Raw genomic sequence first — 43,606 nt, 5'->3', positions numbered from 1 at the left:
GCGACGACCACTAGAACTCAAGGATGTGCGCCGGGCCCTTCGCCGTACTGGCACTGGTACTGGTACTGGTACGTGCTCGACTGCTCAACCGCGCGCGGCGGCGAGCTCCTTGGCGGCCTCGCTCAAGTCCTTGGCGGTGTCGATGGCCCGCCAGTACGCCCCCTGCGGCAGCGGGAAGCCCGCCAGGCGGCGCTCTCGCGCCAGCCGGGGGAACGTGGTGCGTTCGTGGTCGCCGAGGTCCGGGAGAAGCTCTGTGAAGGCCGCTGAGAAGACGTACACGCCCGCGTTGATGAGGTAGGGCGAGGGCGGCGACTCGATGAAGTCCGTGATGTGGCCGAAGGCGTCCGTCTCGACGGCGCCCCACGGGATGCGGGGCCGGGCCAGGGCGAGGGTCGCGGTGGCGTCGCGCTCGGCGTGGAAGGCGGCCATGTCCTGGAGGGAGAAGCGCGTCCAGATGTCGCCGTTGGCCGCGTACCAGGGAAGCCCGGGGTCCGGGAGGTGCGCGGCGGCGTACTTGAGGCCGCCGCCGCGGCCCAGCGGCTCGCTCTCCACCACGGTGGTGACACGCAGCGGAAGGTCGGCGCTGTCCAGCCACTCCTGGAGCACGCCGGCGAGATGGCCGCAGGAGATGACCGCGTCGGTCACGCCCTCTGCGGCGAGCCAGGCAAGCTGATGGCCGATGATCGGGGTCCCGGTCCCCGGGATCTCGACCATCGGCTTGGGGCGGTCGTCGGTGTACGGGCGCAGTCGCGAGCCCTGGCCGCCTGCCAGGACCACGGCCTGCGTCGGAGACGTCGTCGTACGGGTCATACGGGGCACGATATGCGGCAGAACGCCGTCTGCCTCCGCTCAGCCGGTCTGCTGGGCGACGCCCGAGGCGAAGGACGTGTCGCAGACGGGGCGCGAGAACGACTGGGCCAGGGTCGGACCGTACTGCTTCACGGCGGCTTGGCCGAGCGAGCGGGCGATCGACATGCAGTGCTGGGCGAGCGAAGGACGGCGCTCCACCTCCCGCTGGAGGTGCGTGAGCGCGACGCCGGGGTCCTTCTCCTGAAGCTCCAGGAGAAGCTTGTCGCGCAGAACGTCCTGCGGAGCGCGGGACTTGGCGCGTACGTTCACTTTCTCGGAGGACGCGGTGAGCACCTGTGACTCGGATCCGCTTGTGGACCACGGGACACGGGCTACCGCGAGGGTCCCGGAGAGCACCAGGACGACGGGCAGTACGAGAGCGAGACTTCGGCCGATTCGGCGGGCTGTGTGGGTCACGCGAGTGAGCGTAGCGGGCAGTAATTATTTGGCGACATTTCGTCACCCTTACGGGGGATGGTTCGATGTCTTTTTTCGAATCGGGTGTTGACGAACACGGTCGAAATGGCCGATCTGCCGGGGTATTTGTCGACACCGCAGGCCCCGGCTGAAACACGGAAAGGGCCCCACACCTGCTTCGGCGTGGGGCCCTCCGTCCTCCGTACGTGCTGATGTCAGTCGCTGAGGCGCTCGCCGGTCGACGAGGAGAAGACGTGCGTCTCGCCCGCGCGCGGCACGACGTGCAGCTCGGTGCCCTTGTCCGGTACGGCGCGGCCGTTGACGCGGACGACGAGGTCCTGGTGTGCGCCGCCGACCTGCGCGCTGCCGTACACGTAACCGTCGGCGCCGAGCTCCTCGACGACGTTGACGGTGACGGCCAGGCCGGCCGGGGCGTCGTCGGCGGTCTTGGTGAGCGACGCGGCGGCGGCGCCGTTCTGCTCGACGATGTCGAAGTGCTCGGGGCGGACGCCGACCGTGACGGTCGTGTCGCCCCGGTCGGCCGCGGCGGAGAGCGCCTCGCGGGACACCGGGACGACGCTGTTGCCGAACTTCACGCCGCCGTCGGTGATCGGGACCTCGACGAGGTTCATGGCGGGGGAGCCGATGAAGCCGGCGACGAAGAGGTTCGCGGGGCGGTCGTACATGTTGCGCGGCGAGTCGACCTGCTGGAGCAGGCCGTCCTTCAGTACGGCGACCCGGTCGCCCATCGTCATGGCCTCGACCTGGTCGTGCGTGACGTACACGGTGGTGATGCCGAGGCGGCGCTGGAGCGACGCGATCTGCGTACGGGTCGAGACGCGGAGCTTGGCGTCGAGGTTCGACAGCGGCTCGTCCATGAGGAAGACCTGCGGCTCACGCACGATGGCGCGGCCCATCGCGACACGCTGGCGCTGACCGCCGGAGAGGGCCTTGGGCTTGCGGTCCAGGTACTCGGAGAGGTCGAGGATCTTCGCGGCCTCTTCGACCTTCTTGCGGATCTCGCTCTTGTTCACGCCGGCGATCTTGAGCGCGAAGCCCATGTTGTCGGCGACGGACATGTGCGGGTACAGCGCGTAGTTCTGGAACACCATGGCGATGTCCCGGTCCTTCGGCGGCAGGTGCGTGACGTCACGCTCACCGATGCGGATGGCTCCGCCGTTGACGTCCTCAAGACCCGCGAGCATGCGCAGGGAGGTCGACTTGCCGCAGCCGGAGGGCCCGACGAGGACGAGGAACTCGCCGTCCTCGATCTCGATCTCGAGCTGGTCGACGGCGGGCTTGGTGGAGCCCGGGTAGATCCGGGTCGCCTTGTCGAACGTGACAGTGGCCATGGTGATGTTCTCCTTCACCGGCAGGAACGTGCCGGACGATCCGTTGTAAGGGAGTGGTGTAGTCCACAGGGTGAACCTGCCGTGACGCTACCTGGCGACGCCGGTTCTGTCAGCAGCCTGGAGGCGATGGAATTCTGATGGCCCGGGGATCTGGCGGCTGTGTAGAGTGGACCAGCCTTCGCGCGCGGCTCCGACCGCGGCGCGATGCCTCCTTAGCTCAGTCCGGCCAGAGCAACGCACTTGTAATGCGTAGGTCGTCGGTTCGAATCCGACAGGGGGCTCCACCAGGGAAAACGCCCCGAACTTCGATAGTTCGGGGCGTTTTCTCTTGCAAAGGGCTGGTGCTCAGTTGCGGCCCGCGACGCGGTTGGCCGTTTTGGCTATGGGGTCCGTTTCGGTGGTGCGGCCGGTGGCTTCGCGGCGGTCCGCCGTGCGGTAGGCGGCGTACATGGCCTGGACTCCGAGCCAGCGGAAGGGTTCCGGCTCCCACTTGCGGACCTTGTGGTTGACCCAGGGGAGCGTGGTGAGGTCGGTCGGGCCGCCCTGGCCGGAGTCCTGCTGGATCAGGTCGCGCAGGGTGCGGGCGGCGAGGTTGGCCGTGGCGACGCCGCTGCCGACGTAGCCGCCGGCCCAGCCGATGCCGGTCGAGCGGTCCAGGGCGACGGTGGAGCACCAGTCGCGGGGTACGCCGAGTACGCCCGACCAGGCGTGCGCGATGGGGATGCCCGCGGTGGTGGGGAAGAAGCGGGTCAGGATCTCGCGCAGGGCCTCGATGGTGGCGGGCTGGGTGCGGCCGTCATTGTCGGTGCGCGAGCCGTAGCGGTACGGGACGCCGCGGCCGCCCAGGGCGATGCGGTCGTCGGCGGTGCGCTGGGCGTACATGTAGGCGTGGGCCATGTCGCCGAGGGTTTCGCGGCCGTCCCAGCCGATCGTTTCCCAGACGGTTGCGGGGAGGGGGTCGGTGACGATCATCGAGGAGTTCATGGGGAGCCAGGTGCGGCGCTGGCCCTTGAGCCCGGCCGTGAAGCCCTCGGTGCAGCGCAGGATGTACGGGGCGCGGACCGTGCCGTAAGGGGTTACGGCGTGCTTGGGCTTGATCTCCGTGACCGGTGTTGATTCGTGGATCGCCACGCCCAGGGACTCCACCGCCGCGGCCAGGCCCTTGAGGAGCTTGACCGGGTGCAGGCGGGCGCCGTGCGGGGTCCAGGTGGAGCCGACGGCGCCGGTCACGCGGATGCGTCCGGCGGTCTCGCGGGCGCCGTGGAGGGTGCGTTCCTTCTCGCCGAAGGCGATCTCGGCGGCGTGGAATTGCTTGAGACGGGAGAGCTGGGCGGGGGTGTAGGCGACTTCGAGTACGCCGCCGTGGTGGATGTCGGCGTCGATGTTCTCGGCGGCGGCGGTGTTGATGACCTCGGTGACCGTGTCGTTCATCGCCTGCTGGAGGCGGACGGCGGCGTCGTGGCCGTGGAGCTTGGCATAGCGGTCGCGGCCCGCGATGCCGTTGTAGAGCCAGCCGCCGTTGCGGCCGGAGGCGCCGTAGCCGCAGAACTTGGCTTCCAGGACGGTGATGTTGAGGAAGGGGACGGCCTTTTTGAGGTAGTACGCCGTCCACAGGCCGGTGTAGCCGCCGCCGACGATGCAGACGTCGGCCGTCGCGTCGCCGGGCAGGGGCTCACGGGGGTCGGGTATGCCTTCGTTCGCGTACCAGTAGGAGATGCCGCCGTTGACGGTGCTCATGGTGTCTGATGCCCCTGCGTTCGTTTCGTTTCGCTGCTGATCAGTGGTGGTGGCGCGGACGGTAGCGGGCGGGGGTGGGGTGCGGCAACGGCGGGGCCGGTGGGTGTGGTGACGGGCGGTCGTAGGATCCGGGGCGTGATCGAGATTCCGGAAGCTCTGGCCGTGACGCAGGAGGAGATCAACGGGGCGGCGGGGCGGGCGTGGATCGCCGCGCTGCCGGGGGAGGCGGCGGCGTATCTGGAGCGGTGGGGGCTTCGGCTCACCGGGCCTTCGATGCACGGCGCGGTCTCGCTCGTGCTGCCGGTGGAGCGGGCCGACGGGACGCCTGCCGCGCTCAAGCTCCAGTTCCTGGACGAGGAGACCGAGGGGGAGGCCGCCGCGCTGCGGGCGTGGGACGGGGACGGCGTCGTACGGCTGCTGGAGCACGACGAGGTGAGTGGCGCCATGCTGCTGGAGCGGTTGGACGCCGGCCGGCATCTGTCGGTGCTGCCGGACACCATGGCGGCGGTCCAGGTGCTCGCGGGGCTGCTGGTGCGGCTGAACGCGGTGGCCGCGCCCGAGGGCGTACGCCGCCTGGACGACATCGCGCAGGAGATGCTCGACGACGTACCGCAGGCGCTGCGGGCGCTGGCGGACCCGGCGGAACGGCGGCTGCTGGAGCGGTGCGCGGGGGCGGTGCGGGAGGTCGCGGGGGAGGCGGGCGGGCAGCTGCTCCACTGGGACCTGCACTACGAGAACGTGCTGGCGCCGCTGCCGGGTTCGGGGCGCGGTGAGCCGTGGGTGGTGATCGATCCGAAGCCGCTGGCCGGTGATCCGGGGTTCGAGTTGCTGCCGGCGCTGGTGAACCGGTTCGAGTTCTCTCAAGTGCTGCCGCGTTTTGACCTGATGACGGACGTGCTGGGGTTGGACCGGGAGCGGGAGCGGGCGCGGGCGTGGACGCTCGGGCGCGTACTGCAGAACAGTCTCTGGGACCTGGAGGACGAGGAGGAGGGGGAGGGCGAGCTGTCGGGGGAGCAGGCGGCGGTCGCGCGGGCATTGCTCAGGCTGCGGGGATGATTCGTAACGCCACGCCGGCCGATGTCCCCCTTATTCACGCGATGGTCCGCGAACTCGCCGAGTACGAGAAGGCGTTGCACGAGGCGCGCGCCAGTGAGGAGCAGCTGCGCGACGCGCTCTTCGGGGAGCGCCCGGCGGCGTACGCGCACATCGCGGAGACGGAGGACGGGGAGGTCGCGGGCTTCGCGCTGTGGTTTTTGAATTTTTCCACCTGGCGTGGAGTGCACGGGATTTACCTGGAGGACTTGTACGTGCGGCCTTCGCGGCGCGGGGGCGGGTACGGGAAGGCGCTGCTGGCCTCGTTGGCGCGGATCTGTGTCGAGCGGGGGTACGAGCGGCTTGAGTGGTCCGTGCTGGACTGGAATGAGCCGTCGATCGACTTCTACCGGTCGCTGGGCGCGCTGCCGCAGGACGAGTGGACGGTGTACCGGCTGACGGACGGGGCGCTGGCGGAGCTGGGCCGGTAGGCCGGTCTTCTGCTGGGGGCGGGGGCCGGGCGGTCCGACCCGCCGCACGGTTTCCCGTCCGGGGCATGCCTGCGCCGGGGTGAGAACGGTTCGACGGCGGCCCGACCCCTGTGCGGGCCGCCGCCCGTCGGTGGGTTTTACGGTACGAGGACGACCTTGCCCATCGTGCCGCGCGTCTCCAGGGCGCGGTGGGCGGCAGCCGCCTCCGCCAGGGGGAAGCGCTGGACCGCCGGGACCAGGCGGCCGGCCGCCGCCTCGGCGAGGGCGCGGTTCTCCAGGGTCCGGACGGGGTTGTCGCCGCCGGCTCTGCCGAGCATCGCCGGGCCGAGTACGCCCTCGGAGGTGATGCCGCGCTCGGCGAGCTCCTCGTCGGTGAAGGTCAGCGGGGAGCCGTCGTGCAGGCCGTCCGACGACCAGCCGAAGACGACGTGCTGTCCGCCCTTGCCGAGGAGGTCCACGGCGGCGCGGCCGGTGTCCCCGCCGACCGAGTCGAAGACGACGGTGGCCGCGCCGTCGCCGAGGAACTCGCGTACCCGCTCGGGCCAGTCGGGCAGCTTGTAGTCGACGGCGAGGTCGGCGCCGTTCTCCTGTACGCGGGCGACCTTGGCGGGGCCGCCGGCCAGGCCTATGACGGTGCCTCCGGCGTTCTTCACGTACTGGACGAGGAGTGTGCCGATGCCGCCGGCGGCGGCCGGGACGACAGCTACGGTGTCGGCCGTCACCTCGGCGAATTGGAGGATGCCCATGGTGGTGCGGCCCGTACCGATCATGGCGACGGCCTCGGCCTCGTCGAGGTTCCCCGGGATGTCCTGGAGGCGTTCGGCGTCGGTGACGGCCAGTTCGGCGTAACCGCCGGGGTGCATGCCGAGGTGGACGACGACGCGCTTGCCGAGCCACGACGGGTCGGTGCCCTCGCCGAGCGACTCGACCGTGCCGGCGACCTCGCGACCGGGGATGGTGGGCAGCTCGACGGGGGCGGGGAAGGGGCCCGGCATGCCCTCGCGCAGGGCGGTGTCGAGCAGGTGCACGCCGGCCGCGGCGACGGCGACGCGGACCTGGCCGCGGCCGGGGACGGGGTCGTCGGTCATCTCGTACGTGAGGTTCTCGGCGGGGCCGTAGGCGTGAAGACGGATCGCGTGCATGGCGGGCTCCTCGGAAGGTGCTGGGCTTCTGTGGCGCGACAGGGTGGTGCTTGTGTGGTGCGACAGGGCCCAGGCTCACGCCTCAAGCGCGGTTGAGGTCAAGGCCTTCGCGGCCGGTGATCCTTTTAGTCCTCAGCGCGAGGGCCGCCGCCTCCAGGCCGCTGTTGAAGGCGACCTCCGCCAGCAGGCCCGGCGCCGCCACCTGGTCGCCCGCGAGGAACACGCCGTCGCCCCGGTTGACGGCGGGGCGGTCCCGCCAGGTGGTGCCGGGCCGGTCGAGTGCGCCCGTACGACCCGCTGCCAGGGCCTCGCGCCGCCAGGTGACGCGCTCGCGCCAGCCGGGGAAACCGAGGTCGAGCAGGCGCTCGGCGCGCGCGATGCCGTCCGCCTTGGCCTCTTCCGGGGCGATCGGGAACTGGCTCTGGACGAGCTGTTCACCGGCCGGGGCGAGGGTGGGGTCCTGGGCGGTGAACCGTTCGATCCAGCCGGGCGCCTGAAGGTCGGAGATGACGAACGGGTCGCCCTTGCGCGCCGTGACGGCCAGGTCGAGCAGCACGGTACGCCCGCTGTCCCAGGCCAGGGTGGCGTCGCCGAGCAGTCGGCGGGCTGCCTCCAGGGACGTGGCGACGATCACCGGGCCCCCGTTGCCGGGCAGGGTGGTGACGCGTTCCGTCATCTCGATCCGTACGCCGAGATTCCAGGCCCGCGACGCCATCCGGTCGACGACCGAGGCCCAGCCGCCGCGCGGGTAGTGCGCCTCCGGCGGCAGTTTCACGGCGCGCCGCAGCCGCTCCTGCACGAAGCGGGCGGACAGGGAGCCGGGGTCGTGGTGGAAGAGGGCGACCGCGATGTAGTTGGCCGCCGCGCGCGCCCCGGCCTCGCCCACCTCGGCGGTGGCCCAGGTGAGGAAGTCGGTGTCCACGGGGGCCTTCTCGGTGGAGCGCAGGCCCAGCCGCAGCAGGGCGAGCGGCGGGGTCCTGCGCAGGGCGCCGCCCCGGTGGAAGCGGAAGCGGGCGCCTTCGAGGGGAGGCACGGCCATGACGGGGCCGAGCAGGTCGCGCTGCTTGAGCCAGGCCCAGAGCGGGCCGCCGTTGTAGAGGGCGTGCGGTCCCTCGTTCGTCTTGTACGGTCCCTCGGCGGTGCGGGCTCGTCCGCCGAGGGTGTGGTGGGCCTCGTACAGGGTCACCTTGGCGCCCGATTCGGCCGCTGTGATGGCCGCGGTGAGTCCGGCCACGCCGCCGCCGATGACAGTGATGTGGTGCTGCATCTCTCCGGGTCTCCTTGCCGTCGTCGGTCCCTCTCACGGTGGTGACGGACGGCGGGGTCGCGGATGTGACATCGGGGACTGTCAGTGGGGTGGTCCAGCATGGGGGGATGGCACGGAACACGAGCACCACCGCGCACGCGAAGACGAAGAAGCCCCAGGCCGTACGCCCCGTACGGCGCCCAGAGGTGCGGCTGCCGCCGCTCGCGCCGTTCGGCCTGGGTGAGCTGGAGTCCGAGGGGGACTACGACGGTCTGGAGCTGCGTGAGCTGGACCTGGCCGGCCAGGAGGCGCGCGGCGCCCGCTTCATGGACTGCGGCCTGTACGGCGTCGCGCTGGACGAGACGAGGCTGAGCCGGGCGCGCGTCATGGATTCGGTGCTGCACGGGGTGCGGGGCGTGGGCACCGATCTGGCCGAGGCGTCACTGCGAGACGTGGAGGTGATCGACGCCCGGCTCGGTGGGGTCCAGCTTCATGGGTCGTCGCTGGAGCGGGTGCTGGTGCGGGGAGGGAAGATCGACTACCTGAATCTGCGCAGGGCGCGGCTGAAGGACGTCGTCTTCGAGGGGTCCGTGCTGGTCGAGCCGGACTTCGGCGGGGCGCACCTGGAGCGGGTGGAGTTCCGCGACTGTGTGCTGCGGCGGGCGGACTTCAGCTCGGTGACGATGACCGACGTAGACCTGCGTACGGTCGCGGAACTGGACATCGCGCGGGGCGTGGACCGGCTGGCGGGATCGGTGATCAGTCCGTCCCAACTCCTTGAGCTGGCACCGGCGTTCGCGGCGCAGATCGGGGTGCGGGTGGTGAGTCCGGGGGAGTAGGGGCCGGAGGGGTCCGGTAGGGGGCGGGAGCGGCTAGGAGGGTATACGGGGGAAGCGGGCCTGGAGGTCCCAGATCGCCGGGTTGTCGGCGAGGCCGTCGTGCATGTCGGTGAGGTCCGCGATCAGATCGTGCAGGAAGTCGCGGGCCTCGCGGCGCAGCAGCCGGTGGCTGAAGGTGATCGGGGGCTCCTCGACCGGCATCCAGTCGGCCGCGATGTCGACCCAGCCGAAGCGGCGCTCGAAGAGCATCCGGTCCGTCGACTCGGTGAAGTCCAGCTCGGCGAACTGCGGCTTGGCGGAGCGGCTGCCGCGCGGGTCCTGGTCGAGCTGCTCGACGATGTCGCACAGGGCCCAGGCGAAGTCGAGCACGGGAACCCATCCCCAGGCTGTGGATACTTCCCGGTCCGCCTTGGTGTCGGCGAGGTAGACGTCCCCGCAGAACAGGTCGTGCCGCAGGTCGTGGACGCCGGCGCGCCGGTAGTCGGTCTGCGGGGGGTCCGGGAAGCGGCGGGAGAGGGAGTAGCCGATGTCGAGCACGTAGTCGATGGTGTCACGTCCGCCGGGTGCGCCTGTCCCGCCGGTGAACGGTTCGGGCTCCGGTGCCTGAAGGCGGCCCGCGCCAGGGCTGCCGCTCCGCACGGAAGGGGGTCTGTTGCCCCCGCAGGCCGCTGCCCCCGCAGGCCGCCGCTACGGCAGCAGGCGCTGTTCCTTCGCCACCGCTACCGCGCCCGATCTCGTGTCCACGCCCAGCTTGGCGTAGATGCGGCCCAGGTGGGTCTTCACCGTCGCCTCGCTGATGAACAGCGCGCGGGCGATCTCCCGGTTGCCCAGGCCGTGTGCGAGCTGTCCCAGGATGTCCGTTTCCCGTTCCGTCAGTGCCGGACGGGCCGCGCCGCGCATGCGGTCCATGACGCGGCTGGCGACCGGTGGGGACAGCGTCGTACGGCCCTGGGCGGCCGAGCGGATCGCGGTGAAGAGTTCCTCCGGGCGTTCCGCCTTGAGCAGGTAGCCCGTCGCGCCGGCCTCGATGGCCCGCGTGATGTCCGCGTCCGTGTCGTACGTCGTGAGGACGAGGACGTGGACGCCGGTCGGGGCGATGCGGCGGGTGGCCTCGACGCCGTCGATGCCCGTACCGAGCTGGAGGTCCATCAGGACCACGTCCGGGCTCAGCTTGGCGGCCAGCGCCACCGCCTCCTCGCCGCTGCCCGCCTCCCCGACGACCTCGATGTCCGGTTCGCTGCCCAGCAGGGCGAGCAGTCCGGCGCGTACGACCACGTGGTCGTCGCAGAGCAGGATGCGTACCGGATGCGCCGGATACGCCGGGGCCGGATTCATGACTGGGGCTCCACGGGGATCGCGGCGGAGAGCACGGTGCCCTCGCCGGGGGCCGACTCGATCGTCAGGGTGCCGCCGAGCTGGCGTACGCGGGCGCGTATCGCGGGCAGACCGTGGCCGCGTACGCCAGGCGAGGCGGCCGGGGCCGGGGCTTGCGCAAAGCCCGTGCCGTCGTCGGCGATGTCCAGGACCACCTGGTCGTCCAGGTACGTCAGCGTCAGCGCCGCCGTCCGCGCGTTCGCGTGTTCTCGTACGTTCGCCAGCGCGCCCTGCGCGATCCGCAGCAGCGCCGACTGCACCCGGTCCGGCAGCCCGGCGACCGGCGCCCCGTCCACCCGGAACGCGGCGGACTCCCGCGCGGCGAGCATGCGCAGCGCCTCCTCCAGGCTGCCGCCCTCGGCCAGGTCGGCGGGGGCCAGGTCGTGGACGAAGCGGCGCGCCTCGGCGAGGTTGCGCTCCGCGATGGACTCGGCCGTACGGACATGACGGCGGGCCGTCTCCGGGTCCGCGTCCCACTGCCGGTCCGCCGCCTGGAGCAGCATCTGCTGGCTGGACAGGCCCTGCGCCAGCGTGTCGTGGATTTCCATGGAGAGGCGCTGGCGCTCGGCGAGCGTACCCTCGCGCCGCTCGGTCGCGGCCAGTTCCCGGCGCGTACGGATCAGGTCGTCGATCAACGCCCGCTGACGCGCGGCCTGCCGCTGCATGTGGAGGAAGACGGCGGTCGCGACCGCCGCCACGGCCGGGGGCGCGAGCACCAGGTTCGGGTCGAAGCCGCCGTGCGCGAGCTGGAGCTGCGCGGCGACGACGAACGCGGTGAGCACGCCGACGAGGACGAGTGCGGCGCGGGAGGGGAGCGTACGCAGCCCGGTGTAGAAGAGCGGCACCGCGCACCACGCGAAGCTCGGCGCCAGGACCACGAGCACCATCCAGACGGCGACGACGCCGCCCAGCCAGGCCAGCCGGCGAGGGGCGGGGCGGGTGGCTCCGGGGGCGGCGGGGCCGAGGGCCGGCCCGAGTACGTACAGCAGTGCCAGCGTGATGCTCAGCGCGATGATCCACGGGGTGCGGGCCTCGCCGGGGTGCCGCAGCAGGAACCGGGTGAGCGAGGCGCCGAGCAGCAGGAAGAACGCCACGTGCATCACGGGGGCGAGCCAGCGGGCGTCGGGGTCCGGCTGCTGCGGCCCCTCCTCGGGCTGGTGCTGCTGCTGCCGGGCCGGGGCCTGCGCCCGGTCGTCGTGGTCCTGCTCCTGGTCGTGCCGCACCGTTCGCTCCTCGCCGGCCTGCGCCTACGTCCCCATGGTGGCCCGCAGGGACCAGAGCCGCATCAACCGATCGGCTGACGGGGAGGTCGTCCGTCCCGCACGCCGTATGCAGCCGGTACGCCGACGGTACGGGCCCGGAGGTGGCCGGAGGATCGATGGCAGAGCCGGGTGGGGGCGCAAGCAGATCCCACCGGCTCCCACTCGAACCCATCCCTCCCCTTCCCCTTCCCAGGAGTTCGCCATGAAGCTTTCGCTGCGCACCCGTGTCCTGACCGGCGCCGTCGCCGCTGCCGCCCTCAGCGCCGGCACCTTCGGTGCGATGTCCGCCAACGCCACCGAGCCCGCCGCCGCCCCGGCGGCCGCCGTCGAGGCAGACCCGGCGAACAAGAACCTCCAGCAGTCCACCCACCTGACCGTCGCCGCCGCCACCGAGGCCGCGCAAGCCGCACTGGACGCCGCCGAGGACGAGAACCAGCGCGTCACCGTCGCCGTCGTCGACCGCAACGGCAACACCGTCGTCACGCTGCGCGGCGACGGCGCCGGCCCGCAGTCGTACGAGTCCGCCGAGCGCAAGGCCTACACCGCCGTCTCCTGGAACGCGCCCACCTCCGAGCTGGCCAAGCGCCTCGCCCAGGCCCCGAACCTGAAGGACATCCCCGGCACGCTGTTCCTCGCGGGCGGCGCCCCGGTGCAGGTCAAGGGCGCCCCGATCGCGGGCATCGGGGTGGCGGGCGCGCCGAGCGGCGACCTGGACGAGAAGTTCGCGCAGGCCGGCGTCGCGGCGCTGGGCAAGTAGGCAGGCCGGCGACGGGACTCCCGGTGGTCGGCACAATCCGCGCATAGGATCATCTGTGTGGACCAATGGACCCGCGTACGCCGCACAGTTCCCGTCGTCGCCACCTTGCTCGCGCTCACCTCGTGCACGAGTTTCGGCGGCGTCGGCGGTGTCCAGGGCACACCGGGTGCGTCGGGCGTACGCGACCCGTACTTCCCGAGGCTCGGCAACGGCGGATACGACGTACAGCACTACTCCCTGACCCTCGATTACACGCCCCGCGCGGGCGGTGAGGACCACACCGGCAGCACCGCCCGCACCCGCCCCGCCGGCCGGCTCACCGGTACCGCCGAGATCACCGCCCGCGCCACCCAGGACCTGAGCGCCTTCAACCTCGACCTCCACGGCCTGGAAGTGTCGTCCGCGACCGTCGGGGGAGCCGAGGCCGCCGTCAGCCGCGCGGGCAACGAGCTGACGCTGCGCCCCGAGACCGACCTGACCGACGGCGAGACCTTCACCACCGTCGTCCGCTACTCCGGCACCCCCGCCACCCTCATCGACGCCGACGACTCGGAGGAGGGCTGGCTGACGACCGTGGACGGTGCGGTCGCGCTCGGGCAGCCGAGCGGGTCCATGGCGTGGTTCCCCGGTAACCACCACCCGAGCGACAAGGCGTCGTACGACATCACGGTCACCGTCCCCAGGGGCCTGAAGGCCGTCTCCAACGGCGAGTTGAAGAGCGAGCGACGCACGCCGGGCGGCCGCACCGCCTTCGCGTGGCACAGTGGCGAGCCGATGGCCAGTTACCTCGCCACCGTCGCCATCGGCGCGTACGAGACGAAGACTTCGCGCACCCCCTCGGGCGTGCCGGTCTACACGGCCGTGGACCCGGCTGTTGCGACGAGCAGTGCGAAGGTCCTGGCCACCGTCCCCCAGGTGATGGAGTGGGGTGTCAGGAAGTTCGGCCCGTACCCCTTCTCCTCCACCGGGGCGATCGTGGAGCGCGGCAACGACTCCGAGTACGCCCTGGAAACCCAGACCAAGCCGGTCTTCCCCGGAGCGCCCGACCAGGGGCTGCTCGTCCACGAGCTCGCGCACCAGTGGTTCGGCGACTCGGTCACGCCCGAGTCCTGGCGGGACATGTGGCTCAACGAGGGGTTCGCGACGTATGCGGAATGGCTGTGGGCGGAGGACTTCGACCACATCCCCGCAGACACCAGCTTCGCGCGGGCCTTCAGCGAGCAGGCCAACTGGGCTTTCCCGCCCGCCGATCCGCCCACCGCGGCGGATATCTCGGACAAACCGGTCTACGGGCGTGGTGCGATGGTGATTCACAAGATCCGTGAAGCGGTGGGCGACGACGCCTTCTACGACATCGTGCGGGGCTGGACCGCCGCCCACCGCCACGGCAACGCGTCGACGGACGACTTCACGGCGTACGTCGAGCAGAAGTCCGGCAAGGACCTGACGAACCTCTGGAACACCTGGCTCTACGGCGAGAACAAGCCACGTACTGCAGCGGCAGCACACCAACCCGCCGACGCGGCAGGGCCCCAGCCGTAGCTGGGGCCCTGCTCACTCAGAGGCTCGAAAGCAGCGTCAGACGTTGACGCCGAAGTCCGACGCGATGCCCGTCAGGCCGGACGCGTAGCCCTGGCCGACCGCGCGGAACTTCCACTCCGCGCCGTTGCGGTAGAGCTCGCCGAAGACCATCGCGGTCTCCGTGGCGGCGTCCTCGCTCAGGTCGTAGCGCGCGATCTCGGCGCCACCGGCCTGGTTGACGATGCGGATGTACGCGTTGCGCACCTGGCCGAAGTTCTGACTGCGGGTCACCGCGTCGTAGATCGAGACCGGGAAGACGATCTTGTCGACGTCGGCCGGCAGCCCCGCCAGGTTGACGTTGATCGCCTCGTCGTCGCCCGCGCCCTCACCACTGCGGTTGTCCCCGGTGTGGACGATGGTCTGGTCCGGCGTCGACTTGTTGTTGAAGAAGACGAAGTGACTGTCGGAGTACACCTTGCCGGTCGGGTTGACCGCGATCGCGGACGCGTCGAGGTCGAAGTCGGTACCGGTGGTCGTACGGACGTCCCAGCCGAGGCCGACCGTGACGGCGGTCAGGCCCGGGGCCTCCTTGGTGAGCGAGACGTTGCCGCCCTTGGACAGACTTACAGCCATCGGGATGTCCTCTTCCTTGAAGTCGTGCGGGCCGGTCGGACCCGTGGGGTCCGAAGCTACCGTCACCCGCTCTAACGCCGACAGGCCGCCGCAAGGTTCCAGGCCGCCACGGAAAAGTGGGTGACGTGATGCCCGCCGGCACGGGATCATTGGACGCATGTCCGGGCCTCATGTCATTCGCGGTGCCGTCTCCCTGCCGGAGGCGGAGCTCACGTGGCGTTTCTCCCGGTCCTCAGGGCCCGGCGGCCAGCACGTCAACACCACCGACTCACAGGTGGAACTCCGCTTCGACCTCGCGAGGACCGAAGCGCTGCCCCCCGTCTGGAAGGAACGCGCACTGGAGCGGCTCGCCTCCCGGCTGGTGGGTGGCGTCATCTCCGTACGGTCGTCCGAGCACCGCTCCCAGTGGCGCAACCGCGAGACCGCACTCGTCCGCATGACGGCCCTGCTCGCCGAGGCGACCGCCCCGCCGCCCAAGCCGCGCAGGGCCAAGAAGATCCCCCGCGGCATCAACGAGCGCCGCCTGCGCAACAAGAAGGCGCGCAGCGAGACCAAGCGCGGCCGTTCGGGCGGCTGGGACTAGGGACCAGGGAGTACGCGAGCGCGCTGAGGTGACGACAGTCGGCCCTCAGGCCAAATGGCGGTACCGGCCCCTGAAGTACGCGAGCGGGCCCCCGTCCGCGCTCGGCAGGCCCACTGCGAGGACTCGGCCGATCACCAGCGTGTGGTCCCCCGCCTCCACCCGCTGCTCGGTCCTGCACTCCACCACCGCCAGCGCCCCGCCGATCAGCGGGGCCCCGGACGCCGTGCCCCGCGTATACGGGATGTCCTCGAACAGCAGGCGGTCGCTGAGCCGGCCCTTCATCGCGAACCGCCCCGCGATGTGCCGCTGGCTCTCCGACAGGAGTGACACCGCCCACAGTGGCTGCTCGGCCAGCAGGTCGTCCATGCGTGAGCCGTTCCGTACGCTCACCAGTACCAGCGGCGGGTCCAGCGACACCGACATGAAGGCCGTCGCTGTCATGCCGACGTCCTCACCGCGCGCACCACTGTCCGGATCGTGCGCGGACACGAGGGTCACGCCCGCCGTGAAGCGGGACATCGCGGCCCGGAACTCTTCGCTGCTCACCCCCTCAGGATGCGGGATCGAGGGGTGGGGGGACTGGGGGGAAGTCGTCTGGAACACACAGGAACGCTATGCCCGCCGCTCCGCCCGCCACCATCGGGCCTTGGGACCAGTACGCTCCCCTCCCGGTCCTAGGACCACGAGGCCGCATTTGCGCTATTTGCGTTCAACAAAACCATGGAGCGCTCCCACGCGGCTCCCACCCACCCCATCCAGCCGTTCCTCACCTGACGTGACTTGAGTCACACAGCCCAGTATTTGCTGACCCTGTGTACCGGGTGGGCAGCTCGCTGTGATTCAGTGGCCGTGATACTGCAACAAGTGCGGCGATTGAGAATCCTGGAGTTGCTGTCGAGGTCTCGGGGAGAGCGAACAATGGAGGCCGAGTCCGAGCCGTACGTCCGCCTGGCGACGCTGCGGCAGCTTCACCAGGTGGTCGCCGACCTCAATCGGGCCACCAGCCTGGCTGACACCCTGCAGGCCGTGGCCGACGGAGTCGTCGCGGGTCTCGGGTTCGAGCTGGCCTGCGTAAACCTCGTCCAGCCCGACGGCGACCTCGTCATCGCCGCCTTCGCGGGCAACGCGGCGGCCGAAGCCCTGATCACCGGCCGCGTCGGCTCCCGCGCCTCCTGGGAGCGCCGCCTCTCCATGGGCGAGGCCTGGGGTGACCTGCACTTCATCCCGCACACCGAGGGCTGGGTCCTCCTCGACGACGACGTACCCCAGTGGCACACCGAGGGCCCCGAGCCCCGCTTCGCCGACGAGTGGCACCCGCACGACCGCCTCTACGCCCCCATGTACGCGTCGGGCGGCGGCCAGGAGCTCCTCGGCGTCATCTCCGTCGACCGGCCGCGCAACGGCAGGCACCCCGGCCCCTGGGGCCAGGAGGCGCTCCAGATGTACGCGTCCCAGGCGGCCATTGCGATCAGCAACGCCAGGCTTCGCGCAAACATGCAGCGCGCCCTCGTCCGCCTGGAGCGCGAGCAGCAGGCTCTGCGCGCCAGTGAGGAATCCTTCCGGCAGGCCTTCGAGTACGCCCCCAGCGGCATGGCCATCGCGGAAATGGGCGGCGACCAGCACGGCCGGCTGCTGCGGACGAACGACGCGCTGTGCCGGCTCCTCGGCCGCCCCGCCTCCGCGATGCGCCGTTACTCCTTCGCCGACCTCGTCCACCCCGAGGACATCGGCACCCTGCTGCGTACGTCGGCCGAGGGCGGCCGGGCCGAGCTGCGGCTGGCGCGGCGCGACGGGACGTACGTCTGGGTGTCCCTCCGTAACTCCGTCGTCGCCGACACCACCGACGGGCCGCGCTTCCTCCTCACCCACGTCGAGGACATCGAGGAGCGCAAGCGCCACGAGCTGCACCTCGCCCACCGCGCCTCGCACGACTCGCTCACCGGCCTGCCCAACAGCGCCGAGCTGCGCTCCCGCCTCTCCTCCCGGCTGTGCCGCCGCCCGCACTCGGTGCGCGCCACGGCGGTCGAGGCCCTGGACGCGGCGTACGGCGAGCCTTCCGCGCCCGGGAGGGCCGTGCCCGAGCACGACTTCGACTACAACCCGCACACCGACGCGGGCTCCTTCGACCACCACGTCCACATCGTCGCGCCGACCTCGGACGCCGACGGCGGGGCGGGCGGCGCCGACGACGGCACGAAGGGGCTCGCCGTCCTCTTCTGCGACCTGGACGGCTTCAAGTCGATCAACGACCGGTTCGGGCATCACACGGGAGACGCCGTCCTGATCGAGGTCGCCCGCCGGCTGACGACGTGCGTACGCGACGGAGATACGGTCGCCCGGCTCGGAGGTGACGAATTCGTCGTTCTCGCCGACGGTCTCGGCAGCGCGGACGCCGCCGACCTCGCCGTACGCTTGCGAAACGCCATCATTCCGCCGATCAGAGTCGACGGCAGGGCGGTCCGGGTCGGAGCGAGCTTCGGCATCGGCTGGGCGAGCTGCGGAATGTCGGCGGACGAGGTGTTGCACTCCGCTGACCAGCGGATGTACGTGGAGAAGCGCTCCCGTGCCAAGGTTCACAGGCGAGCGGGCTGACCGACCCCCCACTACCGCACTGTGGTCCACGCCAAACCTTCGGGTTGCCCATTCGGGGTAGGCTCGCCCGGTCGGCGACGGCTGGCGAACATGGTGAGGAGTGACCAGGGATGACTGCCGCGAACAACGGCACGAGCACGCCTGAGGACGACGATCCGTTCGGCTACCTCTACGAGGACGGCCAGGCGGCGGGTGCCGTCTCGCCCCGCTCGGGCGGCTACGGCTACCCGGGCCCGGCCTCGCAGCCCGGGGTGCCCAGAACCTCGTACCACCAGGTGGGAACGGTCGGGCAGCGGCAGTACGGGCAGCAGCAGCACAGCCAGCACCAGCAGCAGTACGGCCAGCAGGTGCCCCCGCAGCAGGCCTACGGCCAGCAGAATTACAGCCAGCCCAACGCCCACTACGCGGCCCCCGAGACACAGCCCGGCGGCGCACCCACCCGCCAGGTGTCGCACGCGGGCGGTGGTGGCGGCCGCAGTGGCGGGCCCAACACCAAGGGCCTGCTGATCGGCGCGGTGGCGGTCGTGGCGGTCGTCCTCATAGGCATCGGCGTGGCCCTGATAACCAGCGGCGACAAGGACGACAAGAACACGCAGGCCGGTGACACGGGCGGCGGCGGCTCCAGCGCCGGCCAGACGGTCAAGCCGAGCGAGGACCCGAAGGACAAGCCGGAGGAGCCGACGGTCGAGCTGCCCAAGAAGGACGCGGCGCTCCTCCAGCTCTCTCCCGGTCTGTCCACGGACAAGACGATTCCCGGTGCGCGGTCGGCGAGCGGCGCGTACGTCCCGCTGAACACGCCGGGTGCCTCCGCGACCTGGACGGTGAAGGTGCCGAAGGCCGGGGCGTACACGCTGTCGATCGACTACGGCGTGCCCGGCAAGGACGCGAAGACCTCGCTGACGGTCAACGGGAAGCCGCACAGCGGCGGGCTGAACATGAAGAACTTCGCCAACGCCGAGGCGGGCGCCTGGGACAAGGGCTGGACCAACACCTTCGCCTTCGTCAACCTCACCGAGGGTGAGAACACCTTCGTGATCTCCTGCGGTGCGGGCGACCAGTGCGAGGCCAACCTCGACCGGCTGGAGCTCAAGGCCGGCCACATCCAGTAGCCCCCGTGCTTCAGGGGCCCATCAGCCCCAGGAAGTGCGCCACCGTCCCGGTCATCGCCTCGCGAGCCGGGACGAGGTACTTCCTGGGGTCGACCGTCGCCGGGTTCGCGTCCAGGTAGGTCCGTACCGCGCCCGTGAAGGCCGTGTTCAGGGCCGTGCCCACGTTGATCTTGACCATGCCCGCCGCGACCGCCCGCCGGATCTCCCCGTCCGGTACGCCCGACGAGCCGTGCAGGACCAGCGGCACGGGTACGGCGGCGCGCAGGGCGGCGATCAGGTCGTGGTCCAGGGCCGCCGTGCGGTCCGTCATCGCGTGGGACGAGCCGACGGCGACGGCGAGGGCGTCCACGCCGGTGTCGGCCACGTAGGACGCCGCCTCCACCGGGTCCGTGCGTACGCCGGGTGCGTGGGCGTCGAGCGGGGCCTCGCCCTCCTTGCCGCCGACCTTGCCCAGCTCCGCCTCGATCCAGATGCCGCGCTCGTGACCCCAGCGCACTGCCTCCGCCGTGGCCTTCACGTTGTCGCCGTACGTCAGCTTCGAGGCGTCGAACATCGCCGAGCTGAAGCCCGCCGGGTGCGCCGCGCGCAGCAGTTCGACCGACTCGACGTGGTCGAGGTGGAGGGACAGCGGGGCGGCGGAGGCGCGGGCCACGGCCGTCGCCGCCGCCGCGATGGCGGTGAGGTCACCGCCGTGGAACTTCACGGCGTTCTCGGAGATCTGGAGGACGGCCGGTGCGCCCGCCCGCTCCGCGCCGGCCGCGATCGCCTCCGCGTGCTCCAGCGTGATGACGTTGAAGGCGGCGAGGCCGTGGCCCGATTCCCTGGCCGCGGTGACGAGTTCGCCGGTGCTGACGAGTGGCATGCGATCCCCTGGTGCTCGTGTGTGGGCGTGGTTACGCCGCCGTGGCGTGGGCGGTGACTTCGACCTGTGGGAGCAGGTCCTCATAGGTCCGTACGTCGAACTCGCCCGCCGCCGGGGCCAGTACGGTCGCCGCCGACAGCGCCACCGCCCGCGCCAGCCGCTCGGGCCAGGGGAGTTGCTCCACCAGCCCCGAGAGCAGCCCGGCCACCGCCGAGTCGCCCGCGCCCGTCGGGTTGCCCTTCACGCGGGCCGGCGGGGCCGCCTGCCACAGGCCCTCGGGGGTGGTGGCGAGCATGCCGTCCGCGCCGAGCGAGGCGACCACGGTGTGCGCGCCCCGGCGGCGGACGTCGTGGGCGGCGCGCAGGGGGTCGCGGGAGCCCGTGAGCTGCGCGAGTTCGTCGGCGTTGGGCTTGACGAGGCCGGGGCGGGCGGCGATGCCGCGGCGCAGTGGTTCGCCGCTGGTGTCGAGGAGTACGGGGACGCCGGCGGTGCGGGCGCGGCGGATCAGTTCGGCGTACGCGCCGACGTGGATGCCGGGGGGCAGGCTGCCGCAGAGGGCCACCGCCTCGGCGCCGCCCAGGAGTTCGGCGTACGAGGCGAGGAAGGCCGCCCACTCGTCGGGGGTGACCGTCGGGCCCGGCTCGTTGAGCTGGGTCGTGTCGCCGGTGGCGGCGTCGACGACGGCGACGGTGCGGCGGGTGTTGCCGGAGACGGGCACGAGTGCGTCGACGGGGGCGAGGGGTGCGAGCAGATCGCGGAGTACGGCGCCGGAGGGGCCGCCCGCGAAGCCGGTCACGACCGTGTCGTGGCCGAGGGCGGCCAGTACGCGCGCCACGTTGAGGCCCTTGCCGCCGGGGCGTTCCGCGACGTCGGTCACCCGGTGCGAGGCGTGCGGTGTGAGGGCCGGGACGCGGTAGGTGATGTCGAGTGCGGTGTTCAGCGTGACCGTCAGGATCACCTGCGTCACCCCCTGTGGAAGCGCTTGCCCTCTGAACCCTGCCGGGGTGATCATGCCAAAAAGAAAGCGGCCGGCCCAGGGTTCCGGGCCAACCGCTCTGTGTCGCTTTGATATCAACTGATGGTGAAATCACCCCAGTTAGGGTTACTTACGGCTCAATCACCCAGGCGCCCTTGCGCATCACGCCCTTGAGCGTGAAGCCGGCGTCCAGGACCACCAGGTCCGCGTCCTTGCCCGGCTCCAGCGAGCCGACCCTGTCGTAGACGCCGAGCAGGCGGGCGGGGTTGGCGGAGATGGACCGTACGACATCCTCGACCGGCAGCCGGTCCACGGTCACCGCGCGCTTGAAGGCGGTGTCGAGGGTGAGCGTGGAGCCGGCGATCGAGCCGCCCTCGACGAGGCGCGCGACCCCGTCCTTGACCTCGACCGCGAGCGGCCCGAGGTCGTACATGCCGTCGCCGAAGCCCGCCGCGTCCATCGCGTCCGTGATGAAGGCGACGCGGGCCGCGCCCGCCCGGTGGTACGCCAGCTCCAGGGCGGCCGGGTGCAGGTGCGTACCGTCGTTGATCAGCTCGACCGTGATCCGCTCGTCCTCCAGGAGTGCGGCGATCGGGCCGGGCGTGCGGTGGCCGAGGGCGGGCATCGCGTTGTAGAGGTGCGTGGCGACACTCGCGCCCGCGTCGATGGCCTCGACGGTCTGCTCGTACGTCGCGTCCGTGTGGCCGATCGCGGCGATCACGCCGTGCTCGGCGAGCAGCCGCACCGAGTCGATGCCGCCGGGCAGCTCGGTCGCCAGCGTGACCATCTTCGCGGTGCCGTGCGCGGCGTCGACCAGCTTGCGGACCTCCGCGGGATCGGGGTCGCGCAGCAGGTCCTCGCTGTGCGCGCCCTTGCGGCACGGCGAGATGAACGGGCCCTCGAAGTGGATGCCGGCCAGGTCGCCCTGCTGGACCAGCTCGGAGAGCAGCGCGGCCTGCCGGGCGAGTACGTCCATCTCGCCGGTCACGGTCGACGCGGCGATCGTCGTCGTGCCGTGCTCGCGGTGCGTCTGTACGCCCCTGAGTACGTCCTCCGCGGTGCCGGAGGTGAAGGACGCGCCGCCGCCGCCGTGCACGTGCATGTCGACGAAGCCCGGCACGATCCAGTGGCCGGAGAGGTCCAGGGAGGGGGCGTCCGCAGGGGCGGCGCCGGCGATGCGGCCGCCCTCGACGATGACCCGGCCGTTCTCCACGGTCCCGGTCGGCAGCACCACCCGGGCGCCGGAAAGAACCTTGCTTGCAGCGCGTCCGGCCATCAGGCGGATACCTCCGTGGCTTCCGTGGAGTCGGCTTTGAGGAGATCCCAGGCGAGGAGCCCCGCGCCCAGGCAGCCGGCGGTGTCCCCGAGGGCCGCCGGAACGATCGAGGGCAGCTTCTGAAACGTGACGCGTTCCGCGACGGCCGCCCGCAGTGGTGTGAACAAGGTTTCCCCCGCCTCGGCCAGTCCGCCACCGATGATCAGGGTGCGGGGGTCCAGGAGGGTGAGCGCGGTGACGAGCCCGTCGGCGAGCGCGCCGATGGCCTCCAGCCACACCTCCCGGGCCCTGGGATCGCCCGACTCGACGGCCTTCGCGCAGTCGGCGGCGTCGGCGTCGGGGTCGCCGGAGGCGGCGGCCCAGGCGGCGGACACGGCGGACGCGGAGGCGAGGCGCTCCAGGCAGCCGCGCTGGCCGCAGCCGCACGGGGGGCCGCCGGGGCGTACGACGATGTGGCCGATCTCGCCGGCGTAACCGTGGGCTCCGGACTCGATGACGCCGTTGATGCCGATGGCGCCGGCGATCCCGGTGCCGAGCGGTACGAACAGGAAGCGGTCCGCGCCCCTGCCCGCCCCGATCCGGCCTTCGGCGAGGCCGCCGGTGCGTACGTCGTGGCCGAGCGCGACCGGCACGCCGTGCAGCTTGCGGCTGAGCAACTCCCGCATGGGTACGTCGCGCCAGCCCAGGTTGGCGGCGTACACCGCGATCCCGTTCTCGGCGTCGACGATGCCGGGTACGGCCACGCCCGCGGCCGAGGCGCTCTCGCCGTACCGCTCCTCGCCGTACGCGCGCAGTTCGGCGGCGAAGCCCGTGATCGTCTCGACGACGGCCTCGGGCCCCCGCTCCCTGCCGGTGGCCCGGCGTGCCTCGTGCAACAGTGCGCCGTCCGCGCCGACCAGCGCGGCCTTCATCCCGGTGCCGCCCACATCGAGGGCGATGACGTGTTTCACGGGAACAGTCTCGCGCGTAAACCCTGGAAAGGTCTAGTCCACTTCGGGGTGGAGGTGTTGTACAAGTGAGACCCCACTGGTGTAGACCTCGCGGGGCGGACTGGGCGAAAATCGCAGCTCATACGCATGTCGGACAACGAATCAGGTGGGGAAAGAGCTGTGCACCGGCGCTTCTTGGGTGTGACCGCGACAGTGGTCGCACTGGGCATGACAGTGGGCCTGGCGGGATGCGGAAGCTCCGACGGCGGTGACGTCACCCTCAAACTCGTCGCGGCGGACTACGACCCCGAGGGCGGCGACAGCACCAAGCAGTACTGGGACGGCGTCGTCACCGCGTTCGAGGCCAAGAACAAGGGCATCAAGGTCGACGTCTCCGTCTACGACTGGAAGGACGTCGACCGCAAGGTCGCCGAGATGGTCGAGGCCGGCGATGCCCCCGACATCGCCCAGATCGGTGCGTACGCCGACTACGCGGCCGAGGACAAGCTCTACCCCGTCGACGAACTGCTCTCCATCCCCGTACAGGCCAACCTGCTCGCCCCGCTCGCCGAGGCGGGGGAGGTCAGCCGGGTGTCGTACGGCATCCCGTTCGTCGCCAGCACCCGCCTGCTCTTCTACAACCAGACGCTCTTCGACCAGGCCGGCGTCGAGCCCCCCAAGACGTGGGACGAGATCGAGAGCGCGGCCAAGGCGCTCAAGCAGCGCGGTGTGAAGTACCCGTTCGCGCTGCCGCTGGGCAATGAAGAGGCCCAGGCCGAGACCATGATGTGGATGCTCAGCAACGGCGGCGGTTACACCGACTCGGTCGGTTCGTACACGATCGACTCCGTGCAGAACATCGAGGCCTTCAGCTGGCTGAAGGACACCCTGGTCGGCGAGGAGCTGACCGGGCCCGTCGCCCCCGGCAAGCTCGACCGGAAGCCCGCCTTCGCCGCGTTCGCGAACGGCGAGGTCGGCATGCTCAACGGCCACCCCTCGCTTCTCCAGCAGGCCGCGAAGAACGGCGTCAAGGTCGGCATGGTGCCGCTGCCGGGGCCCAACGGCAAGGCGAGGTCGAGCATGGGCGTCGCCGACTGGATGATGGGCTTCAAGCAGCACGGCCACGGCAGGCAGATCGGCGAGTTCCTCGACTTCGCGTACAGCGACGAGAACGTCCTGGAGTTCGCCGACGAGTACGACCTGCTGCCGGTCACCGTCTCCGCGTCCGAGACGATGGGCGCGGACCCGGCGCACAAGGAACTGTGGCCGTTCCTTGAGGCGCTGCCCGGATCGACGCTCTACCCGGTCGGCAAGACGTCGTGGGCGAAGGTCAGCGAGAACATCAAGAAGCAGATCGGTTCGGTGGTCGGACCCAACGGCGATCCCACCGGAACCCTTGGCGCGATCGGCCGCGAGGCGGCGGCCCAGGAGAACGCCGAGTAGGCGAACCGGCCGCTCTCCCCTCCGCCCTAGACTGCTCATATGCCTTACCCCCCGGACGAGCCCGCCGCCCAGGACGCGACGGACGCGCCCGTCGCGTCGGCCGGGCCCCTCCCGAGGGAGGACGACGGGGGCGGCACTGAGCCGTCCGCCCCGTCCGAGCCCTCCGGGCTTTCCGAGCGGGACCGTGCTGTTCTTGCCGTTGAGCGGCAGTCGTGGCCGGGGCCCGGCGCCAAGGAGCGGGCGATACGGGAGCAGCTCGGCATCTCGCCGACCCGCTACTACCAGCTCCTCAACGTCCTGCTCGACGACCCACGCGCCCTCGCCCACGACCCCGTCACGGTCAACCGCCTCCGCCGCGTACGGGACGCTCGGCGCGGGCGCCGGTAGGGTCAGGGGGCATGGGCAGCCAATCGCAACCGCACCCCCTGCCGACCGACTTCACTCCCGCGACCCCCGCCGGCCGCGACGGCCTGGCCGCGCTGTTGGCCGCACCGGACCGGGCGGTGATCGCCCTCGACTTCGACGGCACGCTCGCCGACATCGTCCCCGACCCGGAGCAGGCCCGCGCCCACCCCGGCGCGGTGGCGGCGCTCGCCGCACTCGCGCCGAACGTCGGCTCCGTAGCCGTGATCACCGGCCGCCCGGCCGGCGTCGCGGTCCGTTACGGCGGCTTCGCCGGAGTCCCCGGCCTGGAACACCTCGTCGTACTCGGCCATTACGGCGCCGAGCGCTGGGACGCCGTCACCGGCACCGTCCGTGCCCCCGCCGCACACCCCGGCGTACAGGCCGCCCGCGCCGAACTCCCCGGCTTCCTCGAAGGCATCGGCGCCTGGCGCGGCTCGTGGATCGAGGAGAAGGGCCAGGCCGTCGCCGTCCACACACGGCGCGCCGAGGACCCCGTAACGGCGTTCGAGTCCCTGCGCGTTCCCCTCGCCGAGCTCGCCGCCCGCCACGGGCTGATCGTCGAACCCGGCCGCCTGGTGCTGGAGTTGCGCCCGCCCGGCATCGACAAGGGCGTGGCGCTCGCCGAGTACGTACGCGAGGTCGGCGCGGGCTGCGTGCTGTACGCGGGGGACGATCTGGGCGACGTCGCCGCGTACTCCACAGTCGAGAAGCTCCGTACGGAGGGCGTCCCCGGCCTGCTGGTGTGCAGCGGCAGCGAAGTACCCGCGCTCGCGGACCGGGCCGACCTGGTGGTGGACGGCCCGGCGGGAGTGGTGGGGCTGCTTACGGCGTTGTCGCAAACCGCCGGACGGGATTGATCACGCGCCCAGGGCGGACAAGCCCGGCGTGAGCCGCCGCAGCCGATCGTCGTCGACGGGCGAGGCCGACCCTGCCGCTCCCGCCGGTCGACGACGTGCGGGCGCGGCGGCCACGCCCCTGGGGGCCACGGCATGACACGGCACGGCACGTCCGCCGCCGCGGCTTCGCCTCGCCTGCGGCGAAACCGCGGCTCCCCGGGTTGCGAGCCGGTGTGTACAGTCGGCTCGCCTCAGCGGTTGCCGGACGCGCGGGGCGGCCTTCCCCGACCGGCCAGGTGAACCCATGACGAGCACACGCAGCGAGTCGCAGCTGTCCGAAGAGGGCACTGTTCCGTCTCTGCCGGAGCGCAAGCAGCGGATGCGGCGCCGCCTGGAGCGGCTGATCGGCATCGCCGCCACGGAAGGCAACGCCGTGGTTCCGCTGCGCAACGGGGACGAGATCTTCGCGGCCATGCTGGAGAGCATCCGCAGCGCCGAGCACACCGTGGACATGATGACGTTCGTGTACTGGCGCGGTGAGATAGCCCGCGACTTCGCGAAGGCGCTGGCGGACCGGGCACGCAACGGGGTGCGCGTGCGGCTGCTGCTGGACGGCTTCGGCAGCCGGCTCATCGAACAGGACCTGCTCGATCTGATGGACCGGGCCGGGGCCGAGGTGACGTGGTTCCGCAAGCCTCTGTACCTCTCCCCGCTCAAGCAGAACCACCGCTGCCACCGCAAGGTGCTGGTCGTCGACGAATCGGTGGCCTACACCGGCGGGGTCGGCATAGCCGAGGAGTGGTGCGGCAACGCCCGTAACGAGAACGAGTGGCGCGACACCCACGTCCAGGTACGCGGCCCCGCCGTGGACGGCATCGCCGCCGCCTTCGCACAGAACTGGGCCGAGTGCCACGACACCCTCTTCGACGCGCGCGACCGCTTCACCGGCCACACACCGCAGGGCGACGCCGTGGTGCAGGTCGTCCGCGGTTCGGCCAGCTTCGGCTGGCACGACATGCAGACCCTCATGCGGGTCATGCTCGAATCCGCAGAGGAACGTTTCCGCCTGGCCACCGCCTACTTCGCCCCCGACGCCTACTTCGTCGATCTGCTGTGCGCGGCGGCCCGGCGCGGCGTCGAGGTGGAGATCCTGCTGCCCGGCCCCCACACCGACAAGCGGGTCTGCCGCCTGGCCGGCCAGAACTTCTATGAGGACCTTCTCGCGTGCGGGGTGCGCATCTTCCAGTACCAGCCGACGATGATGCACGCCAAGGTCATCACCGTCGACCGGGTCACCGCCCTGATCGGCTCGACCAACTTCAACCGCCGCTCCCTCGACCACGACGAAGAGATCATGCTCGCCGTCCTGGACGAGGACTTCACCGCCACCATGGACCGGCACTTCGACGAGGACCTGCGGGTCAGCGAACAGATCGAGAAGGGCCGCTGGAAACACCGCTCCGTGACACAGCGGATGCGGGAGGCGGCCGTCGGCCCCATCCGCCGGTTCCTCTGAGCGACATTCACGGCCACAGCCACGGAACCAGAGCCGCCCCGCGCCTGGTCAGTGCGACGTCAGCGCCGAGAGCTGCGCCAGGAACCACGCCGCCGGCGGCAGCGCCGTAGCCGCCGCGGCCAGCCGCTTCGAACGCTCCGCCCGCTCACCCGGCTCCATCACCAGCGCCGCGTGCAGCGCGTCCGCCGTCGCCATGACGTCGTACGGGTTGACCACGATCGCGTCGTCGCCCAGCTCCTCGTACGCCCCCGCCTCCCGCGAAAGCACCAGCGCGCACCCCGCGTCGGAGACGACCGGCACCTCCTTCGCCACGAGGTTCATGCCGTCCCTGATCGGGTTGACCAGCGCCACGTCAGCCATCCGGTACGCCGCCAGCGACCGCCCGAAGTCGTCGTCCAGCTCCATCAGCACCGGCTGCCAGTCGTCCGTCCCGTACTCCGCGTTGATCTCGTCGGCGAGCCGCCGCACGGCCGCCGTGTAGTCCCGGTACACCGCCAGGTCCTGCCGCGACGGATACGCGAAAGCGATGTGCACCACCCGCCCGCGCCACTCCGGCCGGTCCGTGAGCAGCTGCCGGTAGGCGAGCAGGCCGCGGACGATGTTCTTGGAGAGCTCCGTACGGTCCACCCGGACCACCGTCCGGCGTCCGGCCCCCACCCGCTCCCGCAGCCTGACCATCCACTCGTTGACGTCCTCCTGGTGCGCCCGCTCCCGCAGGAAGTCCGCGTCGGCGCCCAGCCCGTGCACCCCGAGCGCCGTGCCCTCCAGGGCGTCCGCGCCCAGCACATCCACCGCGCACGCCGCGAAGGCGTCCGCCCAGCGCCGCGTCAGGAACGCCACCCGGTCCGCGCCCAGCAGCCCCCGCAGGAGCTGGCGCGCGATGTCGTCGGGGAGGAGGCGGAAGTAGTCGACCGGCGCCCACGGGGTGTGCGTGAAGTGGCCGATCCGCAGGTCCGGGCGCAGCTCGCGCAGCATGCCGGGCACCAGGCACAGGTGGTAGTCCTGCACCAGCACCGCCGCGCCCGGGGCCGCCTCGGCCGCCAGCGCGTCGGCGAAGGCGCGGTTGTACGTCTCGTACGCCGCCCACTGCCGCCGGAACTCCGCGTCGAAGGCCGGCTCCAGCGGCGTCTGGTAGAGCATGTGGTGGACGAACCACAGCACGGAGTTCGCGATGCCGTTGTACGCGTCCGCGTGCACACCGGCGTCGATGTCGAGCATCCGTACGCCCGCCGTGCCCGTTCCGCGCCGTACCGCCTCCCGGTCGCCGTCCCCCAGCGCCGCGCACACCCACAGCGAGGCCGCCCCCTCGCCGGACTTCCCGATCGCCGAAAGGCCCGAGACGAGACCACCCCCGCCGCGCTTCGCGGCGAGCGTGCCGTCCTCACGGAGCGTGTACGAAACCGGGCCGCGATTGGAAGCGACAAGAACCTGTGCAGCGCGCTCGGAGACCATGTGGCGAACCTAGCCCGTCCGGGAAGCCCTCAAACGTGCGTACGGCTCACACCGGCCACGGCGACTCACACCGGCCACAGCGGCCCACCTCGGCCACGGCGCCCCACCCCGGCCGCACCGGTGCTCACGCGGCCCGCCGCGCCGCGTACTCGTCGATCTCGCACATCGGCGGCCGCTCCTCCGTGTCCACCGCGTGCGTCCGCGGCACGAACCCGATCCCGTCCTCGCCCCGCTCGAACTGCGTCAGCGCAGGCCGCACCAGCGGGCCGCGCGAAAGCCGCAGGTGAGCCGTGCGGTAGATGGTGGCGGCCATCCGCCCGAGCGCCTGCCCGTCCTGATGGCGGTGTTTGCGTACGCCGACGTCGACCTGGGCCAGTGCGTCGAGGCCCACCGTATGGAGCGAGTCGACGAGCAGGCCCAGCTCCACTCCGTAACCGACGGGGAAGGGCAGCCGCTCAAGGAGCGAGCGGCGTACCGCGTACTCGCCGCCCAGCGGCTGGACGAACCCGGCCAGCCGCGGCCAGTGCAGATTGAGCAGCGGGCGCGCCACCAGCTCCGTCACCCGGCCGCCCTGACCTGTGGCTTCGCCGAGGGGGCGGTCGTACATCGCCTTTACGAAATGCACGTCGGGTTCCGTCAGCAGCGGGCCGACGATGCCCGAGACGAACGAGGCGGAGAAGTCCTTCAGGTCCGAGTCGATGAAGCACACGATGTCACCGTGCGTGACGATGAGTGACCGCCACAGCACCTCGCCCTTGCCGGGCAGGGCCGGTATTCGCGGCAGTACGGCGTCCCGGTGGACGACCCGCGCCCCCGCGGCCGTCGCCATCTGGGCAGTGCGGTCCTTCGAGCCGGAGTCGACGACGACGAGCTCGTCGACGAGGGGCACGGCCTCCATCAGCTCGTGGCGTATCGCCGCGACGATGTCGCCGACCGTCTCCTCCTCGTCGAGGGCGGGCAGCACCACGCTGACGGTGAGGCCGCGCCGGGCCTTGGCCGCGACCAGCTGGTCCAGCGGCCGGTCGGCCGTGGACCAGGACCGCAGGTCCAGCCAGCGCTCCACCTCTTCCAGCACGTGCTTTCTCCCTCGTCCGGCGAGCCGTCGCACGACTCGTCATGTGATCCATCTCGCGGTGCGGACGACTGTCTCAACCGTCCGGGGGTTCGGTTACAGTCTTGAACAACGCGGACGACCCTTGCATCTCGGGGGGTGCCGCGGGACAAACGCGCCGGGCCCAGACCCGGCGCCATAGCGCTCATCCAGAGGGACAGAGGGAACGGCCCGTTGAAGTCCCGGCAACCATTCCGCCGACCGCGAGGTAACGGTGGGGACGGTGCCAATTCCGTCTCACGGCGAAACGCGCCGTGGGGAAGATGAGGAGAAAGGGCCTCGCCACCATGGCTGTGCAGTCTGTTGAAGCCGATGCAAGCACCACGAATTCCCTGCCCGTAGACCTGGGCCCCGCCACCGCGCTTTCCTGCCGCGAGTGCGGAGAACGATTCGAACTCGGCCCGATCTTCGCGTGTTCTTCCTGTTTCGGCCCTCTTGAGGTCGCTTACGAGCTGCCCCTCGGTGACGCCGAAGGTCTCCGCAAGCAGATCGAGGCCGGACCGGACAACATCTGGCGGTACGCGCCCCTGCTGCCCGTGCCCGCCGACGTGGCCACCAAGCCGAGCCTGAACCCGGGCTTCACCAAGCTCGTCAAGGCCGACAACCTGGCCCGCGAGCTGGGTGTCACCGGCGGCCTGTACGTCAAGGACGACTCCGGCAACCCGACGCACTCCTTCAAGGACCGTGTCGTCGCCATCGCCGTCGAGGCGGCCCGCGCGTTCGGCTTCACGACGCTCTCCTGCTCCTCCACCGGCAACCTCGCCGGCGCGGTCGGCGCCGCCGCCGCGCGGGCCGGTTTCCGCTCGTGCGTGTTCATCCCGCACGACCTGGAGCAGGGCAAGGTCGTCATGGCCTCGGTCTACGGCGGCGACCTGGTAGGCATCGAGGGCAACTACGACGACGTCAACCGCTTCTGCTCGGAGCTCATCGGCGACCCGCTGGGCGAGGGCTGGGGATTCGTCAACGTCAACCTGCGCCCGTACTACGGCGAGGGCTCCAAGACCCTGGCGTACGAGATCTGCGAGCAGCTCGGCTGGGAGATCCCGGACCAGCTCGTCATCCCGATCGCCTCGGGCTCGCAGCTCACGAAGATCGACAAGGGGCTGAAGGAGCTCATCGCGCTGGGCCTGGTCGAGGACAAGCCGTACAAGATCTTCGGCGCTCAGGCCGAGGGCTGCTCCCCGGTGTCGACGGCCTTCAAGGCCGGGCACGACGTCGTACGGCCGCAGAAGCCGAACACGATCGCCAAGTCGCTCGCGATCGGCAACCCGGCCGACGGCCCGTACGTCCTGGACATCGCCCGCCGCACGGGCGGCGCGGTCGAGGACGTCAACGACGAGCAGGTCGTGGAGTCGATCAAGCTGCTGGCCGAGACGGAGGGCATCTTCGCGGAGACCGCGGGCGGCGTGACCGTCGGCGTGACGAAGAAGCTCATCGAGGCCGGACTGCTCGACCCGGCCCTGACCACCGTCGTGCTCAACACGGGCGACGGCCTGAAGACCCTTGAGGCGGTGGCCCCGACCACGGGCCAGTCCGCCGTCATCCGCCCCAACCTGGACTCTTTCCGAGAGGCTGGCCTCGCATGAGTGTCAACGTCCGCATCCCCACCATTCTTCGTACGTACACGGACGGCAAGGCCGAGGTCGCGGCCGAGGGCGCGACCCTCGCCGAGGTCATCGCCGATCTGGAGAAGAACCACGCGGGCATCGCGGCCCGCGTCCTGGACGACCAGGGCAAGCTGCGCCGCTTCGTGAACGTGTACGTGAACGACGACGACGTGCGCTTCGAGCAGGGCCTGGAGACGGCCACGCCGGACGGTGCCGGCGTCTCGATCATCCCGGCCGTCGCCGGAGGCTGACCATTCGGCACAGTGCCGGAGGCTGATCTCCGCCGGTCGCCCTCGGCATTGCTTCCATTGCCCCCTCCGCCATGAAAGCGGAGGGGGCAATTCTGCATGGTTGAGCGCGGTACAGTTGGGAAGCCCCCCTCCGCTGCCTGTGCCCGGCGCATATGAGAATGCGACCCCGTGCGACAAGAAGCAGCCAAAGTGCCGGACCCAAATGCCGCCAATGCGCGCCTTGTCCGGCCCGACTTGCCCGGGAAACCTGAGAATTCTTCACATTCGCGTGCTCATCCATGCCCAGATTTCTCGTCGGATTGACCTGTTGCAGAGGGCAGTTGGGCGGATACATTCAGCCGCGGTCGACGCGTTCCGGCGCACGCCCTCTCCTGTCGGAGGGTGGAGGAGTCTGACCCAGGACCCGCGAAGTGCGGTCCTGTGCAAGGGCCAGAAATAGGGGAGTTAAGCCATGGCTCAGGGCACCGTCAAGTGGTTCAACGCGGAGAAGGGGTACGGCTTCATCGCGGTCGACGGTGGTGCGGATGTTTTCGTCCACTACAGCGCGATCCAGATGGACGGGTACCGCACCCTTGAAGAAGGTCAGCGAGTCGAATTCGAGATCTCGCAGGGCCAGAAGGGTCCGCAGGCGGACATGGTCAAGCTCGCCGTCTGATCTCGGCGCGATCGGCCACCGACGCACTCACACACGAAGGGCCTGTACCCCGCACCGGGTACAGGCCCTTCGTGCGTGTCCACATCTGAGGGGGACGCTTGCACTCGGAGGGGTCGAGTGCTAATCATTGGCGTTAGCACTGTTAGCACTCTCCCAGTGAGAGTGACAGAAGGACCGGGCCGGTGAGGCCCGCAGGCCTGGTGGGACAAGGAAAACCACCAGGCAGGCTGGCCGTCCGTCGCGGGCGCCACTCGGTCCGGAGAATCCACCCCAGTCCGGGAGGACCACTTCACATGGCCAAGATCATCGCGTTCGACGAGGAGGCACGGCGCGGTCTCGAGCGCGGGATGAACCAGCTCGCCGACGCCGTCAAGGTCACCCTCGGCCCCAAGGGCCGTAACGTCGTCCTCGAGAAGAAGTGGGGCGCCCCCACGATCACCAACGATGGTGTTTCCATCGCCAAGGAGATCGAGCTCGAGGACCCGTACGAGAAGATCGGCGCCGAGCTGGTCAAGGAAGTCGCGAAGAAGACCGACGACGTAGCCGGTGACGGCACGACGACCGCGACTGTCCTCGCCCAGGCTCTGGTCCGCGAGGGCCTGCGCAACGTCGCCGCCGGCGCCAACCCGATGGCCCTCAAGCGTGGCATCGAGAAGGCCGTCGAGGCCGTCTCCGCCGCTCTCCTTGAGCAGGCCAAGGACGTGGAGACCAAGGAGCAGATCGCTTCGACCGCCTCCATCTCCGCCGCCGACACCCAGATCGGCGAGCTCATCGCCGAGGCGATGGACAAGGTCGGCAAGGAAGGCGTCATCACCGTCGAGGAGTCGCAGACCTTCGGTCTGGAGCTTGAGCTCACCGAGGGCATGCGCTTCGACAAGGGCTACATCTCGGCGTACTTCGCCACCGACATGGAGCGTATGGAGGCGTCGCTCGACGACCCGTACATCCTGATCGTCAACTCCAAGATCTCCAACGTGAAGGACCTCCTTCCGCTGCTGGAGAAGGTCATGCAGTCGGGCAAGCCGCTGCTGATCATCGCGGAGGACGTCGAGGGCGAGGCGCTGTCCACGCTCGTCGTCAACAAGATCCGTGGCACCTTCAAGTCCGTCGCCGTCAAGGCTCCGGGCTTCGGTGACCGCCGCAAGGCCATGCTCGGCGACATCGCCATCCTCACCGGTGGCACCGTCATCTCCGAGGAGGTCGGCCTCAAGCTGGAGAACGCCGGTCTCGACCTGCTCGGCCGCGCCCGCAAGGTCGTCATCACCAAGGACGAGACGACGATCGTCGACGGTGCCGGTGAGAGCGACCAGGTCCAGGGTCGCGTCAACCAGATCCGTGCCGAGATCGAGAACTCCGACTCGGACTACGACCGCGAGAAGCTCCAGGAGCGCCTGGCGAAGCTGGCCGGCGGCGTGGCCGTCATCAAGGCCGGTGCCGCCACCGAGGTCGAGCTCAAGGAGCGCAAGCACCGCATCGAGGACGCGGTGCGCAACGCCAAGGCCGCTGTCGAGGAGGGCATCGTCGCCGGTGGTGGCGTGGCTCTGCTCCAGGCCACGGCCGTCTTCGAGAAGCTTGAGCTCTCGGGCGACGAGGCGACCGGCGCCAACGCCGTGCGTCTCGCGCTGGAGGCCCCGCTCAAGCAGATCGCCGTCAACGGTGGTCTCGAGGGTGGCGTCATCGTCGAGAAGGTGCGCAACCTGCCGATCGGCCACGGTCTGAACGCCGCGACCGGTGAGTACGTCGACATGATCGCAGAGGGCATCATCGACCCGGCGAAGGTCACGCGTTCCGCTCTGCAGAACGCCGCGTCCATCGCCGCGCTGTTCCTCACCACCGAGGCCGTCATCGCCGACAAGCCCGAGAAGGCCGGTGCCCCCGCGGGCGGCGGCATGCCGGGCGGTGACATGGACTTCTGATCCGTCGAGGATCAGTAGCTCCATCGCAGTACTGCTTGCTGTACCGCTGTACGCGACCGAGGGCGGCACTCCCATTGCGGGGGTGCCGCCCTCGGGCGTTGGCGTTCACCCGCTCCGGTGCAATTACTTAGAGTATTCAAACCACGCCAGCGAGTGATTGCGCGTGATCGTTTCTGCATGGTGCCATCGTGACCATGCCACAACCCATGAGGATCGCCCTCGCGGCCGCCGTTACGGCTGTCCTGGCGACCGTAGGCCCGTTGACCGCCTCAGCAGCGCCGTCCGCCTCGGCGGAGCGCTCCACTCCCGCGCCGTTGCGCCTCTCGGACCAACCCGTTCCCGGCCAGTACCTCGTGGCCATGAAACCGACGGCGGACGTTGCCAAAGCTGCGCGCCAGGTGGGCGCCACACCCCTGTTCAGCTTCAAGAAGGTGATGAACGGCTTCGCGGCCAAGCTCACGGACGCCCAACTGGCCACGGTCCGGGCGGACCCGAACGTGGCGGCCGTGGAGCAGGACGCCAAGGTCACCGCGTCCGCGCCCGCCGCGTCCTGGGGCCTGGACCGCATCGACCAGCGCAACCTGCCCCTCGACGGCCAGTTCACCACCAACGCGACCGGCGCCGGAGGGACGGCGTACATCCTCGACACCGGTATCGACTACAGCCACTCCGAGTACGCGGGGCGCGCCCGGTTCGGCTTCGACGCCTTCCCGGCCGAAGGGCGCTTCGGGCGGGACTGCCACGGGCACGGCAGCCACGTCGCGGGTACCGTCGGCGGCCGGACGTACGGAGTGGCGCCGCAGGCCGACCTCTACAGCGTCCGGGTCCTCAACTGTGAGGGCGCGGGCAGCAATGCCACGGTGATCGCCGGTCTCGAATGGGCGGCGTCGCACGCCGCGCTCACCCCCGCCAGGCCGGCCGTACTCAACGGATCGCTCGGCGGGGAGAGGTCGGCACTGGTGAACGCCGCCGCCACCGCCCTCTCGGACAGCGGTGTACTGCCGGTCGTCGCGGCGGGCAATGAGGCGAAGAACGCGTGCGGGGTCTCACCGGCGTCCGCACAACGAGTGGTCACGGTCGCCGCGTCCACCAGCTCCGACGCGCAGGCATCCTTCTCCAACTACGGCCGGTGCGTGGATCTCTTCGCGCCGGGCACCGCCATCGTCTCGGCCAGACTCGGCGGCGGCAGCGTCGCGATGAACGGCACCTCCATGGCCACTCCGCACGTGGCCGGGACCGCCCTGCTCTACAACACCACCCACCCGACGGCCACGTCGGCGCAGATCGCGGACTGGATCGATACCACCTCCACCAAGGACGTACTGTCGGGCGTCACCCCGGGCACGCCCAACAAGCTCCTGTTCACCGGCGGCATCTGACGGCCCCCCGCTGCGGCGACGCTCTGCCCTCCGCCCCCGGTTCGGGAGGCGGAGGGCAGGCGGCGTGCTAGTGGGCGAAGTCCTTGAGCCTTTCGGTGTCCAGCGTGATGCCGACGGGGTCGGGGAGCGGGACGGTGTCACCGTACGCATATGAGGGGTGTTCCTCGTACCTGCCGTGCTTCGGACGGCTGAACACGGTCAGGGTGTGGTTGTCGCGGTCGATGAGAAGGTAAACGGGGATGCCGTCGGTGGCGTAGGCGCCGCGCTTCTCGATGCGGTCGCGGCGGTGGGTGTCGGAGTCGTGGGACGTGATCTCGACGAGCATGAGGACGCCGTTGGGGTGCGCCCACTCCTCCTGGCCGGCGAAGTGCCCGATCGGTGCGAGGGCTCCGTCTGGGCGTGCCCGGCCTTTGCGGTAGGTATCGATCAACAGCCCCTGCTCGGGATAGAGGCCCAGGTCGGGGCGGTGCTGCATGCACTGCCGCATCAGCCACATGTAGATCTCTCCGTGATCGCCATCCGGCACGGGCTTGACCCTTAGCTTTCCGTTGATGAGTTCGAGCGTCACTGTCTCGGGCGCCCTGCGGGCAAGCTCCTCGAAGTCTTCGACGTCGATACGGCCGTGCTTGACCACCAGCCGTCCCCCGATGAATTCGAGCTTTACGTTCCTGGGTGCCTTGCGGGCGAGCTCGTCGAAGTCCTCGATGGACATCTCCGGGCGATCAGCAGTGCTGGGGGTCATGGCGTCGCCTCCTCCCCTACATCGTGCCCCGCTTCTGGCGTGGGTGGGCTGAACAGTCATGCGCGGGTCCCTTCGGGGCGGCGTGTCGCGGCCGCGGCTCGGATCTTGGCCGCGTGAGCGCGGACGTCGGCCTCGGGGAGGCCGTCGCGCGGCGGGAGCGGCGGCTCCGCGCGGCAGACCCGGCACAGGCCGCCGGACAGCGCCTCGGGCCGAGCGGGCGCCCGGCATTCGGTGCACTCCAGGACGCGGAGGGTGGGGGCGGGGCCCTGGGCGCCCAGGTCGGCGGGGTGCGATGCGCGTTCGGGTGGGAGCTTCGCCAGCCGGGTCCGGGCGATGGCGGCGGGACGGTGGACCTCGGCAGGCAGTCCGGCGGTCAGCGCGTGCCGCAGCTCGGCGTCGGTTGCGCCGCGCGTCAGCCAGTCGGTGGCGAGGGACTCAAGGGTGACGCAGTCGTCCGCCGAGAGGGACATCTGGGGCTTGGTACGGCCGACGGAGGCGAGGATCTCGTACGCGCGGGAACGCTGCTGGGGCTGCGGGCGGCTCGGCTGCCGGGCGGGCGTGGCGGTGGTGGTGCCGCTGCTGCCTTGGCCCTGGCCCTGGAAGGCGGCCCACCAGGCGTCGTCCCTGGCCGTACGGGAGAAGAACGTGCGGGTCACCCAGCGCCGGCTGCCGGTCGCCTCGTCGGTGACCGTCTCCCGGCCGAGGCGCAGGTGACCGGCTTCCGACAGGCGGCGAAGGGACGTGCGTACGGCGCACTGGCCGTAGTCCGGGAGGACCTTGGCCAGCATCTTCACGGAGATGTCCGAGCCGTCGGGCAGCCGGTCGATGTACGCCGCGATGGACGCCTCGCGGCGGGGTAGATGGGCGAAATCACTTTCGCGCCGGGGTAGTTGTTCGGGCGCGCTGCGCTTTCCGTAACCCGGATTGGCGAGGGGATGTGCGGGCGGGGAGGGGGCAGCATTAAGCTGGCTTGCAGCCAAGGGATCGCTCGATTCGATCTTGATGGTCAAGCCCTCGTCGGTGTTGTCCGCACCGGCGGGGGCTGTTCTGTTCGTTAATCGGGCACGCTAGACCGTCGCGACGTACTGTGGCAAGCCGGTCACGGAAAGTCATTCGCCGTGATGTGGGCGGGAGTTGGACGGGTGGTTGGGTAGTTCTCACCCGCCCAATCCACTGAAAAGGGCTCGGACTCCGAGGCTTGAGCCTCGGGCCGGATCAGGGGCCTGTGAGCTGCCCGTTCTTCACGCCGAGAAGGAACGCGGACCAGCTCTCGGCCCGGAGCTCAAGCTTCGGACCGGTGGGATTCTTGGAGTCCCGGACGGGGACGATGCCGGGGTGGCCGTCGGCGACTTCGAGGCAGTTGCCGCCGCTGCCGTCGCTGTGCGTGGACTTGCGCCAGGTTGCCACCTCCAGGCAGTTGCCGCCGTCGCCGCCGCTGTAGCTGGACTTGTGCCAGGTCGCGCCGCTCAGGTCGTACTCAGGGCTGGTCCTCATGGGCGTAATCCTCCGCCACCGATTCGATCAGAGCCATGGACGCTTCCGGTGACAATGCGCTGGCCCTGACCAGATCGTAAGCCAGTTCGTATCGGGCGACCGAAGCCGGATCGTCCAACAACTGGCCTGATCCCAGGCCCTCAAGGTAGGCGAGCGGTGGTGCGTCCGAGAAGGACATCAGCTTCAGGCCGCCGTCCATGGCGGCGTGCGCGCCCGCTTGGAACGGCAGTACCTGCACGATGATCCGGTAGTGGCGCGCGAGAGTCACCACGTGTCGCATTGCTTCCTTCATCACCGCAGCGCCGCCAACCTTTCGACGTAACACCGCCTCGTCCAGAACCACCCACAACAACGGCGTTGTTGGATCGTCGAGGAGGTGCGCGCGCTCCAGCCGCGCCGCCACCAGCCCGTCGATCACCTCCTCCGTCGCCGTCGGCTGGTACGCGCGGAAGATCGCCCTCGCGTATGCCTCCGTCTGCAACAGGCCCGGGATCAGCAGCGGCGCGTACTCCTTGATCGCCGTTGCGATCGCTTCCGCCTCGGCCGCCTCCGCGAAGTGGTCCGGGTACTTCGATTTGGTGGACGCCTTGCAGTTCCGCTCGAAGAAGCCGCCCGTCCCCAAGATCTCGTCTATCTTCACGGCGTACTCCGGCATCATCCGCCGCGTACCCGCCTCCAGTTGGCCGATGAACGAGCCGCTGACGAACAGCGGTTGGCCGAGCTCGTCCTGGGTGAGTCCGGATTTCTCCCGCGCGTGGCGCAGCTCCGCGCCGAGCAGGGCGCGTGGGGAGGAGGAGGGATCGAGGTCCTTTGGTCCGGGCATGGCAACTCCCTGTCGTACATACGGGGTTGTTGGGCCGTTTTCGCTGTCAGGCTAGTGCGTCTTCGGCCACGCTGTGTGAGTAAAGCGAACACTCAGCGTGTGGAGGTGCCTGGACATGGTGGTGCGATCGTCGGAACGTCTGCGGGCTGCGGAAGACGTGGTGGCCCAGCTGCGGGAGGGGCTCGGGGGCGTGGCGGTGACGCTGCCGTCGCTGCGGGTGGACCTGCTGTCGCTGGCGAGCGAGGCGCCGTATCCGCTGGTGGACCTGGGGCGCTGCAACCTCGACACGGCGTTGCGGCTCGCCGCCGTACTCCAGGGGCTGAAGCCGTGACGGGGGAGTACGCCATCGACGTGCGGGACGGGCGGATGGGCCGGGTCATGGGGCGGGTGGGCCCTTACGTACAGCTACGACCGCCGGGCGGGGGCAAGGAGTGGGACTGTCCACCGGAGCATGTGCGGCCGGTCGCGCTCGGGGAGGTGCTGAGAGCGAGAGTGCGGGAGATCAACGCGCAAGGGCGGCTGCCGTGAGGCGCGGCAGTGGGGCGGCGGTTGCGTCATGCCTACGCGGCCTTGCGCAGTCGGGTGGCGGCTGCTTCGGCCTCCCGTACGACCCGGTCGGTGTCGACGTCGACGAGCCGGCCGTCGAGTTTCAGCGGCCGGCCGTCGACGAACACCGCGTGGACGTTCTCCGGCCGTCCGTTGAAGACGATCTGGTTGATCCAGTCGAACCGCGGGGCGAAGTTCAGCGCGGCAGGGTTGATCACGACGACGTCGGCTCGTTTGCCGGGGGTCAGCGAGCCGACCCGGTCGGCGACGCCGATGGCCTCGGCGCCGCCCAGCGTTGCCATGCGCAGGACGTCGTGCACCTGGGGGAAGACTCCGGCGTCCGTCGAGCGGGCCCGTTGCAGGCCGATGGCCGTCTTCATCAGGGCGTGGAAGTCGGATGTGTCGTTGGTGCCGCCGTCCAGGCCGAGGCCGACCTTGACGCCTCTCCGTCTGAAGTCGGGCAGCCGCATGATGCCGGAGGCCAGCCGCATGTTGCTCAGTGGGCAGTGGGCCGCGCGTACGTCGTGGGCGGCGACGGCGTCCATCTCGTCGTCGGTCAGGTGGATGGCGTGGTTGATCAGCAGCCGCGGGCCCAGCGCGCCGATGTCGGTGAGGACTCCGATCGGGTCGTCGGCGCGCTGCTCGGGGCGTTCGAGAACGTGGCTGTTGAGCATGACGCCCATGTCCTGGGCGGCTTCCCAGTGGGCGCGGTTGAGGTTCTGGATGGCCCGTGCCGCGTGGGTGGCGACCTGGAAGGAGCCGAGCGGCACCGGGTCGACGAGTTCCTTCTTCGCCTTGGTGACCAGCGTCGCGTCGGGCTCGGGCGGGAACATCGCGTAGGTGAACCGCACCCCGGTGTCGGCCAGGGCCCGTACGTAGCTCTCGATGATGTCGTACGAGTAGATGTCCACCCAGTCGACGAGCGTGGTCACGCCGGCCTGGGCGGCGTCGAGAGCGGCGAGGCGGACGAAGCTGTACACGGTGGCGGGCGTCAGCCGGTCGCGCTGGGGCGTGGTGCATTCCTTGAACCAGCCGAACAGGTCGCGGTCGGCGCAGCCCCCGCGGAAGAGGGACTGCCACAGGTGGGTGTGGGTGTCCACGAAGCCCGGCATGACCACCTTGCCGGACACGTCTATCACGCGGGCGCCGTACGGCGCCTGGAGGTCGGCGCCGACGGCGGCGATGGTGCCGGGGTGTATCAGGACGTCGGCGTTCTTGACGGTGCCGAGGGGGCCGTCGCCGAGGGCGGGGTCCATGGTGAGGACCAGGGAAGCGCCCCGGAGGAGGGTCGTCCGGCCGGCTGCGGCGAGCGGGTGCGCCGGGCTGGTGCGGGGGCTGGTGGGGGGAGTTGTGCGGGGGCTTGTGCGGGGGGTGGCGCCGAGGACGAGTGGAGCGGTCGCGGCGAGGCCGAGGCCGGTGAGGAGGCTACGGCGGGTGGGGGCCGGCGACGCGGTGGGCTCTGACTGCATGGCGTGTTACCTCCCGAGGGGAAGTTACGGAAGGCCCGCCCTGGGTGACGCGGTGACGGAACGTCAGGCAGAGGCGGGAGCTTACGCGCATCATGCCCAGTGGACGGCGTTGCGATAGGCGTTGGCGGAAAATGTTTTCCGCTGGGCGAGGTGACGCCCTGAGGGCGTGTCCGCCCGACGGCTGCGAGGTGCGGGAATTCGGTGAGTACTTCGGTCTGCGCTGCGTGAGGCCCGGGACGACACTGCTCGAGGCGGTCGGTGTGGTTTGTGCCGAGATCCGCGCCGAGCACGGGCTGCTCATGACGGACCTCGGCATCGAGAAGCTGTGGGAATCGTCCTCGGACGGTACGGACGGCTGGGGGGCGGAGATCGTGGGCCAGCTGCTGCTGATGGCTGCTGAGCGAGGGCCGAAGCTCGGTTACAGCGTGGATGACCTGGTTCGGTTTCTGCGGACTGCGGCCGTGGACTGACGTGCCGGGGGCCGGGGAAGTCAGGCTGCCGGGCGGGCGACGAACGCGACCTCTTCGTGGTCGTCGTCCAGGGCGATGTTCAGGGAGGCGTTCAGCGCGTGGGCCAGCCGCCGCAGCAGGGTGAGAGTGGGGACGGTGTCGGCGCCCTCGACGCGGGAGACCTTCGCTTGGGTGAGCCCCGCGCGCGCGGCGACCTCTGCCTGGGACAGGCCCAGCTCTTTGCGGCGGTCGTAAACGGCCTTGGCGAAGGCCATCGCCAGCCGGATCTCCGCACGCTCGGCGGCGGCTTCCGGGGGCTCGGCGTATCCCTCGGTCAATGTCCGCTCGCGGGCCAGCTTCCAGCGGGTGTGGTTCATGAGGCGCTCCCTTCCTCGCCGCGACTGTACGTCGTGTGTGCCGGACCGTGCTCCCCGGCGCATACCGCCCTCGCAACGACCGCCCGGGTGACCTGGGCCGCCTCGCGCATCCGCGTCTTGTGGCCAGCAACTGGGCGTACTCCTCCACTTTGCGGTACTGCCTGTCGGGGAGAAGCTCCAGCCAATCACGCACCTCGTGCTCCAACTCGATCACGTACAGGTCGTCCATGCGGCGCACCGTATTATGTCGTCGACAACATAATACGGTGCGTGGTGCGGTTTCGTCCGTTCGTGTGACTGTGTGTTGTGTGCTTACGGCAAGTGGTTCTGCGTCGTCGTCAGACCCTTGCCGAGACCGGTTCCTCCGTCGGGGCGCCCGTGACCGGCCGGGTCGGCGTCGGCTCGGCCGTATCCACGTTGAAGTCCGCCAGCAGCTGCTTGCTGAAGCCGAAGAAGTACGTGGCCAGGAAGCCTGCGACGTAACCCGTGATCAGGCCGGCGGCGTACACCGCGATCATCACGGCCATGGTCTCGTTGCCGGAGAGGAGGGGGAACAGGGCCCAGCCGGACGGGCCGATGGCCGTGGAGCCGACTGAGCCGCCGAGCTGGTTGAACAGGCCGACCAGGCCGCCGCCGAAGGCGCCACCGACGCAGGCGGTGATGAACGGGCGGCCGAGGGGGAGCGAGACGCCGTAGATCAGGGGCTCGCCCACGCCCAGGAAACCGGCCGGGAGCGCGGACTTGATGGTGCGTCGGACCGAGGTGTTGCGGGGGAGGCGGAGGTAGACCGCGGCGGCCGCGCCGACCTGGCCCGCGCCTGCCATGGCGAGGATCGGGAGGAGGACCGTGAAGCCCTGCTGCTCGATGAGGGTGGTGTGGATCGGGATGAGGGCCTGATGCAGGCCGAGCATGACGAGGGGGAGGAACAGGCCGCCGAGGACGAATCCGGCCGCCGCGCCGCCGGTGGACAGAAGCCAGTCGGCGAAGTCGCCGATGGCCGTGGAGATCTCGCCGGCCACGAACATCAGGCCGAAGACGGTGACGAGGCCGGAGATCAGGACGGTGAGGGTCGGGGTGACCAGGACGTCCAGGGACTGCGGGATCCAGCTGCGGCACCACTTCTCGACGTACACCGCCAGGACCGCCGCGCCGAGTGCGCCCAGCACGCCGCCCTGGCCGGGTGAGAGTGGCTGGCCGAAGGCGTCGATCTTGGCCACGCCCGGGAAGACGATGATCGCGGCGACCGCGCCGCCCAGGATCGGCGTACCGCCGAATTCCTTTGAGGTGTTCAGGCCTACGAAGACCGCGATCAGGGCCATGAAGCCGGTCGCGATCGCGGCGAGGGCGGGGGTGACGGCGGGGAGCCAGCCGAGGTTGACCATCAGGCCGTTGAAGCCGGCGATGATGCCGCAGCCGATGAGGGCGGGGATCAGCGGGACGAAGATGTTCGCGATCTTGCGGAGGAACAGCTTGACGGGGGTGGCGTTCCTGGCCTTCTGCTGGGCCTTGAGGGCGGCGCCCTGTGCGGCGAGTTCGTCGGGGGTGAGGGGGATGGGGGTGGGTGTGGGTGTGGGTGCGGGGGAGGCTGTTCGGGCCGCCTCGACCAGGGTCTCGAACTCCGGGGTGACGCGGGCGACCGTGCCGGGGCCGAGGACGATCTGGTACGTACTGGCATCCTCGACCACGCCCATCACGGCGGGCAGCGCCGCCAGCTTCTTGTCCTGGACGAGGCTTCGGTCGCGCAGACCCAGGCGGAGGCGGGTCATGCAGTGGGCGATCGAGGTGATGTTCCCCGCGCCTCCGACGAGTGGAAGGATCGCGGCGGCGGTGGCGCGGTTCTTGTTCTCTGTCATGGTGTCAGTTCATGGGGTACGGGCGGCGGCGGCCCGCAGCGCCACGCGCAAATGGCCCCGCGCTTCGTCGAGCAGAGCGGCCGCGGTGGGTCCGTCGACCGACCCGAGGAGCACCAGGATGGCGTTCTTCACCTCTCCGTCCGTGGCGGCGAGCGCGTCCTCGATCTCCTTGTCCTGCGCGCCCGTCGCCAGTGCGACGATGCGGCGGGAGCGGGCGCGCAGCTTCTCGTTGGAGGCGCGGACGTCGACCATCAGGTTTCCGTACGTCTTGCCGAGCCGGATCATCGTGATGGTCGAGATCAT

Annotated in this window: 45 protein-coding genes, 1 tRNA gene and 1 riboswitch (1 of these 47 running past the window's edge); of the genes, 21 read left to right on the top strand and 25 right to left on the bottom strand. The window is 70.4% G+C overall.

Features of this window, described 5'->3' with window-relative positions; translation table 11 throughout:
• Positions 1 to 84: 84 nt before the first annotated feature.
• From J7E91_RS08520 to J7E91_RS08510, 3 genes are all read right to left on the bottom strand, one after another.
• Positions 85 to 810, bottom strand: a complete 726-nt coding sequence (locus J7E91_RS08520; RefSeq protein ID WP_214900410.1) for a nucleotidyltransferase family protein — start codon at positions 808 to 810, stop codon at positions 85 to 87.
• Between the two features lie 39 nt (positions 811 to 849).
• Entirely contained in the window at positions 850 to 1,266 is a 417-nt protein-coding gene (locus tag J7E91_RS08515) for a hypothetical protein (protein WP_214900409.1), read from the bottom strand.
• 215 nt (positions 1,267 to 1,481) lie between these two features.
• On the bottom strand, positions 1,482 to 2,618 hold the full coding sequence (locus tag J7E91_RS08510; RefSeq protein ID WP_214900407.1) for an ABC transporter ATP-binding protein: 1,137 nt from the start codon (positions 2,616 to 2,618) through the stop codon (positions 1,482 to 1,484).
• Between the two features lie 206 nt (positions 2,619 to 2,824).
• Between J7E91_RS08510 and J7E91_RS08505 the strand changes: the two genes are divergently transcribed.
• Positions 2,825 to 2,902 (top strand) — tRNA-Thr (locus J7E91_RS08505).
• A gap of 61 nt (positions 2,903 to 2,963) precedes the next feature.
• Here the strand turns inward: J7E91_RS08505 and J7E91_RS08500 are convergent.
• Positions 2,964 to 4,355 (bottom strand): FAD-binding oxidoreductase, encoded by a 1,392-nt coding sequence (locus J7E91_RS08500; protein ID WP_214900406.1) that lies wholly within the window; start codon positions 4,353 to 4,355, stop codon positions 2,964 to 2,966.
• A 126-nt stretch (positions 4,356 to 4,481) separates the two neighbouring features.
• Here J7E91_RS08500 and J7E91_RS08495 point away from each other — a divergent pair, with 126 nt between their 5' ends.
• Together J7E91_RS08495 and J7E91_RS08490 are read left to right on the top strand one after the other, a co-directional pair.
• Entirely contained in the window at positions 4,482 to 5,411 is a 930-nt protein-coding gene (locus J7E91_RS08495; protein ID WP_374224653.1) for an aminoglycoside phosphotransferase family protein, read from the top strand.
• Positions 5,408 to 5,878 carry a GNAT family N-acetyltransferase gene (locus J7E91_RS08490; protein WP_214900402.1) on the top strand — a complete coding sequence of 157 codons (471 nt, stop codon included), beginning with the start codon at positions 5,408 to 5,410 and terminating at the stop codon, positions 5,876 to 5,878. The genes J7E91_RS08495 and J7E91_RS08490 overlap by 4 nt, the downstream gene beginning before the upstream one ends.
• Positions 5,879 to 6,015: 137 nt before the next feature.
• Here the strand turns inward: J7E91_RS08490 and J7E91_RS08485 are convergent, their stop codons facing one another.
• A complete protein-coding gene (locus tag J7E91_RS08485; protein WP_214900400.1) occupies positions 6,016 to 7,020 on the bottom strand; it encodes a zinc-binding dehydrogenase in 1,005 nt (334 codons plus the stop codon).
• 82 nt (positions 7,021 to 7,102) lie between these two features.
• Positions 7,103 to 8,287: an FAD-dependent oxidoreductase gene (locus J7E91_RS08480; RefSeq protein ID WP_214900399.1), complete on the bottom strand. Its 1,185-nt coding sequence runs from the start codon at positions 8,285 to 8,287 to the stop codon at positions 7,103 to 7,105.
• Between the two features lie 107 nt (positions 8,288 to 8,394).
• Between J7E91_RS08480 and J7E91_RS08475 the strand changes: the two genes are divergently transcribed.
• Positions 8,395 to 9,105 carry a pentapeptide repeat-containing protein gene (locus J7E91_RS08475; RefSeq protein ID WP_214900397.1) on the top strand — a complete coding sequence of 237 codons (711 nt, stop codon included), beginning with the start codon at positions 8,395 to 8,397 and terminating at the stop codon, positions 9,103 to 9,105.
• Between the two features lie 33 nt (positions 9,106 to 9,138).
• On the opposite strand, the gene J7E91_RS08470 is transcribed toward J7E91_RS08475, so the two are convergent.
• The 3 genes from J7E91_RS08470 to J7E91_RS08460 all read right to left on the bottom strand — a co-directional run bounded on the left by J7E91_RS08470 (position 9,139) and on the right by J7E91_RS08460 (position 11,579).
• The gene (locus J7E91_RS08470; protein ID WP_214900473.1) at positions 9,139 to 9,642 is read right to left on the bottom strand and encodes a hypothetical protein; all 504 of its coding nucleotides are present in this window, start codon (positions 9,640 to 9,642) and stop codon (positions 9,139 to 9,141) included.
• 150 nt (positions 9,643 to 9,792) lie between these two features.
• Positions 9,793 to 10,440 (bottom strand): response regulator transcription factor, encoded by a 648-nt coding sequence (locus J7E91_RS08465; RefSeq protein WP_214900395.1) that lies wholly within the window; start codon positions 10,438 to 10,440, stop codon positions 9,793 to 9,795.
• The gene (locus J7E91_RS08460; protein WP_214900472.1) at positions 10,437 to 11,579 is read right to left on the bottom strand and encodes a sensor histidine kinase; all 1,143 of its coding nucleotides are present in this window, start codon (positions 11,577 to 11,579) and stop codon (positions 10,437 to 10,439) included. Before J7E91_RS08460 ends, J7E91_RS08465 begins: the two co-directional genes overlap by 4 nt.
• Before the next feature lie 364 nt (positions 11,580 to 11,943).
• On the opposite strand from J7E91_RS08460, the gene J7E91_RS08455 reads away from it, so the two are divergent.
• Together J7E91_RS08455 and J7E91_RS08450 are read left to right on the top strand one after the other, a co-directional pair.
• The gene (locus tag J7E91_RS08455; protein ID WP_214900393.1) at positions 11,944 to 12,498 is read left to right on the top strand and encodes a heme-binding protein; all 555 of its coding nucleotides are present in this window, start codon (positions 11,944 to 11,946) and stop codon (positions 12,496 to 12,498) included.
• 57 nt (positions 12,499 to 12,555) lie between these two features.
• On the top strand, positions 12,556 to 14,040 hold the full coding sequence (locus J7E91_RS08450) for a M1 family metallopeptidase (protein ID WP_214900392.1): 1,485 nt from the start codon (positions 12,556 to 12,558) through the stop codon (positions 14,038 to 14,040).
• A 36-nt stretch (positions 14,041 to 14,076) separates the two neighbouring features.
• On the opposite strand, the gene J7E91_RS08445 is transcribed toward J7E91_RS08450, so the two are convergent.
• Complete coding sequence (locus tag J7E91_RS08445; RefSeq protein WP_028814590.1) at positions 14,077 to 14,652, bottom strand: TerD family protein; 576 nt, start codon at positions 14,650 to 14,652, stop codon at positions 14,077 to 14,079.
• A 148-nt stretch (positions 14,653 to 14,800) separates the two neighbouring features.
• Here J7E91_RS08445 and arfB point away from each other — a divergent pair, with 148 nt between their 5' ends.
• A complete protein-coding gene (arfB, locus tag J7E91_RS08440; protein WP_214900471.1) occupies positions 14,801 to 15,235 on the top strand; it encodes an alternative ribosome rescue aminoacyl-tRNA hydrolase ArfB in 435 nt (144 codons plus the stop codon).
• 45 nt (positions 15,236 to 15,280) lie between these two features.
• Here arfB and J7E91_RS08435 read toward each other — a convergent pair whose 3' ends face one another.
• Positions 15,281 to 15,781, bottom strand: coding sequence for a flavin reductase family protein (locus J7E91_RS08435; protein WP_214900390.1), 501 nt, complete (start codon positions 15,779 to 15,781; stop codon positions 15,281 to 15,283).
• Between the two features lie 372 nt (positions 15,782 to 16,153).
• Between J7E91_RS08435 and cdgB the strand changes: the two genes are divergently transcribed.
• Together cdgB and J7E91_RS08425 are read left to right on the top strand one after the other, a co-directional pair.
• Entirely contained in the window at positions 16,154 to 17,827 is a 1,674-nt protein-coding gene (gene cdgB / locus J7E91_RS08430; RefSeq protein ID WP_214900388.1) for a diguanylate cyclase CdgB, read from the top strand.
• A 110-nt stretch (positions 17,828 to 17,937) separates the two neighbouring features.
• Positions 17,938 to 18,936, top strand: a complete 999-nt coding sequence (locus J7E91_RS08425; RefSeq protein WP_214900379.1) for a carbohydrate-binding protein — start codon at positions 17,938 to 17,940, stop codon at positions 18,934 to 18,936.
• 10 nt (positions 18,937 to 18,946) lie between these two features.
• Here the strand turns inward: J7E91_RS08425 and J7E91_RS08420 are convergent, their stop codons facing one another.
• The 4 genes from J7E91_RS08420 to J7E91_RS08405 all read right to left on the bottom strand — a co-directional run bounded on the left by J7E91_RS08420 (position 18,947) and on the right by J7E91_RS08405 (position 23,000).
• A complete protein-coding gene (locus tag J7E91_RS08420; RefSeq protein ID WP_214900377.1) occupies positions 18,947 to 19,798 on the bottom strand; it encodes a class II fructose-bisphosphate aldolase in 852 nt (283 codons plus the stop codon).
• 31 nt (positions 19,799 to 19,829) lie between these two features.
• Positions 19,830 to 20,756 (bottom strand): 1-phosphofructokinase family hexose kinase, encoded by a 927-nt coding sequence (locus tag J7E91_RS08415; RefSeq protein WP_214900375.1) that lies wholly within the window; start codon positions 20,754 to 20,756, stop codon positions 19,830 to 19,832.
• 148 nt (positions 20,757 to 20,904) lie between these two features.
• Entirely contained in the window at positions 20,905 to 22,050 is a 1,146-nt protein-coding gene (gene nagA / locus J7E91_RS08410; protein ID WP_214900374.1) for an N-acetylglucosamine-6-phosphate deacetylase, read from the bottom strand.
• Positions 22,050 to 23,000, bottom strand: a complete 951-nt coding sequence (locus J7E91_RS08405; RefSeq protein ID WP_214900373.1) for an ROK family protein — start codon at positions 22,998 to 23,000, stop codon at positions 22,050 to 22,052. The genes nagA and J7E91_RS08405 overlap by 1 nt, the downstream gene beginning before the upstream one ends.
• Positions 23,001 to 23,126: 126 nt before the next feature.
• Here J7E91_RS08405 and J7E91_RS08400 point away from each other — a divergent pair, with 126 nt between their 5' ends.
• The 4 genes from J7E91_RS08400 (at position 23,127) to J7E91_RS08385 (ending at position 27,179) form a co-directional block, all read left to right on the top strand.
• A complete protein-coding gene (locus J7E91_RS08400; protein ID WP_214900372.1) occupies positions 23,127 to 24,422 on the top strand; it encodes an ABC transporter substrate-binding protein in 1,296 nt (431 codons plus the stop codon).
• Positions 24,423 to 24,461: 39 nt separating this feature from the next.
• Positions 24,462 to 24,809 (top strand): DUF3263 domain-containing protein, encoded by a 348-nt coding sequence (locus J7E91_RS08395; RefSeq protein ID WP_214900363.1) that lies wholly within the window; start codon positions 24,462 to 24,464, stop codon positions 24,807 to 24,809.
• Between the two features lie 11 nt (positions 24,810 to 24,820).
• Entirely contained in the window at positions 24,821 to 25,684 is an 864-nt protein-coding gene (gene otsB / locus J7E91_RS08390; protein WP_214900361.1) for a trehalose-phosphatase, read from the top strand.
• Positions 25,685 to 25,967: 283 nt separating this feature from the next.
• Complete coding sequence (locus tag J7E91_RS08385) at positions 25,968 to 27,179, top strand: phosphatidylserine/phosphatidylglycerophosphate/cardiolipin synthase family protein (protein WP_214900359.1); 1,212 nt, start codon at positions 25,968 to 25,970, stop codon at positions 27,177 to 27,179.
• Between the two features lie 48 nt (positions 27,180 to 27,227).
• On the opposite strand, the gene J7E91_RS08380 is transcribed toward J7E91_RS08385, so the two are convergent.
• On the bottom strand, positions 27,228 to 28,631 hold the full coding sequence (locus tag J7E91_RS08380; protein WP_214900358.1) for a trehalose-6-phosphate synthase: 1,404 nt from the start codon (positions 28,629 to 28,631) through the stop codon (positions 27,228 to 27,230).
• 124 nt (positions 28,632 to 28,755) lie between these two features.
• The gene (locus J7E91_RS08375) at positions 28,756 to 29,706 is read right to left on the bottom strand and encodes a glucosyl-3-phosphoglycerate synthase (RefSeq protein ID WP_214900356.1); all 951 of its coding nucleotides are present in this window, start codon (positions 29,704 to 29,706) and stop codon (positions 28,756 to 28,758) included.
• Positions 29,707 to 29,884: 178 nt separating this feature from the next.
• Positions 29,885 to 30,012: riboswitch (SAM riboswitch) on the top strand.
• A 17-nt stretch (positions 30,013 to 30,029) separates the two neighbouring features.
• Between J7E91_RS08375 and thrC the strand changes: the two genes are divergently transcribed.
• The 5 genes from thrC (at position 30,030) to J7E91_RS08350 (ending at position 35,550) form a co-directional block, all read left to right on the top strand.
• Entirely contained in the window at positions 30,030 to 31,328 is a 1,299-nt protein-coding gene (gene thrC / locus J7E91_RS08370) for a threonine synthase (protein ID WP_214900354.1), read from the top strand.
• Positions 31,325 to 31,600, top strand: a complete 276-nt coding sequence (locus tag J7E91_RS08365) for a MoaD/ThiS family protein (RefSeq protein WP_028811122.1) — start codon at positions 31,325 to 31,327, stop codon at positions 31,598 to 31,600. Before thrC ends, J7E91_RS08365 begins: the two co-directional genes overlap by 4 nt.
• A gap of 451 nt (positions 31,601 to 32,051) precedes the next feature.
• Entirely contained in the window at positions 32,052 to 32,255 is a 204-nt protein-coding gene (locus tag J7E91_RS08360) for a cold-shock protein (protein WP_005315736.1), read from the top strand.
• A 293-nt stretch (positions 32,256 to 32,548) separates the two neighbouring features.
• On the top strand, positions 32,549 to 34,171 hold the full coding sequence (gene groL / locus J7E91_RS08355) for a chaperonin GroEL (RefSeq protein WP_214900352.1): 1,623 nt from the start codon (positions 32,549 to 32,551) through the stop codon (positions 34,169 to 34,171).
• Between the two features lie 206 nt (positions 34,172 to 34,377).
• The gene (locus J7E91_RS08350; protein ID WP_214900351.1) at positions 34,378 to 35,550 is read left to right on the top strand and encodes a S8 family peptidase; all 1,173 of its coding nucleotides are present in this window, start codon (positions 34,378 to 34,380) and stop codon (positions 35,548 to 35,550) included.
• Between the two features lie 67 nt (positions 35,551 to 35,617).
• Here the strand turns inward: J7E91_RS08350 and J7E91_RS08345 are convergent, their stop codons facing one another.
• From J7E91_RS08345 to J7E91_RS08330, 4 genes are all read right to left on the bottom strand, one after another.
• Complete coding sequence (locus J7E91_RS08345; RefSeq protein ID WP_251015321.1) at positions 35,618 to 36,292, bottom strand: Uma2 family endonuclease; 675 nt, start codon at positions 36,290 to 36,292, stop codon at positions 35,618 to 35,620.
• A 56-nt stretch (positions 36,293 to 36,348) separates the two neighbouring features.
• Positions 36,349 to 37,272: a hypothetical protein gene (locus tag J7E91_RS08340; protein ID WP_214900469.1), complete on the bottom strand. Its 924-nt coding sequence runs from the start codon at positions 37,270 to 37,272 to the stop codon at positions 36,349 to 36,351.
• A gap of 235 nt (positions 37,273 to 37,507) precedes the next feature.
• Complete coding sequence (locus J7E91_RS08335; protein ID WP_214900345.1) at positions 37,508 to 37,786, bottom strand: DUF397 domain-containing protein; 279 nt, start codon at positions 37,784 to 37,786, stop codon at positions 37,508 to 37,510.
• Complete coding sequence (locus J7E91_RS08330) at positions 37,770 to 38,609, bottom strand: helix-turn-helix transcriptional regulator (protein ID WP_214900342.1); 840 nt, start codon at positions 38,607 to 38,609, stop codon at positions 37,770 to 37,772. The genes J7E91_RS08335 and J7E91_RS08330 overlap by 17 nt, the downstream gene beginning before the upstream one ends.
• A 115-nt stretch (positions 38,610 to 38,724) precedes the next feature.
• Between J7E91_RS08330 and J7E91_RS08325 the strand changes: the two genes are divergently transcribed.
• Together J7E91_RS08325 and J7E91_RS08320 are read left to right on the top strand one after the other, a co-directional pair.
• The gene (locus J7E91_RS08325) at positions 38,725 to 38,940 is read left to right on the top strand and encodes a hypothetical protein (protein WP_214900340.1); all 216 of its coding nucleotides are present in this window, start codon (positions 38,725 to 38,727) and stop codon (positions 38,938 to 38,940) included.
• Positions 38,937 to 39,137, top strand: a complete 201-nt coding sequence (locus J7E91_RS08320; protein ID WP_214900339.1) for a hypothetical protein — start codon at positions 38,937 to 38,939, stop codon at positions 39,135 to 39,137. Before J7E91_RS08325 ends, J7E91_RS08320 begins: the two co-directional genes overlap by 4 nt.
• 32 nt (positions 39,138 to 39,169) lie before the next feature.
• Here the strand turns inward: J7E91_RS08320 and J7E91_RS08315 are convergent, their stop codons facing one another.
• On the bottom strand, positions 39,170 to 40,624 hold the full coding sequence (locus J7E91_RS08315) for an amidohydrolase family protein (protein WP_251015320.1): 1,455 nt from the start codon (positions 40,622 to 40,624) through the stop codon (positions 39,170 to 39,172).
• Positions 40,625 to 40,812: 188 nt separating this feature from the next.
• Here J7E91_RS08315 and J7E91_RS08310 point away from each other — a divergent pair, with 188 nt between their 5' ends.
• Entirely contained in the window at positions 40,813 to 41,094 is a 282-nt protein-coding gene (locus J7E91_RS08310) for a hypothetical protein (RefSeq protein ID WP_251015319.1), read from the top strand.
• A 20-nt stretch (positions 41,095 to 41,114) separates the two neighbouring features.
• On the opposite strand, the gene J7E91_RS08305 is transcribed toward J7E91_RS08310, so the two are convergent.
• The 3 genes from J7E91_RS08305 to murQ all read right to left on the bottom strand — a co-directional run.
• Positions 41,115 to 41,450, bottom strand: coding sequence for a helix-turn-helix domain-containing protein (locus J7E91_RS08305; RefSeq protein WP_214900338.1), 336 nt, complete (start codon positions 41,448 to 41,450; stop codon positions 41,115 to 41,117).
• Positions 41,451 to 41,788: 338 nt separating this feature from the next.
• Complete coding sequence (locus tag J7E91_RS08300; RefSeq protein WP_214900337.1) at positions 41,789 to 43,303, bottom strand: PTS transporter subunit EIIC; 1,515 nt, start codon at positions 43,301 to 43,303, stop codon at positions 41,789 to 41,791.
• A gap of 9 nt (positions 43,304 to 43,312) precedes the next feature.
• A protein-coding gene (gene murQ / locus J7E91_RS08295; protein ID WP_214900336.1) for an N-acetylmuramic acid 6-phosphate etherase crosses the window boundary here: on the bottom strand, positions 43,313 to 43,606 show its 3' portion. Its footprint extends 675 nt past the window's final position; only the last 294 of its 969 coding nucleotides appear in the window; its start codon lies beyond the right edge, outside the window; it ends in the stop codon at positions 43,313 to 43,315.

Origin of the sequence: Streptomyces sp. ISL-99 (genome assembly GCF_018614005.1) — a bacterium.
Classification (GTDB): Bacteria; Actinomycetota; Actinomycetes; order Streptomycetales; family Streptomycetaceae; genus Streptomyces; species Streptomyces flavidovirens.
Note: the sequence above shows the minus strand (reverse complement) of the source record. Positions and strands in the feature narration are given on the sequence as shown.

Bases quoted from the DNA above. Each gene is read 5' to 3' on its own strand.
- J7E91_RS08335 (WP_214900345.1), bottom strand. From the start codon at position 37,786: ATGAGGACCAGCCCTGAGTACGACCTGAGCGGCGCGACCTGGCACAAG.
- J7E91_RS08480 (WP_214900399.1), bottom strand. From the start codon at position 8,287: ATGCAGCACCACATCACTGTCATCGGCGGCGGCGTGGCCGGACTCACC.
- J7E91_RS08400 (WP_214900372.1), top strand. From the start codon at position 23,127: ATGTCGGACAACGAATCAGGTGGGGAAAGAGCTGTGCACCGGCGCTTC.
- J7E91_RS08445 (WP_028814590.1), bottom strand. From the start codon at position 14,652: ATGGCTGTAAGTCTGTCCAAGGGCGGCAACGTCTCGCTCACCAAGGAG.
- thrC (WP_214900354.1), top strand. From the start codon at position 30,030: ATGGCTGTGCAGTCTGTTGAAGCCGATGCAAGCACCACGAATTCCCTG.
- J7E91_RS08315 (WP_251015320.1), bottom strand. From the start codon at position 40,624: ATGCAGTCAGAGCCCACCGCGTCGCCGGCCCCCACCCGCCGTAGCCTC.
- J7E91_RS08385 (WP_214900359.1), top strand. From the start codon at position 25,968: ATGACGAGCACACGCAGCGAGTCGCAGCTGTCCGAAGAGGGCACTGTT.
- J7E91_RS08305 (WP_214900338.1), bottom strand. From the start codon at position 41,450: ATGAACCACACCCGCTGGAAGCTGGCCCGCGAGCGGACATTGACCGAG.
- J7E91_RS08350 (WP_214900351.1), top strand. From the start codon at position 34,378: ATGAGGATCGCCCTCGCGGCCGCCGTTACGGCTGTCCTGGCGACCGTA.
- J7E91_RS08520 (WP_214900410.1), bottom strand. From the start codon at position 810: ATGACCCGTACGACGACGTCTCCGACGCAGGCCGTGGTCCTGGCAGGC.
- J7E91_RS08490 (WP_214900402.1), top strand. From the start codon at position 5,408: ATGATTCGTAACGCCACGCCGGCCGATGTCCCCCTTATTCACGCGATG.
- J7E91_RS08500 (WP_214900406.1), bottom strand. From the start codon at position 4,355: ATGAGCACCGTCAACGGCGGCATCTCCTACTGGTACGCGAACGAAGGC.
- J7E91_RS08455 (WP_214900393.1), top strand. From the start codon at position 11,944: ATGAAGCTTTCGCTGCGCACCCGTGTCCTGACCGGCGCCGTCGCCGCT.
- groL (WP_214900352.1), top strand. From the start codon at position 32,549: ATGGCCAAGATCATCGCGTTCGACGAGGAGGCACGGCGCGGTCTCGAG.
- J7E91_RS08510 (WP_214900407.1), bottom strand. From the start codon at position 2,618: ATGGCCACTGTCACGTTCGACAAGGCGACCCGGATCTACCCGGGCTCC.
- J7E91_RS08380 (WP_214900358.1), bottom strand. From the start codon at position 28,631: ATGGTCTCCGAGCGCGCTGCACAGGTTCTTGTCGCTTCCAATCGCGGC.
- J7E91_RS08330 (WP_214900342.1), bottom strand. From the start codon at position 38,609: ATGCCCGGACCAAAGGACCTCGATCCCTCCTCCTCCCCACGCGCCCTG.
- J7E91_RS08460 (WP_214900472.1), bottom strand. From the start codon at position 11,579: ATGCACGTGGCGTTCTTCCTGCTGCTCGGCGCCTCGCTCACCCGGTTC.
- J7E91_RS08485 (WP_214900400.1), bottom strand. From the start codon at position 7,020: ATGCACGCGATCCGTCTTCACGCCTACGGCCCCGCCGAGAACCTCACG.
- nagA (WP_214900374.1), bottom strand. From the start codon at position 22,050: ATGGCCGGACGCGCTGCAAGCAAGGTTCTTTCCGGCGCCCGGGTGGTG.
- J7E91_RS08365 (WP_028811122.1), top strand. From the start codon at position 31,325: ATGAGTGTCAACGTCCGCATCCCCACCATTCTTCGTACGTACACGGAC.
- J7E91_RS08395 (WP_214900363.1), top strand. From the start codon at position 24,462: ATGCCTTACCCCCCGGACGAGCCCGCCGCCCAGGACGCGACGGACGCG.
- J7E91_RS08325 (WP_214900340.1), top strand. From the start codon at position 38,725: ATGGTGGTGCGATCGTCGGAACGTCTGCGGGCTGCGGAAGACGTGGTG.
- J7E91_RS08420 (WP_214900377.1), bottom strand. From the start codon at position 19,798: ATGCCACTCGTCAGCACCGGCGAACTCGTCACCGCGGCCAGGGAATCG.
- J7E91_RS08425 (WP_214900379.1), top strand. From the start codon at position 17,938: ATGACTGCCGCGAACAACGGCACGAGCACGCCTGAGGACGACGATCCG.
- J7E91_RS08300 (WP_214900337.1), bottom strand. From the start codon at position 43,303: ATGACAGAGAACAAGAACCGCGCCACCGCCGCCGCGATCCTTCCACTC.
- J7E91_RS08475 (WP_214900397.1), top strand. From the start codon at position 8,395: ATGGCACGGAACACGAGCACCACCGCGCACGCGAAGACGAAGAAGCCC.
- otsB (WP_214900361.1), top strand. From the start codon at position 24,821: ATGGGCAGCCAATCGCAACCGCACCCCCTGCCGACCGACTTCACTCCC.
- J7E91_RS08465 (WP_214900395.1), bottom strand. From the start codon at position 10,440: ATGAATCCGGCCCCGGCGTATCCGGCGCATCCGGTACGCATCCTGCTC.
- cdgB (WP_214900388.1), top strand. From the start codon at position 16,154: ATGGAGGCCGAGTCCGAGCCGTACGTCCGCCTGGCGACGCTGCGGCAG.
- J7E91_RS08360 (WP_005315736.1), top strand. From the start codon at position 32,052: ATGGCTCAGGGCACCGTCAAGTGGTTCAACGCGGAGAAGGGGTACGGC.
- J7E91_RS08345 (WP_251015321.1), bottom strand. From the start codon at position 36,292: ATGACCCCCAGCACTGCTGATCGCCCGGAGATGTCCATCGAGGACTTC.